Origin of the sequence: Pseudomonas sp. Seg1, from assembly GCF_018326005.1 — a bacterium.
Lineage (GTDB): Bacteria > Pseudomonadota > Gammaproteobacteria > Pseudomonadales > Pseudomonadaceae > Aquipseudomonas.
The window spans coordinates 2,877,708-2,933,127 of record NZ_AP021903.1 but is presented as its reverse complement, the minus strand read 5'-3'; the positions used below and the strand labels follow the sequence as shown (position 1 = coordinate 2,933,127).

Annotated in this window: 59 protein-coding genes and 1 pseudogene (2 of these 60 only partly in view); 25 read left to right on the top strand and 35 right to left on the bottom strand. The window is 58.3% G+C overall.

Annotation, left to right across the window (positions count from 1 at the left end):
* Positions 1–542, bottom strand: the 5' end (the start) of a protein-coding gene (locus tag KI231_RS12990; protein ID WP_213028495.1) for a saccharopine dehydrogenase family protein. 586 nt of this gene lie to the left of the window's left edge; only the first 542 of its 1,128 coding nucleotides appear in the window; the start codon lies at positions 540–542; its stop codon lies beyond the left edge, outside the window.
* A 114-nt stretch (positions 543–656) separates the two neighbouring features.
* Between KI231_RS12990 and KI231_RS12985 the strand changes: the two are divergent.
* Both KI231_RS12985 and KI231_RS12980 read left to right on the top strand, forming a co-directional pair.
* Positions 657–800, top strand: a pseudogene (locus KI231_RS12985) (ABC transporter substrate-binding protein); the annotation flags it as partial.
* A gap of 52 nt (positions 801–852) precedes the next feature.
* The gene (locus tag KI231_RS12980) at positions 853–1,068 is read left to right on the top strand and encodes a PLD nuclease N-terminal domain-containing protein (protein ID WP_213028494.1); all 216 of its coding nucleotides are present in this window, start codon (positions 853–855) and stop codon (positions 1,066–1,068) included.
* Here the strand turns inward: KI231_RS12980 and KI231_RS12975 are convergent.
* Complete coding sequence (locus KI231_RS12975) at positions 1,065–1,499, bottom strand: HhH-GDP family DNA glycosylase (RefSeq protein WP_213028493.1); 435 nt, start codon at positions 1,497–1,499, stop codon at positions 1,065–1,067. The two genes, KI231_RS12980 and KI231_RS12975, sit on opposite strands and share 4 nt — an antisense overlap.
* Before the next feature lie 81 nt (positions 1,500–1,580).
* Between KI231_RS12975 and KI231_RS12970 the strand changes: the two genes are divergently transcribed.
* Positions 1,581–1,946, top strand: a complete 366-nt coding sequence (locus KI231_RS12970) for a low affinity iron permease family protein (protein WP_213028492.1) — start codon at positions 1,581–1,583, stop codon at positions 1,944–1,946.
* 64 nt (positions 1,947–2,010) lie between these two features.
* On the opposite strand, the gene KI231_RS12965 is transcribed toward KI231_RS12970, so the two are convergent.
* The 3 genes from KI231_RS12965 to KI231_RS12955 form a co-directional block, all read right to left on the bottom strand.
* Positions 2,011–3,237 carry a zinc-dependent alcohol dehydrogenase gene (locus tag KI231_RS12965; protein WP_213028491.1) on the bottom strand — a complete coding sequence of 409 codons (1,227 nt, stop codon included), beginning with the start codon at positions 3,235–3,237 and terminating at the stop codon, positions 2,011–2,013.
* 104 nt (positions 3,238–3,341) lie between these two features.
* Entirely contained in the window at positions 3,342–4,340 is a 999-nt protein-coding gene (gene cydB / locus KI231_RS12960; protein WP_213028490.1) for a cytochrome d ubiquinol oxidase subunit II, read from the bottom strand.
* A complete protein-coding gene (locus KI231_RS12955; protein WP_213028489.1) occupies positions 4,337–5,716 on the bottom strand; it encodes a cytochrome ubiquinol oxidase subunit I in 1,380 nt (459 codons plus the stop codon). Before KI231_RS12955 ends, cydB begins: the two co-directional genes overlap by 4 nt.
* Positions 5,717–6,011: 295 nt before the next feature.
* On the opposite strand from KI231_RS12955, the gene KI231_RS12950 reads away from it, so the two are divergent.
* The 5 genes from KI231_RS12950 (at position 6,012) to KI231_RS12930 (ending at position 10,498) form a co-directional block, all read left to right on the top strand.
* Positions 6,012–6,488 carry a PA2171 family ribosome-binding persister protein gene (locus tag KI231_RS12950; protein WP_213028779.1) on the top strand — a complete coding sequence of 159 codons (477 nt, stop codon included), beginning with the start codon at positions 6,012–6,014 and terminating at the stop codon, positions 6,486–6,488.
* A gap of 204 nt (positions 6,489–6,692) precedes the next feature.
* Positions 6,693–7,745 carry an NAD(P)/FAD-dependent oxidoreductase gene (locus KI231_RS12945; protein ID WP_213028488.1) on the top strand — a complete coding sequence of 351 codons (1,053 nt, stop codon included), beginning with the start codon at positions 6,693–6,695 and terminating at the stop codon, positions 7,743–7,745.
* 54 nt (positions 7,746–7,799) lie between these two features.
* On the top strand, positions 7,800–8,345 hold the full coding sequence (locus KI231_RS12940; RefSeq protein ID WP_213028487.1) for a P-loop NTPase family protein: 546 nt from the start codon (positions 7,800–7,802) through the stop codon (positions 8,343–8,345).
* Between the two features lie 36 nt (positions 8,346–8,381).
* The gene (locus KI231_RS12935) at positions 8,382–9,101 is read left to right on the top strand and encodes a hypothetical protein (protein WP_213028486.1); all 720 of its coding nucleotides are present in this window, start codon (positions 8,382–8,384) and stop codon (positions 9,099–9,101) included.
* Positions 9,102–9,103: 2 nt separating this feature from the next.
* On the top strand, positions 9,104–10,498 hold the full coding sequence (locus tag KI231_RS12930) for an aminotransferase-like domain-containing protein (RefSeq protein WP_213028485.1): 1,395 nt from the start codon (positions 9,104–9,106) through the stop codon (positions 10,496–10,498).
* Positions 10,499–10,504: 6 nt separating this feature from the next.
* Here the strand turns inward: KI231_RS12930 and panB are convergent, their stop codons facing one another.
* Positions 10,505–11,320, bottom strand: coding sequence for a 3-methyl-2-oxobutanoate hydroxymethyltransferase (gene panB / locus KI231_RS12925; protein ID WP_213028484.1), 816 nt, complete (start codon positions 11,318–11,320; stop codon positions 10,505–10,507).
* Positions 11,321–11,626: 306 nt separating this feature from the next.
* On the opposite strand from panB, the gene KI231_RS12920 reads away from it, so the two are divergent.
* The 7 genes from KI231_RS12920 to KI231_RS12890 all read left to right on the top strand — a co-directional run bounded on the left by KI231_RS12920 (position 11,627) and on the right by KI231_RS12890 (position 14,870).
* The gene (locus tag KI231_RS12920) at positions 11,627–12,058 is read left to right on the top strand and encodes a bleomycin resistance protein (protein ID WP_103307130.1); all 432 of its coding nucleotides are present in this window, start codon (positions 11,627–11,629) and stop codon (positions 12,056–12,058) included.
* Between the two features lie 61 nt (positions 12,059–12,119).
* Positions 12,120–12,605, top strand: a complete 486-nt coding sequence (locus tag KI231_RS12915; RefSeq protein WP_213028483.1) for a GNAT family N-acetyltransferase — start codon at positions 12,120–12,122, stop codon at positions 12,603–12,605.
* Positions 12,602–13,030, top strand: a complete 429-nt coding sequence (locus KI231_RS12910) for a hypothetical protein (RefSeq protein ID WP_213028482.1) — start codon at positions 12,602–12,604, stop codon at positions 13,028–13,030. The genes KI231_RS12915 and KI231_RS12910 overlap by 4 nt, the downstream gene beginning before the upstream one ends.
* 67 nt (positions 13,031–13,097) lie before the next feature.
* Entirely contained in the window at positions 13,098–14,006 is a 909-nt protein-coding gene (locus KI231_RS12905) for an alpha/beta fold hydrolase (protein ID WP_213028481.1), read from the top strand.
* A gap of 135 nt (positions 14,007–14,141) precedes the next feature.
* Positions 14,142–14,336 carry a hypothetical protein gene (locus KI231_RS12900; RefSeq protein ID WP_103307124.1) on the top strand — a complete coding sequence of 65 codons (195 nt, stop codon included), beginning with the start codon at positions 14,142–14,144 and terminating at the stop codon, positions 14,334–14,336.
* Positions 14,333–14,659, top strand: coding sequence for a low molecular weight protein tyrosine phosphatase family protein (locus KI231_RS12895; RefSeq protein WP_213028480.1), 327 nt, complete (start codon positions 14,333–14,335; stop codon positions 14,657–14,659). The genes KI231_RS12900 and KI231_RS12895 overlap by 4 nt, the downstream gene beginning before the upstream one ends.
* A gap of 52 nt (positions 14,660–14,711) precedes the next feature.
* Positions 14,712–14,870, top strand: a complete 159-nt coding sequence (locus KI231_RS12890) for a DUF2986 domain-containing protein (RefSeq protein ID WP_103307122.1) — start codon at positions 14,712–14,714, stop codon at positions 14,868–14,870.
* A 14-nt stretch (positions 14,871–14,884) separates the two neighbouring features.
* Here the strand turns inward: KI231_RS12890 and KI231_RS12885 are convergent, their stop codons facing one another.
* The 5 genes from KI231_RS12885 to KI231_RS12865 form a co-directional block, all read right to left on the bottom strand.
* Positions 14,885–15,577 carry a M24 family metallopeptidase gene (locus tag KI231_RS12885; RefSeq protein ID WP_213028479.1) on the bottom strand — a complete coding sequence of 231 codons (693 nt, stop codon included), beginning with the start codon at positions 15,575–15,577 and terminating at the stop codon, positions 14,885–14,887.
* 125 nt (positions 15,578–15,702) lie between these two features.
* Positions 15,703–16,023 (bottom strand): hypothetical protein, encoded by a 321-nt coding sequence (locus KI231_RS12880; RefSeq protein ID WP_213028478.1) that lies wholly within the window; start codon positions 16,021–16,023, stop codon positions 15,703–15,705.
* A 58-nt stretch (positions 16,024–16,081) separates the two neighbouring features.
* Positions 16,082–16,642 carry a hypothetical protein gene (locus KI231_RS12875; RefSeq protein WP_213028477.1) on the bottom strand — a complete coding sequence of 187 codons (561 nt, stop codon included), beginning with the start codon at positions 16,640–16,642 and terminating at the stop codon, positions 16,082–16,084.
* 190 nt (positions 16,643–16,832) lie between these two features.
* Positions 16,833–17,549 (bottom strand): class I SAM-dependent methyltransferase, encoded by a 717-nt coding sequence (locus KI231_RS12870; RefSeq protein WP_213028476.1) that lies wholly within the window; start codon positions 17,547–17,549, stop codon positions 16,833–16,835.
* 139 nt (positions 17,550–17,688) lie between these two features.
* On the bottom strand, positions 17,689–18,138 hold the full coding sequence (locus tag KI231_RS12865; protein ID WP_103307116.1) for a hypothetical protein: 450 nt from the start codon (positions 18,136–18,138) through the stop codon (positions 17,689–17,691).
* 452 nt (positions 18,139–18,590) lie between these two features.
* Here KI231_RS12865 and KI231_RS12860 point away from each other — a divergent pair, with 452 nt between their 5' ends.
* Entirely contained in the window at positions 18,591–18,953 is a 363-nt protein-coding gene (locus KI231_RS12860; RefSeq protein WP_213028475.1) for a DUF6124 family protein, read from the top strand.
* A 135-nt stretch (positions 18,954–19,088) separates the two neighbouring features.
* Here the strand turns inward: KI231_RS12860 and KI231_RS12855 are convergent, their stop codons facing one another.
* Entirely contained in the window at positions 19,089–19,274 is a 186-nt protein-coding gene (locus tag KI231_RS12855; RefSeq protein ID WP_103301939.1) for a hypothetical protein, read from the bottom strand.
* A 441-nt stretch (positions 19,275–19,715) separates the two neighbouring features.
* Between KI231_RS12855 and KI231_RS12850 the strand changes: the two genes are divergently transcribed.
* Positions 19,716–20,699, top strand: coding sequence for an LLM class oxidoreductase (locus tag KI231_RS12850; protein ID WP_123531852.1), 984 nt, complete (start codon positions 19,716–19,718; stop codon positions 20,697–20,699).
* A 415-nt stretch (positions 20,700–21,114) separates the two neighbouring features.
* Here the strand turns inward: KI231_RS12850 and KI231_RS12845 are convergent, their stop codons facing one another.
* The 5 genes from KI231_RS12845 to KI231_RS12825 form a co-directional block, all read right to left on the bottom strand.
* On the bottom strand, positions 21,115–21,417 hold the full coding sequence (locus tag KI231_RS12845) for a putative quinol monooxygenase (protein WP_023047152.1): 303 nt from the start codon (positions 21,415–21,417) through the stop codon (positions 21,115–21,117).
* Between the two features lie 228 nt (positions 21,418–21,645).
* Positions 21,646–22,746 (bottom strand): low temperature requirement protein A, encoded by a 1,101-nt coding sequence (locus KI231_RS12840; protein WP_123531854.1) that lies wholly within the window; start codon positions 22,744–22,746, stop codon positions 21,646–21,648.
* A 98-nt stretch (positions 22,747–22,844) separates the two neighbouring features.
* Entirely contained in the window at positions 22,845–23,384 is a 540-nt protein-coding gene (locus KI231_RS12835) for a DsbA family protein (RefSeq protein ID WP_078047886.1), read from the bottom strand.
* Positions 23,385–23,395: 11 nt separating this feature from the next.
* Positions 23,396–23,938, bottom strand: coding sequence for a redoxin domain-containing protein (locus KI231_RS12830; RefSeq protein WP_078047885.1), 543 nt, complete (start codon positions 23,936–23,938; stop codon positions 23,396–23,398).
* 514 nt (positions 23,939–24,452) lie between these two features.
* The gene (locus KI231_RS12825) at positions 24,453–26,693 is read right to left on the bottom strand and encodes a putative bifunctional diguanylate cyclase/phosphodiesterase (RefSeq protein WP_213028474.1); all 2,241 of its coding nucleotides are present in this window, start codon (positions 26,691–26,693) and stop codon (positions 24,453–24,455) included.
* Between the two features lie 1,051 nt (positions 26,694–27,744).
* Here KI231_RS12825 and KI231_RS12820 point away from each other — a divergent pair.
* Positions 27,745–28,203 (top strand): metallophosphoesterase family protein, encoded by a 459-nt coding sequence (locus KI231_RS12820; protein WP_213028473.1) that lies wholly within the window; start codon positions 27,745–27,747, stop codon positions 28,201–28,203.
* Positions 28,204–28,275: 72 nt separating this feature from the next.
* Positions 28,276–30,657: a DUF3772 domain-containing protein gene (locus KI231_RS12815; protein ID WP_213028472.1), complete on the top strand. Its 2,382-nt coding sequence runs from the start codon at positions 28,276–28,278 to the stop codon at positions 30,655–30,657.
* Positions 30,658–30,707: 50 nt separating this feature from the next.
* Here the strand turns inward: KI231_RS12815 and KI231_RS12810 are convergent, their stop codons facing one another.
* Positions 30,708–31,985 (bottom strand): S1 family peptidase, encoded by a 1,278-nt coding sequence (locus tag KI231_RS12810; RefSeq protein ID WP_213028471.1) that lies wholly within the window; start codon positions 31,983–31,985, stop codon positions 30,708–30,710.
* On the bottom strand, positions 31,982–33,235 hold the full coding sequence (locus KI231_RS12805; RefSeq protein ID WP_213028470.1) for a hypothetical protein: 1,254 nt from the start codon (positions 33,233–33,235) through the stop codon (positions 31,982–31,984). The genes KI231_RS12810 and KI231_RS12805 overlap by 4 nt, the downstream gene beginning before the upstream one ends.
* A 245-nt stretch (positions 33,236–33,480) precedes the next feature.
* Here KI231_RS12805 and KI231_RS12800 point away from each other — a divergent pair, with 245 nt between their 5' ends.
* Together KI231_RS12800 and KI231_RS12795 are read left to right on the top strand one after the other, a co-directional pair.
* On the top strand, positions 33,481–34,662 hold the full coding sequence (locus KI231_RS12800; RefSeq protein ID WP_213028469.1) for an MFS transporter: 1,182 nt from the start codon (positions 33,481–33,483) through the stop codon (positions 34,660–34,662).
* 90 nt (positions 34,663–34,752) lie between these two features.
* Positions 34,753–35,631 carry a LysR family transcriptional regulator gene (locus tag KI231_RS12795; protein WP_213028468.1) on the top strand — a complete coding sequence of 293 codons (879 nt, stop codon included), beginning with the start codon at positions 34,753–34,755 and terminating at the stop codon, positions 35,629–35,631.
* A 2-nt stretch (positions 35,632–35,633) separates the two neighbouring features.
* Here the strand turns inward: KI231_RS12795 and KI231_RS12790 are convergent, their stop codons facing one another.
* The 5 genes from KI231_RS12790 to KI231_RS12770 form a co-directional block, all read right to left on the bottom strand.
* Positions 35,634–36,398, bottom strand: coding sequence for an ABC transporter permease (locus KI231_RS12790; RefSeq protein WP_213028467.1), 765 nt, complete (start codon positions 36,396–36,398; stop codon positions 35,634–35,636).
* A complete protein-coding gene (locus KI231_RS12785; protein ID WP_213028466.1) occupies positions 36,398–37,606 on the bottom strand; it encodes an ABC transporter substrate-binding protein in 1,209 nt (402 codons plus the stop codon). Before KI231_RS12785 ends, KI231_RS12790 begins: the two co-directional genes overlap by 1 nt.
* Positions 37,572–38,414 carry an ABC transporter ATP-binding protein gene (locus KI231_RS12780; protein WP_213028465.1) on the bottom strand — a complete coding sequence of 281 codons (843 nt, stop codon included), beginning with the start codon at positions 38,412–38,414 and terminating at the stop codon, positions 37,572–37,574. Before KI231_RS12780 ends, KI231_RS12785 begins: the two co-directional genes overlap by 35 nt.
* Positions 38,411–39,481, bottom strand: coding sequence for an acyl-CoA dehydrogenase family protein (locus KI231_RS12775; RefSeq protein ID WP_213028464.1), 1,071 nt, complete (start codon positions 39,479–39,481; stop codon positions 38,411–38,413). The genes KI231_RS12780 and KI231_RS12775 overlap by 4 nt, the downstream gene beginning before the upstream one ends.
* A 63-nt stretch (positions 39,482–39,544) precedes the next feature.
* Positions 39,545–40,090 (bottom strand): carboxymuconolactone decarboxylase family protein, encoded by a 546-nt coding sequence (locus KI231_RS12770; RefSeq protein ID WP_213028463.1) that lies wholly within the window; start codon positions 40,088–40,090, stop codon positions 39,545–39,547.
* Positions 40,091–40,193: 103 nt separating this feature from the next.
* Between KI231_RS12770 and KI231_RS12765 the strand changes: the two genes are divergently transcribed.
* The 3 genes from KI231_RS12765 to KI231_RS12755 all read left to right on the top strand — a co-directional run bounded on the left by KI231_RS12765 (position 40,194) and on the right by KI231_RS12755 (position 42,029).
* Positions 40,194–41,105: an AraC family transcriptional regulator gene (locus KI231_RS12765; protein WP_213028462.1), complete on the top strand. Its 912-nt coding sequence runs from the start codon at positions 40,194–40,196 to the stop codon at positions 41,103–41,105.
* A gap of 118 nt (positions 41,106–41,223) precedes the next feature.
* Positions 41,224–41,385, top strand: a complete 162-nt coding sequence (locus KI231_RS12760; RefSeq protein ID WP_177431465.1) for a hypothetical protein — start codon at positions 41,224–41,226, stop codon at positions 41,383–41,385.
* Positions 41,386–41,438: 53 nt separating this feature from the next.
* Positions 41,439–42,029 (top strand): helix-turn-helix domain-containing protein, encoded by a 591-nt coding sequence (locus tag KI231_RS12755; protein WP_213028778.1) that lies wholly within the window; start codon positions 41,439–41,441, stop codon positions 42,027–42,029.
* A gap of 199 nt (positions 42,030–42,228) precedes the next feature.
* Here the strand turns inward: KI231_RS12755 and KI231_RS12750 are convergent, their stop codons facing one another.
* Positions 42,229–42,738 (bottom strand): hypothetical protein, encoded by a 510-nt coding sequence (locus KI231_RS12750; protein ID WP_213028461.1) that lies wholly within the window; start codon positions 42,736–42,738, stop codon positions 42,229–42,231.
* 391 nt (positions 42,739–43,129) lie between these two features.
* On the opposite strand from KI231_RS12750, the gene KI231_RS12745 reads away from it, so the two are divergent.
* Complete coding sequence (locus tag KI231_RS12745) at positions 43,130–43,591, top strand: DUF3574 domain-containing protein (RefSeq protein WP_213028460.1); 462 nt, start codon at positions 43,130–43,132, stop codon at positions 43,589–43,591.
* Between the two features lie 123 nt (positions 43,592–43,714).
* Here KI231_RS12745 and KI231_RS12740 read toward each other — a convergent pair whose 3' ends face one another.
* From KI231_RS12740 to KI231_RS12695, 10 genes are all read right to left on the bottom strand, one after another.
* Complete coding sequence (locus KI231_RS12740) at positions 43,715–45,121, bottom strand: APC family permease (RefSeq protein WP_213028459.1); 1,407 nt, start codon at positions 45,119–45,121, stop codon at positions 43,715–43,717.
* Entirely contained in the window at positions 45,111–47,498 is a 2,388-nt protein-coding gene (locus KI231_RS12735) for a TonB-dependent receptor plug domain-containing protein (RefSeq protein WP_213028458.1), read from the bottom strand. The genes KI231_RS12740 and KI231_RS12735 overlap by 11 nt, the downstream gene beginning before the upstream one ends.
* Before the next feature lie 430 nt (positions 47,499–47,928).
* A complete protein-coding gene (locus KI231_RS12730; RefSeq protein ID WP_213028457.1) occupies positions 47,929–48,594 on the bottom strand; it encodes a sulfite oxidase-like oxidoreductase in 666 nt (221 codons plus the stop codon).
* A 148-nt stretch (positions 48,595–48,742) separates the two neighbouring features.
* Entirely contained in the window at positions 48,743–49,798 is a 1,056-nt protein-coding gene (locus tag KI231_RS12725; RefSeq protein ID WP_213028456.1) for a substrate-binding domain-containing protein, read from the bottom strand.
* Between the two features lie 24 nt (positions 49,799–49,822).
* Positions 49,823–50,848 carry an ABC transporter permease gene (locus KI231_RS12720; protein WP_213028455.1) on the bottom strand — a complete coding sequence of 342 codons (1,026 nt, stop codon included), beginning with the start codon at positions 50,846–50,848 and terminating at the stop codon, positions 49,823–49,825.
* Positions 50,841–52,397, bottom strand: coding sequence for a sugar ABC transporter ATP-binding protein (locus tag KI231_RS12715; protein ID WP_213028454.1), 1,557 nt, complete (start codon positions 52,395–52,397; stop codon positions 50,841–50,843). The genes KI231_RS12720 and KI231_RS12715 overlap by 8 nt, the downstream gene beginning before the upstream one ends.
* Positions 52,398–52,405: 8 nt before the next feature.
* On the bottom strand, positions 52,406–53,077 hold the full coding sequence (locus KI231_RS12710) for a methionine ABC transporter permease (RefSeq protein ID WP_103306963.1): 672 nt from the start codon (positions 53,075–53,077) through the stop codon (positions 52,406–52,408).
* Entirely contained in the window at positions 53,074–53,874 is an 801-nt protein-coding gene (locus KI231_RS12705; protein ID WP_213028453.1) for a methionine ABC transporter ATP-binding protein, read from the bottom strand. The genes KI231_RS12710 and KI231_RS12705 overlap by 4 nt, the downstream gene beginning before the upstream one ends.
* Complete coding sequence (locus KI231_RS12700; RefSeq protein ID WP_213028452.1) at positions 53,871–54,680, bottom strand: MetQ/NlpA family ABC transporter substrate-binding protein; 810 nt, start codon at positions 54,678–54,680, stop codon at positions 53,871–53,873. The genes KI231_RS12705 and KI231_RS12700 overlap by 4 nt, the downstream gene beginning before the upstream one ends.
* 27 nt (positions 54,681–54,707) lie before the next feature.
* Positions 54,708–55,420, bottom strand: partial view of an isopenicillin N synthase family dioxygenase gene (locus tag KI231_RS12695; protein ID WP_213028451.1) — the 3' portion only. The gene runs 331 nt beyond the window's last position; 713 of the gene's 1,044 nt are visible here — the last part of the coding sequence; its start codon lies off the right edge, out of view — the gene reads right to left on this strand; it ends in the stop codon at positions 54,708–54,710.

Here is a 55,420-nt window from a genome sequence, read left to right as displayed (position 1 = left end):
TAGGCCAGCACGCCTTCGATGGTCGACAGCCCCGGCATCTTCGCCGAGGAGGAAATGCCGTGCTCGATGACGCCGATACGGGAGAAGCGATGACGTTGCTGATCAATGATCGCCGAAGACAGCGTTGGCACCGAACTGCAGCCACTGAGGATCGCCACACCTGCGGCTTTCGCCCGCTCATCGAGCAGGCCCACGCCATTGACGAAGGTTCGGCAGTCAGCCAGGTCGCAGTAATTCACCGAGGCGGCGATGCAACTCTCGGCAACCGCATAGGATTGCCCTTGAAACGGGCCACCGGTATGGACCACCAGGTGGATATTGAGCAAACGCAGCGCGGCGCTGAACTCGAGGCCCATGGCATCGCCGCACCAACCTTCGGCGACAGCCCCCGACTGGCTGTTCAGCTCATCGAGCTTGCCTTGCAACTTGTCCGGATTGCGCCCGGAGAGCACCAGCTCCACACCCGGCATGACCGCCAGATGCCGGCAAACAATGCTGCCGAAATTACCGTAGCCACCGACGACCATCACCCTGAACGACATTTCCACTTCCCTACTGACCGGCTGCTGTTTTTCCCGATTGCGCACATCCGCACACGGAGCGTGAAGGATATCGGGCCCGGCGCCGGCAAGCCAATGCCATGACATCAAACGCTCAACGACCCGGTGTTATCGCGCCTGCGTGCCGTGCGCAAGAACCGCATGATCGACATTCCCTTCACCCATTTACAGCCGACGGTCAACAGCGGTGCGGTCGCCCTGCATCTGGCCCGGCAACTCAAGGCACTCAACGAAAATTAAATGAACCCGCCGCACCACACGCCACCTAACAAACACCATCAGGAGGTAGCCAATGCAAATCGAAACCATGTGGATCGTACTGGCGGCAGTTCTTCTGCTTATTGAACTGTGGGCCATCAATCGGGTGCGTAAAAGCGAGGGCAAATCGAGTAACAAGGGGGTATGGATTGTGCTGATCGTGTTTGTGCCGCTGTTCGGACTGATCGCCTGGGCAATCGCCGGGCCTAAACACATCAGCCAGAATACGGCGTCGCATCCGGGTCGTTAAGGGAACAGCAGCGCGCCGGCTTCACGCATGAAAATCTCGACGGTCTTCGGGCCGATCCCGTCAAATTCCGCCAGGCGTTGCTCGAACGCCTGGCGATCGGCACTTGCGGCAACGATATTGCCGACCTTCCCCGCGTATTCATCATTGAGCTTGTGAGCCAACGCCAAAAGCCGCTTTGCTGTGGTTTCGTCGTAACGCACGTAATGTGCCTCGCCGAGCATCGCCACCAGTTCCCGATAGCTGCAATTGGCCAACTTGCGCGGCGTATCACGCTGCCGTTTTTCCACGATCACTCGATAGGCCTGTGCCGCAATGTCGGCCTGGATGCGTTTGCCCATCAGAAAACTGGCGATCAACCATTTGAACAGCGGCGTCTCATCGCCGTGGCCGAAGTGGATATGCAGGTCCTGCGCGGTGATCGTTTTACTCATTGAGCACTCCGCAATTGTAAAAAAGAATTTCAAAGGTTTGCCGGGGTCTATGCCCTACCTTCCTCAAGAGCTCGTCCATTCATGAAATTTGCGTCTTTCTGTCAAGCCCTGTCCAATTGGGCCGGCAGCTCGAAAACCTTTGTCGCCGCGATCGTCCTGATCATCATCTGGGCACTGACTGGCCCGTACTTTCACTACAACGACACCTGGCAACTGATCATCAACACGTCGACCACGATCATCACGTTCCTGATGGTGTTCCTGATCCAGAACACACAAAACCGCGACAACGATATCTTGCACCTGAAGATCGATGAGCTGATCCGGGCCACCACCGACGCACAGAATGCAACGCTGTGCCTGGACAAAATGGGTACCCGGGAACTGCGCAAACTGCGTGCGCATTACAGCTCCCTCGGGGAAAACGACGAGATCAATGTCGACTAGACCGCAGACTGAACGACTGAAAGTGGAGTGCATGGGGCACTCCACTTTCTGCTCTATCAACCGATCAAGTTGCTGGCACTAAAGCAGGTGTCTCAATCGTCTCCGCCAACGGCACATCACTGCCGCCCGGCGTGAGGATCACCTTGCGGCAGTTTTGCTCTTTCTTGTCGAAGATCTTGTAGCCCTCGGCGGCCTGTTCCAGAGACATCCGGTGGGTGATGATCGCCTCTGGCTGCAAGCGCCCGGTCTCGATATGGCCGAGCAGTTCGGGCAGGAAGCGCTGCACGTGGGTCTGGCCCATCTTGAACGTCAGGCCTTTATCGAATGCATCGCCAAACAGGAAACCGTGGATCGGTCCGGAATACACGCCGGGCACACTCACCACCCCGCCCCGGCGCACCGCCGCAATGCATTGGCGCAACGCCTTGCCGCTGCCGCCCTCGATTTTCAGCGTGGCCATGATGGTTTCCGTGGTACTGCCCTTGGCTTCGAAGCCCACTGCGTCGATCACCGCATCGACACCACGACTGCCGGGCGTCTGGCGAATGATGGTGTCGGCCGGATCATCGTCGTCATCGAAGTTGATCGGGATCACGCCGTAGGTGCGCTGCGCATACTCCAGCCGATAGGCGTGGTGATCGACCATGAAGATGCGTTCGGCACCGAGCATTCGCGCGCAGGCAGCGCTAAGCAAGCCGACTGGCCCCGCGCCGTAGATCGCGATGCTTGAACCCTGGCCGATACCGGTGTTGGTCACGGCTTGCCACGCGGTCGGCAGGATGTCGGAGAGGAACAACACTTTCTCGTCCGACAACGTCCCCGGCACTTTGAACGGCCCGGTATTGGCCTTTGGCACCCTCACCAGCTCTGCCTGGCCACCGGGAATGCCGCCATACAAACGGCTATAACCGAACAGTGCAGCCGGCGGCGGGATGACCTTTTTGTTCAGCGCCCCGCCCGGGCCCGAGTTGGTCGTTTCGCAAGCAGCGTACTGTTGCAGTTGGCAGAAGAAGCAATCACCACAGGCGATCACGAACGGAATCACCACCCGATCGCCACGCTGTACCGCCGTCACCGCCGACCCCGTTTCCTCGACGATGCCCATGAACTCATGGCCGAAGATATCGCCATGCTCGACCGTGGGAATCTTGCCGCGGTACAGATGCAGGTCCGAGCCGCAAATGGCCGTGGCCGTGACCCGCAGAATGATATCGTCCGGGGCTTCGATGATCGGGTCCGGCACGGTTTCGACTCTGACATCATGGGCGCCGTGGTAAGTCATTGCTCGCATGGGGGTGTCCTCGTACGTTCGAATGAAAGGATGGCTGCTTCAATTTCGGAAGGACAAAGGCCGATGCGAGTTCATAACGTTTGGGCCTATTCGGATCAGTGGCGTCATTCGCCAATCCGCACCTTGCCGCTGAAGACTTTGAAGCCATAGGTGTTGTAGACCAGCGTCAGCGGAATCAGCACGGCGAAACCGATCAGCATGAACACCTGACTTTTCGGGCTGGACGTGGCGGCTTGCAAGGTCAGATCCGGCGGCACGATCAAGGGAAACAACGCCGTCAGCATCAAGGCAAATGCGAGGATGAACACAGCCAACGCCGCGAACAACGGCAAGGCGTTGAAGCGGCTGCGAAACCCCAGCAAGAAGAATGCGAGCAATGCGATCAGCAGCGCTGTCGACGGCAGCCACACACGAGCGTCGGTCAGTCGTTGCCAATACTGCCCCTGCAGCAGCGCCGTCCAGAGCACCAGCACCAGCAACAATCCCACGGTGACCAGCGCCAGCACTTTCGCCTGGCGTGCGCAGCGTTTTTGCAGGTCATCCACGGTGCGCCAGTACAGCCAACTCGCCCCCAGCCACGCGTAGCCCGACACCAGCACCAGACCACAAAACAACGGAAACGGCGTCAGCCATTCAGCGCCATTGCCGCTGTACTGACCATTCGCGTGCGGCACACCCTGCACCAACGTCCCCAGTACTACCCCCTGAATGGCACCGGTGGCCAGCGAACCGACCAGCAACACGCCATCGACCATGCGCTTGGTCTTTTCGCTCGGCGCGTAGTCGCGAAACTCAAGGGCCACCGCGCGCAGAATCAACGCCAGGAACATCAGAATAAAAGGCAAATACAACGCCGGCAGCAGCACCGCATACGCCAACGGAAACAGCGCCAGCAGCCCGCCGCCACCCAGCACCAGCCACGTTTCGTTGGCGTCCCAGATCGGCAGAATCGTCACAGCCATGGCGCGACGATCATGGCCGGATCGGGTCAGCCCCATCAGCATGCCCACACCGAGGTCGGTGCCATCTAGCAGCACATAATTCATCACCGAAAAGGCCAGGGCGGCGGCACACAGCAGCGTGATCCAGTCGGTGTCGATCATCGGGAGTGCCCCGTTTCATCGGCCAGGGTCGGCTGCGGTCCGGGTTCATCTTTGTGAGGTGGTTCGCGCAAAACGCGCAACAGCACCCACAGCCCAATGCCGAAGATCAGCAGATAAAACAGCAAGATCAGCCAGGTCGATGTCAGCACCTGCGCGCGGGAAACCGGCGACAGACTGTCCGACGTGCGTAACAGACCGAAGACGGTGAACGGCTGTCGGCCAACCTCGGTGACGACCCAGCCGCTGAGCATCGCCACAAAACCTGCCGGCGCCAGCAGCACGCTACTCCACAACCACCAGCGTGCGACGTAGAGTCGTTGCCGCCGACGCATCAGCAGACTGACCACGCCCTGCCCCAGCATCAACAGGCCCAGCCCGACCATCAGGCGAAAGGCGAAAAACACCGGCGCCACCGGCGGAATGTCCTGCGGCGGGAACTCGTCCAGCGCGGCGATGCTGCCGCTCAAGTCGTGCGTCAGATATAGAGAGCCGATGCGCGGGATCGCCACCTCCCAGTGATTGCGGCGCTCGCTCATGTCCGGCCAGGCAAACACACGCAAGGGCTCGCCCGCCCCCTCGCCCGGGCGAGTCCAGGAACCTTCGATGGCCGCAACTTTTTGCGGCTGGACCTGCAAAGTGTTTTGCCCGTGCAGATCGCCGACCACAATCTGCACCGGCATCAGCACGACAATCGTCCACAGCGCCATGGAAAATTGCAGGCGCGCCCGCGGATTGCCCGACGCCTTCAACAGTTGCCACGCACTGGCGCCAGCCACCAGGGTGGCGGTGCCGAGCAGCGCGGCCAGGGTCATGTGCAGCAGACGATAGGGAAACGACGGATTGAAGATGATCGCCCACCAGTCTTCGGCGACGAAGCGGCCGTCGGCGGCAAGCGCATAGCCCACGGGCGTTTGCATCCACGAATTGGCTGAAAGGATCCAGAACGCGCTGATCAACGAGCCCGCTGCCACCGAACACGTGGCAAAAAAATGCAAACGCGGGCCGACCTTTTTCATGCCGAACAGCATGATCCCGAGGAAACCGGCCTCAAGAAAAAACGCTGCGAGCACTTCGTAAAACATCAAGGGCCCGAGCACATCCCCCGCCTGCACCGCCAGCCGCGACCAGTTCAGCCCGAACTGATATTCCAGAATCAGCCCTGAAGCGACGCCCACCGCCACATTGAGGGCAAATACCTTGAGCCAGTAGCGATAGATATCCAGATAGATCTTGCGCCCGCTCTTCAGCCAAAGCGCTTCGAGGACCATCAGGAAATTCGCCAGGCCGATGCTCAACGCCGCCAGCACGATATGAAAACTGATGGTGATCGCGAACTGGCTGCGCGCCGCCATCAGCGCGGATTCAACGGTATCCATGGCGGCGTCCGGTTTGCGGGTTGTTGCGCATCACGTCGTCCTCGTATCGCCTGTTGCGCGTTGGACATCAGCGCGGCCGCGCAAATTCATCCCAAGCGGTGATCTGCAATGCCGGCCGGGGGCTGTTCATGCAGGCTGCACGAAGGCCTTTTGCCCCGGCCTCGCGCAAACCCTTGCGCCAGCGCGGTTGGCGGTTTCGGCGCGAGTTGGCACAGCAAATGCGACAGCTTCAGGGACTCCACAGCACCGTGGCACAACGGCCTGTGTTCAATCCGTGAAAGCAGAGGCAACCCCCATGAACGCCATCGACCTTCTCAAAGCCGACCATGAAAAAGTGAAAGGCATCTTGTCGCAACTCAGCGAATCCACCGACCGGGCGCTGAAAAAACGCACGGAACTGTTGGCCAAGCTGGAAATGGAAATCTCGATCCACACCCGCCTCGAAGAAGAAATCCTCTACCCGGCATTCAAGGAGGCCGGCAGTAAAGAGCAGGACATCATGTACTACGAAGCCAAGGAAGAGCACCGCACCGTGGACTCGCTGGTCCTGCCGGATCTGAAAATGACCGACCCCGGCACGCCCGAGTTCGCAGGTAGAGTGAAAGTGGTCAAGGAGCTGTTGGAGCACCATATCGAAGAGGAAGAAACAGAAATGTTTCCTCAGGCGAAAAAACTCCTCGGCAAAGCCAGACTCGATGAACTCGGCGCCGAAATGGAAGCGATGAAAGCCAGTTACAAAAAGGACATAGCAGCCGGCAACATGGCCGCGTAAGCACCCGCAGCCACCCCGAGCCCGGCAGAAATGCCGGGCTTTTTCGCGTCTGATTTAACGACCACTGAAGATCTCCCATGGGAGGGGGCTTGCTCCCGAAGGCGGCAGGTCAGCCGCAATCAATTCTGAATGCCAAGCTACATTCGCGAACCAGCCCGCGCCGAGCTGTAGTACCGTCACCCGGTAAACAACAGGGAGGTGGATATGGAACAGGGAGCAGGCAAGCGCATCGTGGTCATTGGTGCAGGCATCGTCGGCGCGTCACTGGCGTATCACCTGGCGGGCAAAGGTGCCGACGTCACGCTGATCGAGGCCGAAGACATCGCGTGCGGCGCCACGGGACGCTCATTCGGCTGGATCAACGCCACTTACGCCGGGCCCGATCCTATCGCGCAACTGCGCGGTGCGGCGATCAACGAATACCGCCGACTCGAAACCGAACTGCCCGCGCTGAAAATACGCTGGACCGGCGCGCTGTCCTACGGCGCGAGCATTGATGACATCGCGCAAGCGTCTGCAACCCTGCTGCCACGCGCCGAGATTCTCGCCCGTGAGCCGAACCTCAAGCATCCCCCGCAGCAAGCCCGTTTCGCCGCCGAAGAAGGCGCACTCGAACCGGCGCCCGCGACCCATGCCTTGATCGCCGGCGCCCAGTCCTTTGGCGCCCGGGTACTCACACAGACCCGAGTGCTCGGGTTCACCCTCAGCGGCACTCAGGTAACCGGCGTTGAAACCACCACAGGCATTATCGCCAGCGACATCGTCGTCATCGCAGCAGGCACCGGTATTCCCCATCTGACCGCCCTGCTCAACGCCGCGCTGCCCATTGCGGCCGCCCCGGTCATCCTCATTCGCTACAAGACCCAGGCCGATGTCGTGCGCGGCATCATTTCCAACCCACAAATGGAAGTTCGGCAAGGTGCGGATGACACCTTGCTGGCTGCGGAGGATTACCTCGACGACACGCCGCAAAATTCTCCGCAAGCGATCGCACTGCGAACCGCCAACGCCATTCAGAACGAACTTCACGGGATCACGTCCATCGAGCCAGAGTCCGCCTGCATCGGCCTCAAACCCGTCACTGCCGATAGCCTGCCCATCGTCGGCTTCCTGCCTAATGTCACTGGCGCCTACGTGTGCTCGATCCACCCCGGCGTCACACTGGCCGCAATCGTCGGCCGACTCGCCAGCGAGGAAATAATCGACGGCCAATCATCGGCCGCCCTCGCCCCGTGTCGTCCCGCGCGATTCCTGTAAATTCAGGCCGCACTTGATTTAGACTTGGCGGCTTTTTTCGCAAAGGATTTGCACATGCAGCGCATCGTTATTCTGGGCAACTCGGGCAGTGGAAAATCGACCCTCGCCCGGAACATTGGCCGACGTCTGGGTCTGCCCGTGGTGCATCTCGATCCGCTGTTCTGGGAGCCCGGCTGGATCGAGCCGGATAACCAGATGTTCCGCGAGCGGGTACGACACGCCATCGCCGGTGACGCTTGGGTCTGCGAGGGCAATTATTCGCGACGTACTTTCGATCTGCGGCTGCCCCGTGCGGATCTGATTATCTGGCTCGATACGCCGCGCCTGACCTGTTTGGGCCGGGTCATTCTGCGCAGCGTGTTGAACCGGCCACGCGCAGACCTGCCGGCCGGTTGCACTGAGCGGCTGGATAAAGCATTTCTGGGTTTTCTGAAGTTCGTCTGGCACTTTGATCGGGTCAATCGCCCGAGCATTGACGCTAATCGCTTGGCCATCGGCGCGCAAATTCCGGTCGTTCACCTGCGAGGCTCGCAGCAGATTTCGGCATTTCTGGCCGGTCTGTCGACTCAAGCTCAAACCGCTGAAGCCTCACACATCTGAAGTGAAACCAGAACTGCCTGTTCGGAGTGTTTACCGATGAAAATCTACTGGCCGATGTTCTGGTCTCAAAACCGAGGCATCGACTACGGCGCCGCCACGCTTCGCCTCGATGAAATATTGCCAAGCGTTGGCGCAAGAACCTTCGCGTTCTTTGATAACAACGACCTTCCAGCCGACGGCGAAACCATCCATCTAGTCTGGTGCCCGCCTGTTTCCGACTTGAACGACTGGAGTGAACAGCCTTCGGAAATTACCCAAAGCTACCTCTTGAAGGCCAACGTGGTCGGCGCAGTTCAAGCCCCCGCCTCAACAACAGAAGCCTCGCGCCGCGCCCACTCTGGCAAACGCGAATATGAGCTTGATGTGCTTTCCTGCGAACGTTTTCTGTCGGTGCTGCAAGCACTCCCGGCGCACTCAAACCCATGGGATCTACTCGGCAATGCATGGGCGTGGGAGCGAATCTCGTGGTCCGGCAGCGCGGTCGTTGAAGGAATGACCTATCTGACCGCGACAGCGAACGAGGCTTTTATGGAATTGATTTTCGAGGAGATCGACGAGCAGATCATCGGGCTCTTCTCGTTGCACATCGATCCGGGTGGTGTGTTTCAGGATTTCGGCAGAAAAACACTGACGGGCGAAGAACGGCGGTTAATCAAACAGGCACTCGACACCGCGCAGACACTGCATGACTCACAGCCGGCTTACCTTGTGGACCGCGCACTGACCTCAGCGCACGATAAAAATGGCAGCGAGTGAGTATGGATAGCCGTAAAGACGTCACTTTCGCCTATCAAGCGGTTTACCGTTACCTGGTCGGTTTGATCGAGACCACGAGCGTCAAGGGGGAACAGAAGCTCCCTTCCCTGCGCCAACTCGCCCAGCGCCTGAGCGTGTCGGTGTCGACCACCAAATACGCCTACGCGCTGCTTGAAGACGAAGGGCGAATCTACGCCCGACCCAAGCTCGGTTATTTCACCCGATCGACGCCCGCCCCGCTACCGAATGACCGCTCGACCAACCTGCTGGACAGCGCGTTCTTCAACGCACGGCAACCGGGCATGCTCGCACTGTGCAGCGACGCGCCGGCGATGCTGGCGTCACTGCAGAATCCATTGTTGATGATGGAGCGCGAACTGACCCGGCAATACCCGGGCGATCCGGCGCCGCACTATCAGCCGTTGGGTGAATCGGAGCTGCGCGCCACGTTGGCCGAGCGCTATACCCGTTCCACGGAGAATTACTGGCAGGCCGAACATGTCTACATCGGCGCCGATCTGCAGAGTGTGATGGCGCTGTCGCTGCAGGCGCTGAACCTGCAAGGCACGCTGGCGGTGGTGGAATCGCCGTGCTCTTGGGCGATTCTGCGCCAGTTGCAAGCGGCGCAGATTCGCGTGATCGAAATGCCCCTGAACGAGGAAGGACGCTTTGACCTGCCAGCGCTCAATGCGCTGCTCAACGATGAGCCCATCCGCCTGGCGGTGCTGTCGTCGACGGTGAACGTGCCCCAAGGCAACCTGATGCCGGCGCAGGACAAACAGCAAATCTGCCGCTGGTTGGCAGAGCGGGATATCTGGCTGTTCGAAAACGATACCTACGGTGAACTCTGCTTCGAACCGGAACCTGCTCGCTACCGCGATTTTGCCGACCCGGAGAAACTGTTGGTGTTTTCGACCTTCGACAAGATCATTGGCGCGGAAGCCCCTTACGGTTACGTGCTCTGTCGCCAGCAGCCGCTGCAATTTCATCGGCTGTTTATCGAGCGAGGCTTTCGCCTTTCGCCGACCCGGCAGAAAGCAATCGCCCGCCTGTTCCACTCCAGACGCATCGACCAGCACTTGATCACGCTTCGCGCGCTGTTGCAGGAGCGCATGCAGCGCATGAAAGCGTTGCTGGAGGAGCATGGCAAAGGTCGATGGCAGGTAGTGGTCCCGCAGGGCGGCGCCAGTTTCTGGCTCAAAGCCACACACCCGGTGGACATGCGACGAGTCTTTGAGCGCTTGCTGACGCAACGCATCGTCATCGTCCCCGGGGAAGTGTTCAGTCAGCAAGGCGCCTGGAAACATCACCTGCGTCTGAGCTACACCCTGGAATGGCACAAGGATATAGCTCAGGCCTTGAAGCAACTGGCTCAGGCGTTCGACGAAGCCCGTTAGCCCCGTTCAGAGTCCATAGCAATGCCGCGCTTCAGGGAATTGCCCCTGACGCACCTCATCGGCAAAGCGCTCGCAGGCCTCACGAATCACCGCGCCCACATCGGCGTACTGTTTGACGAAGCGCGGTACGTGCGCACCGCCCAGCCCCAACACGTCTTCGGTGACCAGCACCTGACCGTCGCACGCCGGCGAAGCGCCAATGCCGATGGTGGGCATTTTCGAATCTGCAGTGATCTGCCGCGCCACGCCTTCGGCCACGCCCTCAAGCACCAGGCTGAACGCGCCCGCCTGAAGACTCGCCCGGGCATCCTCGGCAATCACCGCGCCGGTTTCAGCAGTCAGCCCCTGGGCCTTGAAGCCGCCCATGACATTGACGAACTGCGGCATCAGCCCGACGTGCGCCATGACCGGTATACCGCGCGCCACAAGAAACTCGACGGTAGGCGCCAGCGCCGTGTTCACCTCCAGCTTGACCGCGTCACACCCGGTACGCGCCAGCACCTGGGCGCAATTGCGAAAGGCCTGTTCATGGGATTCCTGATAGCTGCCAAACGGCATATCGGCGACGACGCAGGCCAGTTGCGTGCTATCGACCACCGCCCGGGTGTGGCCGATGATTTCTTCCAACTGCATGCTCAGTGTCGAGGGCCGGCCATAGCCGACCATTGCCGTCGAGTCGCCAATCAGAATGAAATCGACAATCGGGTCGATCAGCCTGGCGATGGCACTGGAATACGCCGTCAGCGAGACGATTTTCTGCTGGCCTTTCATCGCCACCAGTTGTGGAACGGTCAGTCGTTTGGTGCGGGTATGGCTGCTCATGTGCGTCGTCCTGAAAGGTTTGTCCGTGGCTGAGAGACCTTCTCGAAGGCACTGCCGAATGCTTCCACATGGCACTCGACTCCCAGCGGAGTGAGTGCCCGATTATTGGCTGCACAGGGGAGAATTCAATGTACAGATTCCGCCAGAAAAGCAACCCAGCCCCCAGCCGCGAGCGGAATCTGCGCCCTGCCTGATACTCATCTCGAGTAAAGTGTGGCGAATGGGCCTCCTGAACTGTCACCCTCTGTGATGTTCGATTTAAAGAGGCTGCCAATGGACTGCACGACTCGAAAAGGACGTCATCTCATGTTTCATCGCAACAGGCTGGTGCCAGAGCTCATGGTGACTCACCTGGAGGAAAGCCTGGCTTTCTGGGTCGCTTGTCTGGGTTTCAGCATCGCTTACCAACGCCCCGAAGACGGCTTCGCCTATCTGGACCTGAACGGCGCTCAAGTCATGCTTGAGCAAGTTGATCCGCACGCCGGTCAATGGCTGACCGCAGCGCTGAGCAAACCCTTTGGCCGGGGCATCAATCTGCAAATTGACGTTGAAGCGGTCGCCCCTGTCATCCACAGACTGGAGCAGGCAGGCTTTGCACTTTTCCGGGCATGCAAAGATACGTGGTACCGGGCGGACAACGTCGAGGTCGGCCAGCGCGAGTTTATTGTTCAGGACCCCGATGGTTACCTCATCAGGCTGGTGGAGCGTCTGGGTGAGCGGCAGGTCAGCTCAATCTGAAGGCACGCCATTGCCCAGTTCTCACTGCGGCCACTCAACACTCTCAAGGAAAATATCCATCATGGATGACACCATCACTTACCGGCTCGCCACCGCCGAAGACGCACTGACCTTTTGCGAGTTGGGTCAGTTGCTAAACGCTGTGCACCACGCCGCCCGTCCCGATATCTACGCCGCGCCCACCGAAGACTTTTCCCGCGACCTGCCGCACTGGTCGGGGGTGTTCGAGAAGCCGAATCAGGTCGCTTTCATTGCCCACGTCGGTGATCAGCCGGCGGCCTTCATTACCGCCAATCTTTCGGCAAGCGCCGGGCCGCTGATGCAACCGCAGAATGTCGTGCGCATCGGCTCGGTGTGCGTGGCGGAGCGTTTTTCCGGCAAAGGCATTGGTCGGGCGCTGATGCAAAGGGTCAAGGATTGGGGCATCGAGCATGACGCTCAGGACTTGCGCCTGACGGTGTGGCCGTTCAATGAACGCGCGGCGCGTATGTATGCGGAGTTCGGCTTCGAGCATCGCGCAGTCGAAATGGGTATGCGTCTGGCATGAGCAGGCAAAAACGACTCGCCCTGATCGTCTTCGGTTTATTGCTGTTCTACGCCGGGCTATGGACGGCCTCAGACTGGTGGGAAAGAGCGCTCGCCAAGCCGGACGGGGCCGCGGATATCAGCCCCGACGGCTGCGTGCGTGTCCAGCAGTTCAGACCCCATTGGCTGTTGTTCAATTCCTTTCATCCTCAGTTCCACCCGGACGATCTGCAGGATCGGACGTGGTTCGTCAGTTGGGAGAGCCCGGCGTTTTTTCGTTTGTACGACAATCGCAATGGCCAGTTGCTCGGCGAGAGCGAAATCTATGATCTGGTGGCTTATGGCGGACCACTAATCTGGGGTTATGGCCCTTCAAGCACCGTGTACGTCGGCATGATCCAGATCGGCACCACACCGTCAGACTGCCCGGGCAATCATCAAGGCTAGCTCTCCAATTCGACTACGCTGATCGAGCGCGCTTACTTCCTGCGCTCGTCTGATTGGAGACACCGACATGACTCGCTCTCTGTTGACCGCCCTGAGCCTGCTCGCCCTGAGCTTTGCGGCCCATGCTGACATCACTCCATTTCCTGCGGTGTTCCGGGTTCAAGAGATCCCCGTCGACGGCGCGACAATGCACGTGCGCGTCGGTGGCAAAGGCCCGGCCGTGGTGCTGTTGCATGGCTTCGGCGATACCGGCGACATGTGGGCACCGCTGGCAGCGGATCTGGCGCGTGATCATACGGTGGTGGTGCCCGACCTGCGTGGCATGGGTTTGTCGTCGATCCCTGAAACTGGCTACAACAAGAAGACTCAGGCCGGTGACATTCGCGCGGTCTTGAGCGCCCTGAAAATCGAGCACTCGGTGGTCATCGGCCACGACATCGGCACCATGGTCGCCTTCGCCTATGCCGCCCGCTATCCAGAGCGGACCGAGCGTCTGGTGGTCATGGACGCGCCGGTCCCGGGGATCACGCCGTGGAACGACATCGTGCGCTCGCCGATGCTCTGGCACTTCGACTTCGGCGGCGCTGACATGGAGCGTCTGGTGGCCGGACGCGAGCGCATCTACCTCGACCGTTTCTGGAATGAATTCGCCGGCACCCCGGCGAAAATCGACGAAGACACCCGCCAGCATTACGCCAAACTTTATGCGCGCCCCGGCGCCATGCACGCGGCGTTCGCGCAGTTCCGCAGCATTCGCCAGGACGCGACCGACAACGAACCCGTACTGCAAAAGCGCCTGACCATGCCAGTGCTGGCCGTGGGCGGTGAGAAATCCTTCGGCAACAACGAAGCGATCGTCATGCGCAACGCCGCGGACAAGGTCACTGAAGTGGTGATTCCGGGTGCGGGGCATTGGTTGATGGAGGAAGCGCCGGCGCCGACAATCAAGGCTGTTCGGGACTTTATTTCGATGTGAGGGAATGGCGGTGTTTTTGCTGCGCATGCCAAACGCGAAGAACTCAGCAACTAGTCACGGCCCCGATTCACGCTTAACATACCCGCAACTCGTATTACCGCGGCTGCTGAACCCGGTACTCACGAGGAAACAATCATGCAAAGAACCCGCGCTTGGCGACGTAAACAGGCCCGTAAATGCGGCAATGGCAAAGCGGCCGATCCGCTGAAGTTCAAGCCGGAAAAGAACTGGAAGTTGATATACACCCGTTCTGACAAGCTGGTCAGGGCACGCCAGCTCGGCATGCCCTATCCCATCCGCACCACGCGCCAATTGTTGGATCAAGAGTGACCAATCTCCTGTTCATCTGCAGCCGCAACCAGTGGCGCAGCCCCACGGCGGAAGCCATCTGGCGCCGCTGCCCCGGCTTCGACGCCCGCTCGGCCGCCACCAGCCCCAATGCACGCAAACCGGTCGGCCCGGCGGATATCCGCTGGGCCGATGTCATCTTCGTCATGGAACGCAAACACTTGAATCGCTTGCAGGCCGAATACGCCCGGTTACTTGAGTACAAGCCGATCCACACGCTGGATATTCCGGATGACTATCGCTACATGGATCCTGAGTTGATGAGCATCCTCGAAGACACCGTGACGCCCTACCTCAACACCTAGACTATTGGCTTGAACCACTGCCCTCCGCCACTAATACATCGAGTGAAAAAACATGAATCGTCAGAAAAAACTGCAGCAGTTGTTCAAGGAAAAAGCCAAAAAGGCCAACGCAAAACTGGCCCCGAAAAAGCCTAAATACATCAGCAAGGCCGAGCGCGCGAAACTGGAAGCCGAGGCTAGTTCGGAGTCGGTGGTTTCGTCCGAGAGCTGATTCAGGTATCTGCCCTACAGTTCACAGGGCGCACCGTCCTCGTCGAAGTAGTAGATGTTTTCATGCTTGTAACCCCACTGACCGCCGTGCAAACGGACATGCGGTTCGAACGTGAAACAGGACACCTCACCCAGTTGCCGGTGATTACCCGATTCAATGTAGAGCCTTTGCTCCCGTCGCTCGCAGATGCTGTGACCGACGTTGCCAAGGAAGTCCAGATTCTCGCAACCGATATCGAGAACAGCCTCATTAGCCCACTCATACAAGTCGTTAAACGTGGTTTCAGGACGAACAAATTGCAGCATGTGCGCATGCAAGCGCTGTTGCACCGCGTATCCACCAGTGAACTCCTCACCCACCGGCACCGTTCGACACACTCCATCTTCAACGTAAAACGAACGAGCACAATCACCCCAGATATCGCCTGATCGCGGGCTGAGATCGACGGTTATCAGGTTATATAAGCCGACCTTTTCTTCACTGGGCTGATAATCGCGGCCGGACACTGAAAGCAGGCTACGCGACCCCAAAAGTACGAAGGCCGGGCAATCGTAGTACCAGGTATGCGGGTACCCCGCGTGCGCCAGTCGGTCGGCGGCGAACTTCGCGATAGAGGCTTCTGTAGAGCCTGGGGTGATGTGATCAACGAGTTGGGCGAGAACGGATTTCGCCGCTGCCTGGACGGGTCGATTGCGTGGCGCGGGCATGAACGGAAGCTCCTTTTATGATCGGTTCGATTAAAGCTGATTGAGTATCCGTAACCACTTTCCTCCTTGCCGTCGACCAGCGTTTATTAGCTGACACAGCGTACTCGCTCACTCAAGTACTGCTTTCAGGCTCTGATCTCTGCCAAGTAATTTTTGAGCTTTTCGTACTCGTCAAAAGTCACCTCATAAGTGACGAGGATCTTCTGCCCCGGCAGTGGTTTAAGCGCCAGTAGTCTGTGCAAAAACTGCCACGCCCACACTAATAAAATCAGAAACACCACGTAGACAAGAAGATAAATACTGAAGACAAATATAAGCTGCGAACCATCACCGAAATCCAGAAGCGACGAAAGATAGATCAAAGTGTTGGTAGCGACTATAAACAACAGCATAAAAATCCATAGCAAAAAGTTCCGCACACCAACTGACAGTTTCATATTTTTCATTTTCGGGACCTGAGTAGCTAAACATATAAAAATTCGAAAAATGTGCTCATCGAGCGCATCAAATGCCTGTCGTCACGTAATACCAACCCCCGCCCATCTCAGTGACAATGGCTTTTTCTGCCTCGTCAGGCTGGTATTTCGCGAGCGGTGAATAGACATAAGATGCGTAACAAAGAAAGCAAGAAAGATGGATTTGTGCGAACGACACACGGCCTTGCGCGGACTCAACGCTGAGCCTTATAGGGGCTATTTTTGCTTTTCTCGCCGCCTCCCTGGCTTTGGCAAAAAGCGCCGTGCCTGATTCATCAAACGGCGTTTTCTCGTCGCCGACTCCACAAGTCGAGGCGGTCGAGTTGGCATACTCCGCCGACTCGACACGTACACTCTCGCACCAGTCCTGGTCCTGATAATAAGAAATTCCATATCCGTTAAATGCAGTGACCAGAGTATCCAGCCGAGGCACCATTTCGGGATCCGTTGAATCAGCCGTTGCGTAGAGAACAACTACAATCAAAGCCAGTATTGCGGCGATACCCAACACCAACTTAATCAAAACCCAGGCCAGGTATTGAATCGTGCAGAGCAGAATATGGGCTGTCGATTTCAGGAAACGCATCATGACGACTTAAATACTCCGACCAGCGAAAACAGCACGCAATTCGGTGGTCTCACCGGCGTGAATTCTTTCATCTCGTGGAGGTTCGGGTATGGCGGGAATAAGCACACTTCCATATTCACTCATCAATCATCCTTGTTAGTCCCGGGAGAATCCTGTCCCGGGAGTGCGGCGCAGAGGATACACCATCCGCTCAGTCCCTTTTACACGTCAGCCACGCTCCCCAAAAAAGACTGCTGAAAAACCGGGTCGCCTCGCCAAACCCCGCCTCACGCAACAGCGTTTGAACCGCCGCTTCGGAATGCGGCGGATCCGCACCTTGCAGAATCTTGCCAAGCTTGGCACTCATCTCCTCCGCACTGGCACCCTGCTGCCGCCAGCGCTGCCCCCACGCCGCCAGCAACAACGGTTGGCTGGCGTAGGCGTAATGATTGCCCGCAACGATCAAAGGAGCGCCGGGTTTGAGACGAGCCTGAATGGACCGCAAAATGGCTCGTTTGGGCTCATCGCCATTCAGATGATGCAGCACACCGATCAACGTAGCCGCGTCGAACACCTCATCCGCCGGCAAGTCGTCGACCAGCCCAAGCCGCACCGTCGTTCTATGTTGCAAACCATGGGCCTGCAAATGCTGCGTCGCGGCGTCCAGCATCGGCTCGGAAGGATCCACCGCCGTGAAGTGCCAGTCCGCCTCCAGCGACGCCATCGCAATGATTTCCTGCGCCGTACCGCCAGCGCCGACCACCAACACGTTTGCCGAGGGCGAGTGGCCGAGTTGGGCGGCCAACATGCACGCCGCGAGATCGTGGCAGGCGTCGTATCCGGCCAGGGCGATGCGGCTTTGTCTGGCGTATTCGTTGGCGCGGGAGGCGTCGAATTTATCGGCAGGTGTCGGGGTGGATGCGTTCAATGGGCGATTCTCCTTGGCTTTGCAGCAAGGTACGCCGAGGGGCGGGATAAGAAAAATGCATTGATTTTATGTGGTGCATTCCCATGAGGAATGCGCAGTTCAAGCACGCCACCATCCGTGCGCCTCTTTCTGCTGAGGCTTACTCGGTCACTGGACGCTTGATGCCGCGAATGGCATTGCGGCAATCCTCCAGCAACTCCTCCCGAAACGGCTCGATGTCCTGCCACTCCATCAGTTGCTTCAACTCTTCAGCCGCGACTCTGAGCGGCTGCCATTGCGCATGATCAAACATGAACCAGTCATCACAGTGAAAAGCCGCTTCCGTCAGACCATTACATTGCTCCCACAGACTTTGCAGTCGCGTTCTGATGTCCATCGGCAACGCACCGGCGCACGCTGTCAGCGTTCTTTCCAGCGGCAGCATCACTTCCGACCATGTCTCACAGGCCGGGCAGTACGGAATCGCCCCCCGCTGCTCTTCCGGCGTCATGGCAAGAAAATGCAGAGCCAGAAGCCCCTCGCACACGGCAAAGACTCGGCCGTACTCATCCTGGCCAAACCACTCCCACATCGTTGCAGAAAAACCCATCACCCGACTCCGGAAAACCGTTCACCCCATGCACCGACCTTGGCGGCGGGAATGCACTTTAACAGCGTGCTTTTGGCAGCGATATTCAGTGCTTGTTTAAGGGATTCCGGGGAACGTTTAAATGACACGCCGCGTTACGCCCAGAAGGCTACAACACCTTGCGTCGTTGCCTACGACTACGCCAGAATCCGCCGGCTTGTGCGCCTGGAGGGCCATCGGTAACTTGATCTCCGTCACTGATTCCCAGTGATCGGGTTTAGTAGCCCGAGGTAAATGAAAGTGCACAAGCGTCGCTGAGACAGGTATCCCTTACCTGCATTTGATGGCGGCTGTGCGTAGGGCGCCCCCGGGCGCGCCGGCTTTCTTCTTTTCCCCGGTCTACTAACCTGCGTACAGCTGCCACCCCCTGTTTAGTAGCTCGGAGCGGCAGCCACAAACAGGAAAAAGAAGAAATGTGCAAAGAAACGCCTGACCCTCCGGAAACCGACCCGGCCTCCCCTTACGAATCACCCGATTCCAAGAAATTCCACGACGCGGCAGAACGCGCCCTCGACCATTACCTCAAGCCAGCGGCGGCGATCATGGCTGCGCCGTATAAACCCAGCACAATGTTTCTGGTTGATCCGGAGGCCGATGCTGAGTCGTTGCTGGCAAATGCCTGCGAATCGTTGGCCTCGGCGAGTGTCATGCTCGGTGATGTTGCCGGGCTTGTGGATGGGCCGATACGCAAGACTTTGCTGGGCATTGCGCAGGTGGTGATGCTTGAGGAGCTGGCGGTGAATCGTGCTTTGGATAAGGTTGATGTAGCTGGATAGTTGCGGTCATTCTGTGGCGACTGGTTTATCCGTCGCCACAGAACAACGCCACGTCTGTGAACTTCGCAAGTGACTGCTTTCGGCCAAAAGCTACCGTTCGAGAAATGCAGCTTCTGACCCATTACAGACATGAAATCAGGGGGCACTGGTATAGACGAGCACAGCTATGACTGCTGCAAACGGAGATAGCAGAATCAGTCCACCGACGACAACTGCCCAGCCCCAGGCAAAACCACTCTCACCCTTGAAACGGCCGCCACTCAGCAAACCCAGCACAAACACGCCGATGCGATGAGCTATCAAATCGATAATGAAGTCCATTGGCCCTTTCTCCTTGCCGGATTTACCTGAAACGCCAAAATGTCCACTATCGGCCAATAGCGGCCGTTCTGGAATGGCAGGAAACGACCGATAACTGCCTTCGATACGCGACTTTCGCCCGCCAGCGGCTCGATTGTAAGAATATGGCGGAGAGCTGCAAAACCGCCTACGCTTATAGAATGATTCCTCGAACGCCTTGCCCATCTGGTGGTATAGAGCCGAGAGATCTGACTTCCTTTGACCGTCCGCTTAATACCCACCCGGACCAACCCGCGCCTATCGCCAGCAACTGCCCCCTGAGTCCGGTCCACACGACCAGCAGTACGGCGCAACGGGTAAAAGCCAGACCCAGTCCCCCCACCTGCCGTTCAAAAGCGACCGATGCCGCAGCACCTCTGGAAACGGGGGCGCTGTTCACGTTCTGCCATGAGGTCAATCCGTATGTATCGGCCGAGCACGATTCCTTACCAGCAGCATCGAGGGTTCAGCCGAACCTTCACTCAGGGGCATTTGAGCCTTGGATTATTCTTTCCCATGGAGGCGTTCGACGGGGACACTCCGAGCATGCTCAACCAGGTCACACTGGCTAAACAAGCCGAGGCGCTGGGCTTCTGCGCGCTCTGGTTTCGCGACGTGCCGCTTCGCGACCCTGGCTTCGGCGATGTCGGCCAAGTCTTCGACCCCTGGGTTTACCTGGGTTATATGGCCGCCCATACCTCGGAGATTGCACTTGGCACCGCCTCCATCGCCATCCCGCTGCACCATCCCCTGCACACGGCCAAGGCGTCAGCCAGCGTCGATCAGTTGAGCACTGGTCGCTTGATTCTGGGGGTTGCTTCGGGAGATCGGCCAGTGGAGTTTTCGGCGTTTGGCGTCGATCCCGAAAAGCGTGGAGAGATCTTTCGAGAACACTACGAGGTGATTCGCTGCGCCCACAGCACCAGTTTTGAGCCCATCCACTGGAGCACTGGTGAAATGCAAGGCGCAGACCTGATTCCGAAACCTACCACCCAATTCATTCCAATGCTCGTGACCGGCAACAGTCGCCAGTCACTGGATTGGATCGCGCGTGAGAGCAACGGATGGATCAACTATCCACGCATTCCGAACATGCAGCGGCTGGTCGTGGAAGATTGGCGACTGGAGGTCACCAGGCAATGTGGCTCTGTGTACAAGCCCTTTACTCAGTCGCTGTACATCGATCTCGATGAGAATCCGTCCACGCCACCCACACGTATCCATTTGGGTTTCAGACTGGGACGTTACCATCTACGGTTTTTGCTGGAGTCGCTTGAGGAAATCGGCGTGGACCACGTCATTCTCAATCTCAAATATGGCAAGCGCCCTGCGGCGGAGGTTATCGAGGAATTGGGTACGCACATCGTTGCGCAGTTCGGAGTGCAGCCGCGTCCGGCAGCGCATTGAACATCGGTCACTGCTACGCCGACGAATGCTCACTTGACGAAACCATAAAGTGTTACGGCGCGGATGACCTCCGGATCTACATCAATGATGGAGATCTTCGCGCCATGAGCGACCGGTGCCCGGCAAGCAATCTACCCTACCCAGCCTAAACCCGTGATGAGCACATTGCCTTGCAGATTCTGTGCGGCTTCCACGCCGTCCATGGACACGATTTGCGCGCATATCCTTTCACTTATACCGAGCGCGCGAGCATGGCATGAATCCTGGACACGGCACTTTAGCCATGACATTTATCTTCAATACAGGTGTTTTGATTGATCACCGCCCGGGACAGCGGCAGGCCCAGGCGATCCTGATTTTCATACAAGACATCGTGAGCCTCCCCGAACTGAATGAAACTTCCTGTTGGATTTGCTTAACCGGGCAGCTTGGCTGCAAGGACGTCAACCTTCTCGATTGATGGCGGTTCGGCAAACAGCTCGGCAGCGTTTGCCATAAGCGCCGCCGCGACCTTGCCCGAAAGATGAGCCTGCCGGCCCGCTTCATCCGGGAATGCGTCAAAGATGCCAAAGGTGGACGGCCCCAAGCGGATTCCAAACCAGGCTGTAGTGGCTGGCTCCTCCTCCACTAACGGAAGGCCGCCCAAAAGAAAGCTTTCTACATCCTTTTCTTTCCCGGGTTTTGCTTCCAGGCGAACGAACAACGCTACTTTGACCATGATGTGGCTCCTGTTGTTACGATGCCGCTGGCGCTATCAGATCGCGATAGCTAAGAGGGGTATCCGAGACTCTTAACTATGGTCGACGATACCAGGATTACAAACCCAAATAGACCAAGGGTAGCGTCGCATGTCGCTCGGACACTGAGAATGACGTAGTAGGCAGCGCGCAAACCGCAGACCAGCCGCGTGATCACTTTTCCCGAGCTGTGGCCTGATAATCAAGACTCAACGATATCTGAAATTCAGGAGAACATAACAGATCATGGTGACTGTCAAGCCGACCAATATGTACTCGACACGCGGTAGAAATATAACTAACCCACCTAAAGAAAACACGATCAAGGTGTTTTGCAGTATGTATTTCCTTATTCGACTCACAGCTATGAAATAGCCATATTGCTTCCCCAGGAAAAACAAGACCATGCCGGTGATCGACATAACCTGGAAATCGCGCATCGCAATGTCATTCAGGATCGCATGCCTAATCAAATTTGCCAGAAGTGCCAGCCCCATAAAAAGAAAAAGGTGCGAGTAGATTAAGGCGTGCCCACTCATACTGCTTTGATGTTTGTTCAATAAGTAAAAACTATCAAAATAGATCCACCAGATACTGCAAATCATGATAAATCCGGTGATGGCCGCCATCACATTATAATAACCCCATTGAATGTTAGACAAGCCTCCGGAAAGGCTAATAATTGACTCCCCCAATAAGATTAGGGTGAGTAGGCCTATGCGCTCAACCAAATGTTCCGTGTGTGCTGGCAACGGTTTTAGTTTAGTCCAGAAAAATACAGGAAACAGAATATCAAGAACAATCCCAATATAAGCAACAAGGTAACGCAAGGGCGGGTCAAAAATAACGGATGAAAGACTAATAACTGCGCTAACTAATAGGGCGAAACCAAGCCTTGAGGAAAGTTCGCCGCGAGAATCGAGTTTACTAATGGATGAAATGTACATAACACTGATGATCGCTCGTATACCAAAATAGCAGGCAATAATAAGCGGGTAGTTCACTTCCAGGTCTTCCCCAATCCGTGCCGATAGCACAATGAGCAGGAGCATTATGAACAATGTTGCCAAACGGTGAAGATTACTGTCTGTATCGAACCTGTTGGAGTAAATCGTGTGACTGGACCAGATCCACCACAACGGTACAAAAAGCAGTAAGAATGTCCATAATTGCTTATGTTCAAAGTGGCCGTCATGAACATGTCCGAGAGTGTGCGTAACCTGGCCTATCGTAACAACGAAAGTCAGGTCAAAAAACAACTCCAACCATGTGGCGTGTCGATTTTCTTCATAATACTTCAAAGATTTCATTAGTTGCCGGCTCCGTATCCACCTCTTTAATGTAAAAGGAAGCTAACGTTGGTTTTTCCTCGGCTCCGATGTGGGTGATGCCAAGCCGATTTGGCTCTCTAGCGATTTCGTCCACGCACTAACAAAAGCTCAATCATCTGACTCATCCCGATGAACTCTGGAACTCCGTCATAGCGAAGCCCGTCAATGTAAAACGCTGGGGTGCCATTCACGCCGCTGCGTACACCGCCATTGAAATCGGCTTGTATTTTGGGAATGTAAGTATCCTCTTGCATTGCAAGATCGAATTCCTCCTTGGGAAGGCCGTGTTTGAGAACGATGGCGCGATACAGCGGCAGGCCCAATCGATCCTGATTTTCGTACAATTCGTCGTGGGCCTCCCAGAAGAATCCTCGACTCCCGGCATACTCAGCGGTGACCGCTGCACCCAATGCATGGGGGTGAGCGGTGGTCAGAGGGAAGTTACGGAACACAAACAGCAAGTCATCGCGAAAATGCTGTTGCAGATTCTTGACCATCCAATAAGCTTCACCGCAATAGGGACATTCATAGTCGCCAAATTCCACCAAGGTGACCTTGGCATGCGCACTTCCCTGGCGATGGTCGTTGGCACTTACCGGGACTTTGAGAGTGGCCATGTAATCACCTGTTAATTTTTGGTTGGCGTGCTTTGTGGCGAATTCACCAGAGCATCCAGCGCATCCAGAATGCCGTCCGCCCCAGGGTTGATTGCCATTGGTGAGACGTAGCTCCAGGCGACCACCCCCTCCTTGTCAATCACGAACAGTGCCCTCTTACAAACTCCGAGCTGGGACTCGTACGCTCCATACTGTCGTGCCACCGCCCCTTTGGGCTCGAAATCGGCCAGCAGGCTGAAGTGGAAATTTCGATCTTTGGCAAAGGCCTGATGACACCAGGCGCTGTCAACCGAGATACCCAATAGCACCGCACCATATTCTCTGAAGGTGGGTAACAACTGGTTGTACAAGGTCAGTTGGTCACCACACACCGAAGTCCAGTCAGCGGGATAAAACGCCAGTATCACGGGATTTCCCTTTAGCTCACGCAGCGACAACTGTTGATCAGGGGTTGCGTGAAGAGTGAAGTCGGGCGCGACAGTGCCGGCCGGCAGCGGACCCTGAACCAGGTCGCCATTGGTTTTTTGTGCATCATCTAACTCTGAAGTATTCATTGCTTGAACCTTGATAGATGGGTGGTTGGGACGTGCTCAGTGGGATACGACGTGCCCGGCGGGATAACTCCATCCACCATCAAGGGGTTCAAAAAAAGACAACGCTGCCTCGATCTCAGCCTGAGCCTGAGTGATTTCGGCAGCGAAACGTTTACGTTCCGCATCAAGGAACACAAGAAGATCCGCCGTGTAATCGCGGAATTGGATTAGGCCAGGTTGGCAGGGGAATGGTCAGATTCGCTCTGGCTCACCAATGACTATAGTCGTTGATGACGCTTGCCGTAGTCGCTGAACGAATTTTCGATACCCTCCAGTGCCAACAACAGTCACGCGCTTAATGCGTCCACGGCCAGGCGTGTTGAGCAGAGCTTGGGTCTAAAGCGCTCAGTTTCCCAAACGCTTCTAGACCCGGCAAAAGATCTGAAGCGCTCAACAGGAACGCTCCAGGACCGAAGTGGCAACTGAAGTGTGGTTCAGGGCAACCGGACTCGTTCGAATCTGAAGATTCGCCTTTTCAAACTTCGGAACAGACAAGATCGGGCGTCAGGGACCGGGACGCGCGAAGGCTTAGGAAAGCTTCGAGGTCAGCATAGGGCATCGGTTTAGCAAAGTAATACCCCTGAAAAACATCGCAGCGACCGCCCTTGAGAAAATCCACTTGAGACTTGGTTTCCACACCTTCGGCGACCACCGTCAGGCTGAGGTGATGGGCCATGGAAATAATGCCTTGGGTGATCGCGGCATCGTGATGGTCGGTAGCGATATCCCGGATGAAAGAACGGTCAATCTTGATTTTGTCGATGGGTAAGCGCTTGAGGTAGCTGAGGCTGGAATAACCGGTGCCGAAATCATCGAGCGCAATGCGTACACCTAGAGCCTTGAGCTGGTGCAACGTGTCGATCGCCTGCTCAACGTTATGCAACAGAAGCGACTCGGTAATCTCCAGTTCCAACTGCCCGGCGCTAAGTTCGTACCTGTTCAGCACTGCCTGTATACACTCGACGAACTGCCCACGCTGGAAATGCATCGGCGAAATATTCACGGCCATCGAGATGCCTGTGATGCCCTGCTCGCCCAGTTGACGCAACTGCGCGCAGGCCGTATCGAGTACCCAAAGGCTCAGCGGGATGATCTGACCACTGTCTTCAGCCACTGTTACAAACACCGCTGGTGAGATAAATCCTTTTACCGGATGCTCCCAGCGCAGCAAGGCTTCGATCCCGACCACCTGCCCCGTGCGTGCGTCTATCTGCGGTTGATAATGCAGCTGGAAGGATTGAGTTTCGATAGCCTTTTGCAAGTCATTGCGCAGGCTCGCGTGCTCGCAAACACGTTGATTGAGCTCGCTGGTGTACCACTGAAAGTTGTTGCGCCCTTGCTGCTTGGCTTTGTACATGGCCATGTCAGCCTGCTGGATCAGTTGCATCGGCTGCTCAATGTGACCATCGCTCAGGGTGATGCCGACACTTGCACTCACATGCAGGTCAATGCCCTGGATGCAGTAGGGTCTGGCAATGCTGGCCATCAAGCGCTCGGCGACTGGCACTGCGTCCTCGTCACGCAGCAGGTCCGGCAGCAGCACAATGAATTCGTCACCGCCCATGCGCACGATGGTATCGCCGGGGCGAACCTGCTCGGTCATGCGTTGCGCCACTTCGATCAGCACCTGATCGCCGAAGTAATGCCCGATCGAATCGTTGATGGATTTGAATCCATCCAGATCAATGCACATTACCGCCAGACGCCGATTACGCCGACGACTGATGTGGCAATCCCGAACAAGTCGCTCTTCAAGCGAAACACGGTTAAGCAAACCGGTCAGCCGGTCATGGCTGGCATTGAAGCTCAATTCGCGTTCGAAATTTTTCTGTGCGCTGATGTCCCGGGCAATGCCGAATACTCCCACAATCTCTCCGTTGACCATGATGGGCAGGTTGGAGATATCCATGGTCAACAGTTGCTCGCTTTCGTCGCGAAGCTGTGCCTCGAAGCGCTGAGGCGATCCGGCACGGGCTGCGCAAAAATGCTGACTGACCCGTTGCAGATCCTCATCGAGTACCAGATGGGAAAAGTGCTGACCAATGAAATTGACGGCCGTCTGCGGTTTCAGCTTCAGGCCCGCAGGATTGACGCTCTGGACGTTGCCGGCCAGATCGAGGGCGAACACCGGGTTGGGGTTATAGGTGAACAATGAACGAAAACGTTGTTCGCTCTCCTCCAATCGCCGACCGTCACGCTCATGACGGATCGCAATGACTGCCAGTTGCGCGGCAAACACCAGCTGTTGAATCTGCACCTCGTCCGGCGCATGGATACTCTTTTGGTACAGGGCAAATGTCCCCAGCACCGTTCCTTCATGGGAGAGCAAAGGGACTGACCAGCAGGAACGCAGGTCATGCCCCAGCGCCAGGCTGCGGAAACGTTCCCAGTTCGGGTCCCGTGCGATGTCTTCGGTGACTACAAGCTCGCGCCGGAACGCTGCTGTGCCGCAGGTCCCTTCCTGCGGACCAATGGCCATTCCATCTATCGCCTCGCTGTACTCGGCCGGCAGGCCTGGTGCCGCGCCGTTGAGTAAGTGCTTGCCCTCTGCATCCGCCAGCAGGATAGAGCAGTAGGTTTCGGGAGTCTGTGTGTCGAGCATCTGGCAGATGGCGCAGAGTACATCGCCCAGATGCTGATCGGTCGCGATCATGCCGAGAATGTCACGTTGCGATTGGGGGAAGGTCTTGCTCTGAAAGCTTGGACGAGTATTCATGGTGATTCCTGAAGACTCTCGATTCGTCCGGTCTTCAGAGAGCCAGAAACAGTAGCGGGCCGATCACTGTCCACTTGTGCGTCGGATATACACTCTATAGAGCGTCGCCCCGTTAAAAACAGACTCAGATCTAACAAAAAAAGCAGGATCACATTGTTGCCGTCTGGCTGACTTCGCTGTCTCGACTTTTGGAAATCCGCCCTTTTACGGACGTTCACGACACCGCAGGTGGCCAGATCGAACGCTGCGATTTTCAAGCCTGATTGTTCACCCGTGGCTACGGCGTGGGCGATGCCAAGACGACGCCGCACCCTAGCGATTTCGTCCGTGCCCTACAGACCGCTCTACTGGAGTCCCGTCATACTGCCTATGGCCGAAAGCAGTCATTTGTGGACGGCAGCTATCGGCCAAAAGCGGACATCCATGTGTCTAAAGTTGTCGCAAGGATAAGCGCCGAGTTGCAGCGGCTTGCTAAGCTTTGCCCGATCGTCTACCAAAGTGAAACTCTCGGTCATGATGGTATAAGAGCACCCACGCCTCTGATTCTGGAAATACAACTAGATCATCCGAGGACGGATAGCAGAACTCCGGCCAGAAAGATATGAACACCTCCCATGTTGTGCGCAAGGCTGTCTCTGCATCCCAAGAAAGTGATACCGGCTGCTCTAGATGTGGCTGGAGTTGTTTCAGCCAATTGGAGCAAACCTCCGACGCGGCCTCTTCTGCGTTGGATATTTCAGGACGTAACTCGATGCTCAAGCTGTGATTGCCCAAAAACTTTAGCGCTCGATTGTGCAGCTCCCTCGCCTCCTCAGGCAGCACTACCTGCATCTGCACGAGGATTTCCTCTGGCAACACCGCATACGCTGGGTCGATCCAGCGCCACGCTAGTTTATGATCCTGGATACGCATTAACTGAGCACCTAACTATAGGGTGGTAACACAAGTGAAATTTATCAGCAGTGTGTTCTTGGTTATTAGTTAAGCACTTTCGTTCATAGGCGTCTGCTTCTGGCCGAAAGCAGCCCCATTCCCTGCTAATCTCCCCCTCATGAAAACCGCCATCATCTCCGACACCCACGGCCTCCTCCGCCCCGAAGCCCTTACCTTCCTCCAAGGCGTCGACCTCATCATCCACGCCGGCGACATCGGCAGCGCAGAAATCCTCGACCAACTAGCCGAAATCGCCCCACTCCACGCCGTACGCGGCAACAACGACATCAACCTCCCCTGGGCCGCCGCCCTCCCCGACCACCTCACCTTCAACCTCAACGGCTGGCAAACCCTCCTCACCCACGACATCGCCGACGTCCCCACCGACCTCGACCCCACCATCAAACTCATCATCACCGGCCATTCCCACAAGCCCTTGATCGAATGGCGCGGCAATCGCCTGTACCTCAACCCCGGCAGCGCCGGTCGCCGTCGTTTCAAACTGCCGGTCACGCTGGCCCTGCTCGACGTCACTCCAGACGCCTTGCAACCCGAGCTGATCCACCTGCTCCCCTGAAACTTTTCCTCGAACCGTGCCCTGATCACCTACCCTCATAGACTGTGTGATCAATTCGGGTCCGTCCTTTCCATGCGCAACACATTGAACTCGCTGTTTTTTATCGCACTCACCCTGCTCATCCCTGGCGGTTCTTCACCGTGGGCGGCGGATCTGCCCGCGCCTTCCGAGACCGCAGCCGCGCCGTTGCCGGTGATCAATCAAAGTGACTTGCAGGCCCTGCAACAGCGGCTCGATGGGCTGAAGCAGCAGATTTCGTCGGCGAACAATTACAACCAGCTCGAAGGGCCGCAGGATCGGGTGCAGGCGTTCATTCTGGATGTCGATCGGTTGTCGGCGTCGTTGTTGCCGCAGCAGGCGCAACTGGCGGTGCAGTTGGGGGTGTTGGGGGCGGCGCCGGATACGGGGGTGGCGTCGGAGCAAGCGGATATCATCGCGCAGCGGGCGTCGCTGGCGGAGCAGAAGAACAAGGTCGATGCGACGCTGAAGAACCTGGCGGCGTTGAAGCAGAGTGCGGCGGATCTGATCACGCAGATTGCCGGGATCCGACGCACGTTGCTGGAGAGTGAGCTGACGCTGGGCACTGGCACGGTGTTGAGTCCGGATTTCTGGGCGCCGCTGGTGAATCCTCGGGATGACGATCGGCAGCGTTTGCGTTTTTTTGTTGGCCAGGTGGGCGATACATGGGCCACGGTGTGGGCGCCGGGGCAGCGGTTTTACACAACGGTGCTGGTGTTGCTGGCACTGCTGATCTGGACAGTCGGGCGCAGGCTGGCTGATCGGGGGCTGACGTGGTTGTGTATTCATCGCATGCCGGAGGGGCGTGTGCGACGCAGTGCGTTGGCGTTTGCTTCGGCGCTGGCGACCATCGTCACCACGGGGATTGCCCTGCAAATTCTGTTTTACGCTTGCACCCGGCACGCGCCTTTGCCGCCGGTGCTGGAGACGTTTTCCGAGGAGTTTGCCAAGGTTGTCTATGCCTGCGTGCTGATCACCGGGCTGAGCCGCGCGCTGTTGTCGACCAGGCACCCGTCATGGCGGCTGCCGGCGATTGCCGATCCTGTGGCGCTGGCGTTGAAGCCCTACCCGCGCATTCTTTCCGGCACCTTGCTGGTGCTGGTGACGTTGGTCCAGGTCAGCAACGCCACCGGCATGAGCAGCCAGATCGTGATTGCCGGACGGGGCGTGATTGCGATGGTGGTGATGGTCATCGTCGTGACGATGCTGCTGCGCGTGAGCAAAGTGCGCAAAGGCTTGCTTGCCGCCAATGATCCGCAGGCGACGGGCAACACCTTTGCCGGGGTGATCTACACCGCTGTCAGTCTGGCGATGTTTGTCTCGGCCGTTGCCCTGCTCACCGGTTACGTGTCGCTGGCGCGGTTCATCACCTATGAAGTGGTGTGGGCTTATATCGTGCTGTCGGGTTTTTACTTGCTGATTCAGGTCATCAAGGACGGCTGCGAGTACGTGTTCTCGCCCAAGCATTCAAGCGGCAAGGCGCTCAAGCAGTTGCTGGGCATTGGCGATCGACGGCTGGATCAGATTTCGATTCTGCTCTCCGGGGTCAGCCGCGCCGGGCTGTTACTGCTAGCAGTCATCGCGCTGTTTGTTGGCGGCATCGGCACGACGCTGGGGCAGTTGTTCCACAACATCATGGCGATCCTCGGTGGTGCTGGATTGCGCAAGTTGAACATCGTGCCCGGGCATTTGCTCAACGCGGTTTTGGCACTGTTGATCGGCATCTACTTGATCCGTGCCTTGAGCCGTTGGCTGGACAACGAATTCCTGCCCAAGACTGATATGGACCCGGGCATGTGCGCGTCGTTGAGCACGCTGTTTTCCAATATCGGTTATGCGCTGGTGATCCTGCTGACGCTGTCGTCGCTGGGGGTGCAGTGGACCAATCTGGCGTGGATCGTCAGTGCGCTGTCGGTGGGCATCGGCTTCGGTTTGCAGGAGATCGTGAAGAACTTCGTTTCAGGCCTGATCCTGCTGACCGAGCGCCCGGTGAAGGTGGGGGATCTGATCAGCATCAGTGGGGTTGAGGGCGATATTCGCCGGATCAACGTGCGAGCCACGGAGATTCAATTGAGCGACCGTTCGATTGTGATCGTGCCCAATTCGCAACTGATCTCGCAGAACCTGCGCAACGTTACCCTGGGTGGCAGTGCTCAGGGTGTGGCGTCGCTGGAGCTGATGTTTCCGCTGGATATCGATCCCGAGCAAGTCAAGGAACTGCTGCTAAGCACTTACCGGGAGAACGAAAGCATCCTCGACAAACCGGCGGCGTTCGTGCGTTTCAGCAAGTTGTCGCCGGAGGGCATTACGCTGACGATCACGGGGTATGTGGGCAGCCCGAGGATTGTCGGGGTGACCAAGAGTGATTTGTTGTTCGAGATTCTCAAGCGATTGGGGGCGGCGGGGATTGAGTTGGCGAAGCAGCCCCAAGGCTGATGTTGCACTAACAAACATTCTTTGCTTGGGCCGTTAGGGAGTGCGAATTCCTAACGGCTACTGCAAAACTGGTCCTGACTGCCGAGATAACCGCACAGCCTTGATCGTGGCCCCGGCTGAGAAAGATTGACCGACTTCGCAACGGCCTCGTTGAAGCATTGAACATCTTTACCGTTATACCCGCTGATCACACCAATAATCTCAAGTTTATCGCCAGTCTTGCGAGGACTTCCTTGAAAGACTGGACCGCCACTATCTCCAAAACAACTGGTACTCCCGGGTTGCCTATTGGAAAGGCTAAAATTCCAGCGTATTGGCTCATCTGGATTGAAGTTCGGAAGTGTCTGCCGCCCAATGAAAAACTCTCCCTTGGACATTTCGACTGGAAACGATGTGCGCCCATAACCTGCGATAGTAACGACAAGATCGTCTTGTCTCTGCGCAAGCTTGAGAACGGGTACAGGTTCCAATCCTTGACTATTGGGGACAGAGACTCTCAAAAGTGCGAAATCATAGTCCGAATCTCCACAGACCGGCATGCAGTCACCTAGCGCCTCCGACGGAACAAAAGGAGTGGCGACTAACGGTGTAATTTTATTCTTCGCGGTCGCTACAGTAATTTGCTCAGTTGGTACAATAGCGGTTCGATTCTCATTTAGTACACAGTGAGCAGCCGTCAATACAACACCCTCGCCAATTAACGTTCCCGTACACACGACAACCTTATTTACAGACACCGGAATGACCGTTCTAAAGAGATCGGCAGACCACGGATCATTTTCGATGCAGGGAACAAAGACGCCTTTTATCTTGGAAAGCTTCCCTGATGGGCAAATTGGACGGTAAAGCAATTTTCTTTCTGATAGCACGGCGGCAATTTTTTCGGAGATACCCTCTGGAATCTTGAACGCACTGAATTCTCGACTGGCAAGGGCTGGCGCTGCTTCCTTCACTTTTGTCGCGGTTGTTTTATCAACGTATACCATTCCGTAGGAAAGTCCCTGGATCTTGGCTCGTGCAAGGATGTCAGATCTGTAATTTTCAAGTTCCGCCTGAGTGGCACGAGATAAAAATTCAGAGTAACTTTCGTCGCCTATCGCTTTGCTGGCTGCGCCCTCTATAAACTTTGGGGATAACTGAGCGGAATTTTCGATAATTTTCTTGTCGACCTCAGTCACGACGCCAGCCTTAAAGGCATTATCCAAAAGAAGCTGCCCGACTGAGTTTTTTTGCGGCAAATCTTCAAATGAACGCGACTCAGCACTATAGGCAGCGTGTGAATAGACCAATGCGAGAGCTGCCAGTAGAGCGGTACTTGACCTGATCATGGCACCATCAACTCATTCAGCTTTTGCTGGGCTTCTACGTTCTCGGCTCTTGCTTTCAAGATCTCCGTATCAGCTTTTATGCTATTCAGCGGTGCTGCTGCTTCGGCCGCTGACTCCGCATCTTTCACTGCGGCTTTCTGGCCTTTTAACTTTTGTATCGAATCTGCCGATTCCGACAGAAACGCAGTAGCTTTATCTACCCTGCTCTCTTCACCATAGGTGACCGAACTGGGAACGCCTCCCTCGGAAAACGTGAGAGACAAGTTATTCTTCGCAAACGGCCCGTTTTTCAACGGTATAACGGCATACCTGCCAAGCTGAGACAATTGGACATCTGTTTCAAAAAGTACTTTTCTGTCTGCCGATGAACAGTCGCCCGCACAAATAGCTAATTTCACCGGCAAAGCAGTGCGATAAGTAACACCTTTCGTGGCCTCCGCAGGCTTATTAGGGTTTTCGACGTTTGCGGTATAACCTACTATCTCGGCCCCGGTAGTGACTGTTCGTGTATAGAGTTTCCCACCACCCGCGCCAATTTGTGCAGGATCCACAAACCAGTTCATAAAAGAGTCTTTATCGAATGGGAAGATAACTCTGAGATTTTTTTCTGATGGGTCGAAATTAAAACTGCTGACAATTTTAAGATTCTCTCTCGCAGACGTTATTATTGCTGCCTGCAGCGCCCGCCCTTTATCGTCCAGCTTTGAGTCCTGCAAGGACAATCTCGCTTTTCGAATAGCTCTTAACGATGCATAAATGTCATCTCGACATAACGACTTCGGGGCTGCTTGCGCTGTAAAGATCCCACTGTTGATTTTAGCGATGGTCACCGCTGTACCTACCAGATTCTTCAATACTTGCGCCGTTTTATCTTCAGCAGTGACCCCTACATTCTGCAGTGTCTGATTGGGATAGAGGCCCACGGTGACCGTTGTGGTTTTCAATCCAGATGTCAGCGTATCGAGCGGTATGGAGAAATGCTGTTCTCGATCTGCATAAGTGTTTTCTGTAACTGTTACGCTTTGAGAAATGATTAGCTGCGCATTCTTTTCATCAGAGGTTTTTCCCGCCAGATTCGGGCAGCTTTGTAATTCGTAGGTGGCCGAAATTTTATAGGCTTGTCGCGGAAGATAATAAGAAAAGCCAGGTTTCGAGGGTTCCATCCCCTGAGGAACACGCTCGGAATCAAGATAAGTAGTACATCCGGCAATGATCGACGAACCTGTAAATAACGCAACCAATCGAAGCATCTTCGTTCTCCCTTTTACAACGAGTTGATGTCCTATCCAACAACACATAGCACAATGATGGCACTGTTTTTTATTTTGTCCAATTAATGACCGTATGCCCGGCGTATCACCTTGAAGTAAAAGTCAGCCTTTAATTGGCACAGAAGTCATAATTATTTTTATACCGCCACTGATAATCGATGATTTCATCAATAGCAGCTGTCCTCCTACCTTCTCGCCATCTTCCACTCCTGCGAGAAGCCCACATGCCCTTTGTCATTTACATCTTCACCCTTAGCGCTTTCGCCCTGGGTCTGGCCGAATTCGTGCCGATTGGTCTGACCGACGTCATGGCCCGCAGTCTCGGCGTCGACGTCGAAGCCACCGGGGCGACCGTCACGGCATATGCCTTGGGCGCCACGCTGTCCGCGCCGCTGTTCAGTGCATTGACCGCCCGTTGGTCACGCAAGAACGTGATGCTCGCCACGGCGCTGGTGTTCAGCGTCGGCAGCCTGGCGGCGGCGTTTTCGACGACGTTGACGCTGATGCTGGTCGCGCGGTTTGTCGCTGGCATGGGGCATGGTCTGTTTCTGGCAGTGGCTTCGAGTACGGCGGCGCGGTTGGCCGGTCCCGGTCGGGCCGGCAGTGCGGTTGCGGTGGTGTTCGGTGGTTTTACCTTGGCCATGGCGATTGGTGTGCCGATCAGCACCTATCTCGGCGGTGTGATGTCGTGGCGTCTGGTGTTGGCGGCGATTGCGGTGTTCGGTGCGATTGGCTTCTTCGGTTTGCTCTTCGGCATGCGTGATCCGCTGCCAACAGCTGCCGACAGCGGCTCGGCGTTGCACAGTCTCAAGGCGTTGCTCAACGGCAAGTTGTTGGCCGGCGCACTGGTGACGGTGCTGGGTTATGCCGGTTCCTTCGTCGCCTACACCTACATCGCACCGGTGCTTACCGAGGTCACTGGCACCACCGCCGCCACGGTCGGCGTGTTCATGTTGTTGTACGGCGTGATGGCGGCTATCGGCAATGTGTTGGGCGGTAAATTGACGGATGCCTGGGGTGTCGACCGCGCCAGTGCTGCGTTGATCGCCGGCATCGTGCTGGTGACGGCGGGCATGTGGGCGTTCTCAGGTTCAGCGTTGATGATGGGTGTGCTGGTCGCCCTGCTGGGTATGTTCAGCTTCGCTGCGGTGCCGGCGTTGCAGGCGCGCTTGATCGGCGTTGCCGAGCGTCATGCGCCGCATGCTCATGGGGTCGCGGCGGGGTTGAACATTGCCGGATTCAATTCCGGGATCGCGCTGGGGTCAGTACTGGGCGCCGTCACGATCAGTCAGTTTGGTCTGAGCTTCGTCGGGCTCACCGGTGCAGCTGTTTCGGCGCTGGGCTTGTTGCTGGTGCTGAGTCAGATGTCGGCCACATCAAACTATCGGGCGGCTGAGAACCTGTAAGGCCTCGATAGGCGGAACGCCGTAATGGCGTTCCGTTCCGGCAGGCACAGTGGTAAAAGCAACCTTCACTCCTTCGGGCGCCGGAGCACCATGAGCCACCTCACCCACTTGCGAACCTTCCTCGAAGCCTACCGCGCCAAGTCGTTTTCCAGGGCAGCGGAACACCTGGGCATCACCCAACCGGCAGCATCAATGCACATCCAAGCGGTGGAAGCGCTGGTCGGCAAACCGCTGTTCCAGCGCTTGCCACGTGGTGTCGAGCCGACTGAAGCCGGCGATGAACTGGCACGCTCGGTGGCGCCGTTTCTCGACGGACTGGAAAGCAAGATTGCCTCGCTACGCCCGGGCCTGATCAAGGGCGGCACGGTGCATCTGGTCGGCCCTTCGGACTTCATCCACGCGCAAGTCGCTGCTCGCCTCGCGCCGTTGATGAACGAAGGCTTCACCCTGCGCTTTCACACGGGCACTAAAAAGCGCATCTATGAAATGCTCGAATCGAAGCAGATCGACTTTGCGATCACCGCGTCCATGCCCGACGAACACTCCCATGGCTACGCGCATCTGCTCACCGAACGCATGTTGCTGGTGTACGCGCCGAGTCTGCTGGAACGCCTCGGGCAACAGCCGACCGCAGAGCAACTCAAGCAAGTGCCGCTGATTGCTTTTGACGAGGATCTGGCGCTGGTACGGCCGTTGTGGACGACGAAGTTTCAGGTCGCGCCGCAACTGCAAGCCGCGTTGACCATCCCCGATCTGCGGATCATCAAGGACCTGCTGCTCGGCGGTCACGGCTGGAGTGTCCTGCCGGATTACCAGTGCGCCGACGCCATCGCTGACGGTCGGCTGATATCGCCGACGTTGCCCAACGAAGCGCCGGTCAACGCGCTGTATCTGGTGTGGCGCAAAAGCGTGATCAAGAGCCCGAGCCTGTTGTACGTGCGCGATTTCCTGCTCAACGCCTTCCACTGACCTCAGGCCGGCGCCCAGCGCCGATGCAGCCAGCGCGCCAACGCATCAAGGGCAAAACCCAGCACACCGATCAGCAGCACCATCGCCATCAACTCCGAGTACGCCAGGCGATCACGCGTATCGAGAATGAAGTAGCCCAGCCCCGCGCTGACCCCGAGCATTTCGCACGGCACCAGGACGATCCACAAGATGCCGATGGACAGCCGCACGCCGGTCAGCACGTGGCCGAGCACTCCGGGCAGAATCACTTTGCGCAGCGTTTCCCAGCGCGTGGCGCTGAGGCTGCGGCTCAATTGCAGCCAGCGCGGATCGAGTTGGCGCACGCCGGCGACGGTGTTGAGCAGGATCGGCCACACCGCGGCGAAGGTCAGCAGAAAGTAGATCGGCTGATCACCGACGCCCATCAGCATCACCACCACCGGCATCCACGACAGCGGCGAAATCATCCGCAGAAACTGAAACGCTGGCGTGGTCGCTGCTTCCAGAGGGCGGTAACTGCCGATCATCAGGCCCAACGGCACGCCGATCAGCAACGCCAGTAGCAGGCCGACCAGAATCCGTTTCAGGCTGACCAGCACGTGCTCGTACAGCTCCGGACGCAGCAGCAGTTCGCCGAGGCTTGCGAGCGTTGCTTCGGGCGAAAAGCGCTGCGCCAGACTGTCGCTGCCGCCGAACACGTGCACGCCCAGCCACCACAGCAGCAACAGGCACAACAGCCCGGCCACGCCCAGCACACCGTGGAGTGTCGATGAAGTTTGCGTGCGCATCAGAGGCTGAACTCCTCGCTGCGTTCGAAGCTGTCCGGCAGGCCGAAGGTCTGCATGCCGCCGACAGCGGCAATGGCATTGCGCACGAAGCGGTCGTCGACCAGATCGCGCGCGGTGTGCTGCGGATCGAGGTTGGCGAGGAAGCCCTTGTCGCCTTCGATCAGGGTGTCCTTGAGGCGTTTGACCAGTTCTTCGGTGTAGCTGGGGAACGGGTACGGCTGGAAGTCGATGCGCTGCTCGTCCCAATGGCTGTGCTGGATCGCGCCGCTGGCCAGGTATTGTTCGCGGTCGCTGACGGCGGGCGACAGCACCCGGTCGAGCACCGGTTGCGCGTGCGGCGTGTAGCGGTTGCTGCCGTCCTTGGACAGCAACTTGGCGGCCTCGGCGCGGTTGTCGCGGTTGTCGCGGGTCCATACCTGCGCCTTGACGATGGCGTTGACGACTTTTTGCGACCACTCGGGGCGGTTGTTCAGATCCTGCTCGTGCATGAACACCACGCAGCAGGCGTGATTGCGCCAGACGTCGCCGGTAAAGCGTTGCACGCGGCCGACCTTGAGGTCTTCGGCCAAGGCGTTGAAAGGCTCGGCGACGATGTAACCGGCAATGCGTTTGCTCGCCAGCGCGGGCGGCATGTCCGACGGTGGCAACACCAGCAGATTGACTTCGTTTGGCGCCAGCGCAGCACTGTTGGACTTGCTCACCGGCACCAGTCCGTTGTCGCGAAACAGCTGCTGCACCACCACGTTATGAATCGAATACCAGAACGGAATCGCCACCGATTGCCCGCCCAATTGCTTGACCTCGGTGATGCCCGGCGCCACGGTCAGGCCGGAGCCGCCGACGTGGTTCCAGGCAACGACCTTGGCCGGGACTTTACTGCCGTAACGCGCCCACACGGTCATCGGCGACAGCAAGTGAATCACGTTGACCTGCCCGGAAATGAACGCCTCGACCATCTGCGCCCAACTGCGCAGGAGCACCGGGCGCTCGGCCTGAATACCCTCGGCCTCGAACAAGCCGTTATTGTGCGCGACCAGTAACGGCGTGGCGTCGGTGATCGGCAAATAACCGATGCGCACCGGGGCATTTGGCTCGGACGCGGCGCGGGCGTTCAAGCTGTTGAGCAGCGGCAACGCGCCGCCAGCGGTCAGCAGCGCGCTGAGTTTGAGGAAGTCACGACGTGTGTGAGTGAAGTCGTCCAGGCACATGGTCAATCTCCGACGTTGCGGGCAAAGGATGGGTGTGAGGATTGCGGCTCGCCCGCCGAAGGGTTTTGAGGATGTCGATGCGCAGCGCGCCCAGTTCTTCAACCAACTCGGCGCGTGGCTGAGGCAGGTCGATACGCCACTCGCCGAGGATGTGCGCCGGGCTGTCACCCAGTAGCAGAATCCGCTCGGAGAGCAGCAGGGCTTCGTCGATGTCGTGGGTGATCAACACGGCAGCGGTTTGATGGTCAGCGATCAATTGCAGCAGCAGTTGTTGCATGTCGGCACGGGTGATTTCGTCGAGCGCACCGAAGGGTTCGTCGAGCAACAGCACTTGCGGCTGACGCGCCAGACAACGGGCCAGCGCGGTGCGCTGGGCCATGCCGCCGGAGAGTTGCGCGGGATGTTGCTGACGAGCGTGTTCGAGGCCGACGGCGGCAATCGCATGATCGATGCGCGCCTTGCGTTGCTCCGCGCTCAAGTGCGGTTGGCGGGCGAAGTCGAGGCCGAACGCGACGTTCTTTTCCAGCGTCAGCCACGGCAACAGGCTCGGGTCCTGAAACGCCACCGCGACTCGCGGATGTGCGCCGGTCAACAGTTCGCCGAGCAGGCTCACGCGGCCCTGCTGCGGTTGTTGCAAACCAGCCAGTACGCGCAACAGGCTCGATTTGCCGACGCCGCTCGGGCCGAGAATGGTCACCACTTCACCGGGCTGCAATTGCAGGTCGAATTGTTCCAGCACGGTGTGCCAGCCCTGCTCCCGTGGGTAGCCGAGGCTGATGCCTTGCGCGTGCAGCAGCGGCGCACTCATGCCGCCGCTTCCCGTTTTTGTCGCTGCAGTTCGGCGCGCAATTGCACCAGGCTCGGCGTGACAATCGGCACGAATGCCGACTCGCGCCAGCGCCGGGCAAAACCACTGCCGTGTTCGGTGAGATAGGCCTTGCCACCGCTGGCCTGCAATTCCAGTTGCACGGCGTTCGCGGCGGCTTCGGCCAAGGCGATACGGATCTGGAACAAGGCTGCCGGTTGCGTCAGGAAACGCCCGTCGTGCAGGCCTTTTTTCAGCTCATCGACGCTGTGCGCCAACTGCTCGCGTTGCTCCTGCAACGGTTCCAGCAAGATCGAGCGGCCGTCCTGCAAATGCCCTTCGACTTCCGCCAGCGCACGTCGCGCCAGACCGATGGCCATGCCGCATTGCAAACCGAGAAAGGCTGGCCGCACCGCTGGCAGAAACTTGCGCGCATCGTCATGCAGCAGCCATTCACGACCGACCGCCACCCGGGAAAATTCGATCGCGGCGGTGTTGCTCGACTGCAGGCCCATCAGTTGCAGATCGGCAGAACGTTGCACGCCGGCCACACCATCGGGGATCGCCAGCACGAACGGCGAACCGCCCTCCCCGTGCTCGATGGCGGCGGCCACGACAAAACCGCTTTTGCGCAGATTGGTCACCCAGTGCAGGCGCCCGTGCAAAGTCCAGCCGTCAGTCTCGGTGGCGGCACGCACTTGCAGCGCTTCGATGCCGGAGAGGAATTTCATTGCGTTGGACAAACCCGTGGCGCCGGCCAGTTCGCCGCTGAGCAGCGACGGCAGGAGTTTTTCTCTTAACGCGACATTAGGGCTTTGCAGCAGATATTCGATAAAGGCGCGCTGGCCCCAAAACACAAACGCAGCCGCCAGCGAATGACTGGCAACGGCGGCCAGCACTTCCACGGCGTCGGCCACATGGCCACCGCTGCCCCCGAGTTCGGGGCTGATGCCGACGCGCAATACCTCGGCCTGCGCCAGTTGCGTGAGCACGTGTTGCGGGTCACCGTCGCCTGCATCCAGTGCCTGGGCGTTGTTGTCCAGCCATTGCATCAATGCCGGATTGAGCATGTCGTTTCTCCTTTTACGCAGCAGCCTCAACCATAGACGACGCTGCCTGAATCAATGAGCCGATTACGCCCGATACGCTGCCAGCTCCGGGTTGAGCGGCGTATCGGCGAACACGTTGGCGAAGTTGCACAGGGTCGCCAGACTCACGCCAAGAATCACTTCCAGCGCGTTGCCCTCGGTGTAACCCGCAGCCTTGAAAGTGTTATAGGTCTGGTCGCTGACCTTGCCGCGAGTGGCAATGACTTCGCGGGCAAACGCCGCCAGGGTTTCGAGTTTTTCCACGGGCACGGTGGCTTTCTCGCGCAGTGCACTGACCACTTCCGCCGGCAGTTTTGCCTTATTCAGCGCGACGGCGGTATGACCTGCGACACAGAAATCGCAACCGTGATTGGTTGCAGCAATCAGTTGCACCACTTCGCGCTCGGCGAGACTGAGTTCGGCTTTGCCATTGAGCGCCGATACCGTAACGTACGTCTCCAGCGCGGCCGGGGCGTTGGCCAGCACCGCCAGCAGATTGGGGATGAATCCAGAGTTCTTTTGCGCGTTTTCGAGGAATGGCCGGGCTGCTTCGGGTGCGCTTTGCAGGGTGTGTAGAGTGACGCGTGACATGGTGAGGACTCCTGCTGATGAGTGTCCGGCCAGTCTGTTGGTTATAAAAATTCCGATCCATATTCATAAGTAGCGATTACTTGCTCCTGAGTGTTTCCATTAGATGATTTCGTCCAGCCCACTGGTTGATTGGTTATTAGAAAGCCTCGAACTCGATGCGAGTCTGTTTCACGTCGGCCGCTATTGCGGTGGCTGGCATGCCAGCACTCATGGCCTGGCGCGGGCCAGCTTTCATCTGGTCGTGCAGGGGCATTGCTGGTTGCATATCGACGGGCATGAACCGGCGCTGCGGCTGAATGCCGGGGATGCAGTGTTCCTGTTGCGCGATCTCGATTATCGCCTGTCCAGCGCTGAAGACTCGCGGCTGGCGCAGACGCTGCCGCGCATGGCGATGACCGCGCTGGATCGTGCGGCCGAGGATGGTGTGGGCCTGGTCTGTGGCTTCTTTCATTTCAAGTCCGGGTTGTCGTCGCTGATCATCGAAGGTTTGCCGGACTGGATCATTCTGCGCGCCGGAGATCCTTCCTCTAGCGCGGCCCGAGCCTTGTTCGAATTGATTCTGGAGGAATGCGAACGCTTGCCGGCGCCCTCCTCGACGCTGCTTGAACGCCTGAGCCATCTGCTGTTTCTTTATGTCCTGCGCCAGCAGATGGCTGACAACCAGCACCTCGGCGGATTGGTCGCACTGGCGCGTAACCCGCAATTCGCGCCGCTGCTCGATCAACTGATCGAACAGCCACAGTTGCCGTGGTCGCTGGAAAGCATGGCGGCGTGCATCGGCGTTTCGCGCTCGGCGTTCTTCAAACGCTTCAATGAACTGGCCGGGCAGTCGCCGGGGCAAGTGTTGCTGGCCCTGCGCATGCGCCACGCTTGCCAGTTATTGCGGGCCAATCACACGGTCGAGCAGGTGTGTGCGGCGGTCGGCTATCAATCGATTGCGGCGTTTACCCGGGCATTTGCCAAGTCGGTGGGCGTGCAGCCGGGGGCTTATCGCAAGCAACATGAGGGGGCCTGACGGGCTGCCTTCACAAAGAACCAAAACGAATTAACAAATACAAAATCAGTATTTATCGTTATAAAAATATTGGCGTACGCTCACTTTCATCCCGTCATTGATCACAGTGAAGTGCGCCATGAATCCAACTGCCAACCTGATCGACTTCGCCGCTTACCGTAAACGCCGCCAGGCCCAGAAGCTTGCGCGGGCGATGTGGGAAATGTATGCGCGCAATGCCGGTTATCAGGCGTTTCAGTGGGTGCAGGCTGCGCATTCCAACGAGCCGCGCCAAGCGTGAACGCCCGTGACCCCTCGCGTTTTCTGGCGAGCGCGGATGAGCCTGTGCTGGATCTGAACAACCTCGAATCACTGGAAGAAGACCCGATCTGCGAACGGGTCGCACAGAATCTGCAGCGTCTGCGCAGCAAGCGTCATTTGTCGCTGGATGGGCTGGCGCGCCAGTGCGGTGTGAGCCGGGCGATGTTGGCGCAGATCGAGTCCGGGCGCAGCGTGCCGTCGATCAAGGTGCTGTGCAAAATCGCCAAGGGTTTGAAGGTGTCGGTGGCGGCGTTTCTCGAGCACCGGGCGTTTGAAGGTGTGGCAGTGTTGTCGGCGAGCCAGAGCAAACGGCTGGTCAGTGCCAGCGGTGCATTTGTCAGTCGGGCCTTGTTTCCGTTCGACGTGGCGCGTCAGTCCGAGTTTTACGAATTGCGCCTGAGCCCGCTGGGTGAAGACCAATCCGAGGGCCACGGCCCGGGCGTGCAGGAAAACCTGGTGGTGGCTCAAGGCGTGCTGGAGATCAGCGTCAACGACGAGCGCTACCTGCTCTCGACTGGCGACTCGATCCTGTTCTACGCCGACCAGCCCCACCGCTACCGCAACCCGGCCGACAGCGAAGCCGTCGCCTACCTGGTCGTCACCTACCCCGAACGCCTCGACTGATCCTTACCTCTCTTTGCTTTAACACAATCCCCTGTGGGAGCTGGCTTGCCAGCGATGACGTCGGCACATCCAGCATTTAAATCGACTGATCCACCGCTATCGCTGGCAAGCCAGCTCCCACAGAGGTTTGCAGTGGTCTATGGAATGCAAAAGCCCCCGGGCCTTGAGGCCTCGGGGGCTTTTTTTATGCTGCCCGGGATCAGCAGGTGCAGCACATCATCGGCATGCCGTTGCAGCTCATCATCATTGGCATGCTGCAGTCGTTCATCATTTTCATCATCAGGGCGCAGCAGTTCTTCATCATGTCCATGTTCATGCCCGCCATCGGCATGATCTTGCACATCATGCAATCGGCCATCATGGTGCATTCCATCACGCACTTCATCGATGGCATCGGCATGCCCATCATCGGCATTGGCATCATCATGTTCATCATCGGCATGGCCATGGCCGCCTGGGACATGCACATCATGGTCATGTTGCCGCAGTGCATCATCATCGGCATGCCGCAGTTCATCATCATCTGCATCATTTCGCCGCTGTTCTTGAACATGGCCATGTCCATGCCAGCGGCCGGCATCATCTTGCACATCATGCCGTCGTCCATCATTTCGCAAGTCATGGTCGCCATCATCATCGGCATGCCCATCATCGGCATCATTGGCATGTTGGCGTTCATCGGCATTTGCATCTGCATGGCGTTCATCATGGTGAAGCTCCCTGAGGATTTAAGAACTGGATGAGAAGTTGATGGGGGCCGATTCTAAGGACTGACGATTCCTGAACAAGATGCCCATCAAACAGCAAAAACGGCTGTTCAAACGCCTCAAGCGCAGCGTTCCATGCGTCTTGAGGCGCAGGAACAGCAGAGTAGGCGCGATAACAGAAATATCAAATGCACGCGCTTCGTTTTACAAGCTATAGATATTCGAAGCAGCACTATTTAAATAACCGAAAGAAATTATTGATCTAACCGCTTCGTATTAATTTCTTCGCGCCGCATATTCCACAAATCGAGCCTCGCGAGACTTTTTAATCTTTTAACGCTATTAACCGTGCGCCTTATAATTGCCAACTACTGTCAACAATAAGGAAGTTCCATGCCTCAACGTCTTTTACTGGCGGCACTGTTTGTGGCGGTCGCAGGGTGTACCAGCCCTCCTCCGGTTTCCGTGCATACCAAAGATCCTGCCAGCTCGACCTTGCAGGGGGACGCGACGCGCCCGGCGCAGGCGCAATGGACGCGGACCGAGTTGTACTTTTCGGTGGGCTCTCTGGATGGCAAGGACGGCGCGGTCAGCCCGGCGCGCTGGCGCGAGTTTCTGGATAAGGAAGTGACGCCGAGGTTTCCCGACGGATTCACGGTGTTCGATGCGTATGGGCAGTGGAAGGATCACGGGGCGAAAGAGCCTGAGCGGCTGAGCACCAAGGTGATTGTGGTGTTGCATGAGAGCAGTGCGAAGAATGAGGGGAGTATTGAGGCGATTCGCCTGGCGTATAAGCGAATTACCGGGGATCTTTCGGTGTTGCGGCTTTCGCAGCCGGCGGCGGTGTCTTTTTAAGCGCCGTTTTTTAAGAGCCCCTCACCCTAGCCCTCTCCCGATGGGAGAGGGGACTGATTGGGGGATATTTGAGAAGTACAGCGACTTGAGCGCTTTTCGCTGAATCCATAATCGACCCGTTTTTCAGGTTGATGTATCCCGCAAGACTCTGCGGTCGGCCCCCTTTTCCTCTGGGAGAGGATCAGGGTAAGGGTATGGCGTCAGGCGGCTCAACACGGCTAAAAACACTGCGCCAATCAGCAACACCCCAATCCCCAAAAAAGCTCCCCAGCCCACCACCGTCACGCTCGAATACAGCATGTACAGACACAAGCCGAAAAACAGCAGCGGCAACAGTGGATACAGCGGCACCTTCACCGGCCGTGGCACCTCGGGAAACCGCCGCCGCAAAATGATCAGCGCCACACTGCTCAAGCTCAAAAACAACCAGTACACCGGCGTCAGGTACTCGACCATGGTGTTGAACCCGCTCTGGGTAAAGCTGCCAAACAGCACCAACAGCAACGCCACAGCACCTTCCGCGAGCAGCGCTTTACGCGGTACGCCGTGGCGATCATCCCAGCTTCCGAAGCTGCGCAACTGCGGCACATCGCGAGCAGCGGCGTAAGTGGTGCGGGCGCCGACCAGCAGGGTCGAATTGATGGTCGCGATTGCGGCGATGCCGACCATCAGCAGAATCAGCATCACCCCGGGCGCACCGAATGCGCGGTTCAACAGTTCAACCGCCGGCGCATTGCTGGCCGCCAGTCCGGCGAATCCCAAGCCCTGGATGAACGCCCAATTGAGCGCCAGATAAATCACCATCAACACGGTCAATGCGCCCAGCATGGCGATGAAAATCCCGCGCCGACCGTCACGCACTTCTGCCGACAATGTCGCGGCATCACTCCAGCCACCGAACGCCAGGAAGACAAAAATCATCGCCGCTGAAAACCCGGCCATACCCGTGTTTTCCGGGACAGCGATGACGTTCGGCGCGGGCGGTTCGATGCCTTGCCAGGCGAGAAAAACACCCGCACTGGCAATGCTCAGAAAACCCAACGCCAACAGTCCCACCAAAAGCGTCTGAGTGATAAAACCAATGTGCTTGCCGGTGAGATTGAGCAGCACCAACGCAACAATCACCGCGCCGGCAAACAGCCCCGAGCCGTACTGCCCGAGCGGCACCACGGCGTTGACGTAATCGGCAAACATGAACGCCGACAACGCAATCCACCCGGTGTGCATCACCGAAAACCGCGACCAGGCAAACAGAAATCCCATGCGCTCGCCGTAAGCCGTGCGCAGAAAGTGATAGTCGCCACCCGGATGCGGAAACGCCGTGGCCATCTCGGCAAAACACAGCGCACCGATCATCGACGCCACGCCGCCGAGCACCCAAACCAGGTAGAAGTGCTCAGGCCCGACGTTGAGTGCCACGGTCGGCGCGGTTTTCAGGATGTCGGTGGTGATCACCATACCCAGCGTGATCAACAGCGCCTGAAACACCGGCAGATGCCGACCCGGCCCCTGCCCCGACTCAGAAGCCATAAGTGGCGCGGGCGTAGTAGTAAGCGCCGTTGGTGCCGATCGGCGAGAGCACGTCGTATGGCAGGTTACCGCCGTAGTTGATCGCCGAACCGGAGCGTTCCGGATAGTTGTCGGTGAGGTTGTTACCACCCACGGCGATGTTGAATTTCGGCGTGAATTTGTAAGTCACTTCGGCATCCAGCTGCCAGACCGCGCCGTAGGTTTGCTCCGGTTGCGAGTCGCCGAAATCGAACACTCGGGTGGTCTCGCCTTGGCGGGTCAAGCGTCCGAGCAGGCCCCAGTGTTCACTCGCCCAGTTCGCGGAAAAGATGAAGCGGTCCTTCGGTGCGGCGTCGGTCAGGGTGTTGGTCTCCTCCACGCCGACCAGTGCGTCGTTGCCGATCCCCAGTGCAGTCAGCTGCGAAGGCGTGCCTTTGGTGCTGGTGACTTTGGTGTGGTTGTAGGTGTACGCGGTGGTCAGGCCCAGTTGCCCCTCGTAGAACGGCTGATGGTAATTGAGCACCAGTTCGGCGCCGTGGGTGCTGGTGTCGGCGGCGTTGGTGAAGAAGTTGACGTCGTGCACGCCAGCCACGCCGTAGTTGTCGTTGATGAAGGTTTCCAGGGCGTCGCTGCCAATGCGTTGCGAAAGAGTGATGCGGTCCTTGACGTCGATGCGAAACACATCCAGCGACGCGTCGAAGCGCTCGTTCAACTGGAAGGTCAGGCCGAGGCTGAAGTTTTTCGAGGTTTCCGGATCGAGCTTTTCGGCGCCGAGGGCGCGAGCGATCGGGTCGTTGACCGAGAGCACGCGGATGTCGGTGAGCGTGCCGCCGTCGCCGAAGTTGCTGGTGGTGTTCTGAAAACCGCTCTGCGCCAGCGACGGTGCGCGGAAGTTGTTCGACACCGCGCCGCGCAATGCCCATTGCTCGGTGAGTTTGTAGCGGCCGCTGAGTTTGCCGGTGAGCTTGCTGCCGGCATCATCGTAATGCTCCCAGCGAGTGGCCGCGTCGACGAAGAAGTTATCCGTGAGATCGCCGGACAATTCGGCGTAGCTGCCGAACACGTTGCGGTCCAGATCCGACTCTTCGCTCGGGCGCAGGCCATTGGCGCCGTCGGCTCCAGAGCCGATGTAAGAGGCTTCGTCACCGGCGTAGGTCAGGTAGTTTTCGTAGCGGTATTCGCCGCCGACGGCGAGGACAAACGAACGGCCGCCGAGGCGCAATTCGCGGCTGAAATCGAGGTTGCTGGTGGTCTGGCGCAACTCGTAATCGCCGGTGTCGAATTTCGTCGGCGAATCATCGCCAAGACTGACGTTGAGGGTGCGCCGGGTTGACGATTCGAAGCGGTTGCGGCCATGGGTGACGCTGCTGTCGAAGTCCCAGTCGTCGCCGATCATGCCTTTGAAACCGGCGGTGGCGGAGACGTCCTTGTTGTCGCCCAATGACTGCGGCAAATAACCGTTGGGGTAGAACTGCGGTTGTTCGTACGGGTAGCGATAGAACTCCGCACCCGTGGTGTGGCGCTGGTTGTAAGTGCCGAAGCTGTAGGCCTTGCCGCCGGCCAGCGGCAGTTCGCTGTTGAACCAGAGATTGACGTCACGGGCGAGGCCGTCACCCATCACGTAGTTGCGCTGGCCCGGTGTATCGGCGAAACCGTCGAAGCCTGCGCGGTTGGTCGGGTTGCGATCCTTGTACTCGGTACCGCCCCGGATGAAGCCGCCCTCCTCGCCGAGACGCGTACCGATCTTGGCGGTGGTCACACTGTTCTGGCCGTCGGTGGTGGTCTTGTCGATGGCGTCCTGATGGGTGTGATAAGCGCCGTAACTGGTGGACACTTCGCCGCCCTCGGGGGCGTCGTCGAGGATGATGTTGATCACCCCGGCAATCGCGTCGGAGCCGTATTGCGCACCGGCGCCGTCACGCAGCACTTCGATGCGTTTGATCGCGCTGATGGGGATCGAGTTGAAATCCACCGGCGCGGTGCCGCGACCGATTTTCGACGAATCGTTGACCACTGCCGACGTATGGCGACGCTTGCCATTGACCAGCACCAGCACCTGATCCGGGCTCATGCCGCGCAGTTGTGCGGCGCGAATATGGTCGGCGCCGCCGGAGTTGGACTGGCGCGGCAGGCTGAAGGACGGCAGCAATGTCTGCAACGCCGCGCCCAATTCACCGTCAGCGGCGCCGGCGGTCTTCAGGTCTTCGGCGGTCAACACATCCACGGGAACCGGCGAGTCGAGCACGGTACGAGAGGTGCCGCGTGTGCCCGTGACCAAAACGGTGCCGAGGCGGGATTCGCTTTCAGCGCTGGTGGACGTGTCTTCGGCCTGTGCAGGCAGTTGCCAGATTGCACTGACAACAGCGGCGGCCAGTAATGAACGGGAACGGTAATGCATATAACAGCTCCTTGAATCGCAGTTAATACCCGGCCGTCACCGACAAAAGAAAGTCGGCAATCAATGCACGGCAATGTCTGCTGTAGTTTTAGAAATCAGGAAGGCAGCGAAGGCTGTTGAAACGTTAAGTATCGGTAAGGCGCAGTATCCCCAGAGTGAATGTTTCCCCCTTGAAGCCCGATGCTAGACGAGGGGAAGACTTTCGCAAAAGAACCAATAACACTTAGGTTAGATCGCTATAAAGGAGTGTTCTTAGTTCAGCACAAGTGTTGCTGAGCCAACACCTTCACCAACTAACAAACAACTAACACACCTGTAATCTCAGCCCCTGTGGGAGCTGGCTTGCCAGCGATGGCGGTGTGTCAGGCAACACAAATAGTGACTGCACGGGCCTCATCGCTGGCAAGCCAGCTCCCACAGGGTAAGTGTCTTAGTCGAAGTCCTTTTCCAGCCAGGCATCTTCGGCAATGTCCAACGCTTCGGCACTGAAGCGCTGTTCGGCAAACGGATCAGCATGTAGGTGAAAGCCGTTGCGCTCCCAGAACCCCGGTTGCTCCTGGTCGATAAATTCCAGCCCGCGCAGCCATTTCGCGCTCTTCCAGAAGTACCGCCCCGCTACCACCAGACGGAGTGGCCAGCCATGTTGCGCGGTTAACGGTTGGCCTGCGTAGTGAGTCGCCAGCAGGGTGTGCGGATGCAGCAAGTCATCAAGCCGCAGGTTGGTCTGGTAATCGTGATCGGCGTGGGCCATAACGAAATTCGTTTGCGGCTGGATATCGAAAGCTTGCAACAGATCCTGCAGGTGCACCCCGCTCCACTGCGTATCGAATTTCGACCAGCGCGTGACGCAGTGGATGTCGCATTGCAGTTGGCGTTGCGGCAGCGCTTGCAGGTCGGTGTAGCGCAGCTCGACAGGATTTTTGAGCGAGCCGTACAGACACAGTGACCAGTTCGCCAGATCATATTCCGGCACCGCGCCTTCGTGCAGGATCGGGAAGCGCTCGGTCAGCACCTGACCCGCAGGCAACCGCCCGCCGAATGCAGGATCTGCTTTCGGAGAGCGGCTTTTGCGTAATCGCGCAGCTTTGTTGTGCATGTTCACCCCAACCTCATGACTTGAAACCTCAACCTGTGGGAGCTGGCTTGCCAGCGATGGCGGTGTGTCAGTCAACCGAATACCAAATTAATGGGCCTCAATCGCTGGCAAGCCAGCTCCCACAGGGTTGATGGTTGTATTTGAGGTTTCAGTTCGGAACGGGTATCCACTCAGCCCGCGCCACATTCGCGGTATCGCCAAACGCCGGGAGCTTCTGCGCCAGGTCGCGTACGTTTTTCACGTCCAGATCGAGCAGTTGCTGGCGGGTGATCAGCGTCGGCGGCACCAGCACCTGGTGCCCCGGATTCTCCCCGGCAATCAACATCGCCAGACTGCGCACACTGATCGCCCCGGCCACTTGCGGATTGACCGCTGCCGTCGCCGCCCAGGCACTGTCCGGCTCTTTCATGATCTGGATATCGGCGGTGGAAATATCGGCGCTGTAGATCTTCACCTTGCTCGCCAGCCCCGCCTCGTCGACGGCGATTTTCGCGCCTTTGGCGAACTCGTCGAACGGCGCAAATATCACGCTGATTCCCGGATTCGCCCGCAGCACCGCACTGGCCTGATCCGCCACCGAGTTGGCGATCGGTGGATTCAACGTGCCGAACCGCGCCTTCTCGACGATCCCCGGATTGGCTTTTTTCACCTGACTCCAGATCTCGTCGCGCCGCTCCATCGGCGTAAAGCCGCTGATGTACACGTATCCGGCATCAAACTTGGTGCCGTTATCCTTCACCGCTTGATCCAATGCCAAACGCGCCAGCGCATGGTGGTCCTGCTCGACCTGAGTCACCTGCGGCGAATTCAGATCGACATCGAACGCGACAACCTTGATGCCCTTGGCGATGGCCCGGTCAATCGGCGCCTTGAGCGTTTCCGCCAGACCGAGCTGCACGATGATCCCGTCGACCCCCAGATCAATCGCCTGATCGATCATCTCGCCCTGACTCGCCGCCTGCTGCCGTGCATCGAATACGCGCAGATTGGCGCCAAGCGCTTCAGTCTGTTGCTCCACACCGCGCAGATACGCCTCGGGGAAATCCCCGGAAAACAGATAACCGACCAACGCGATCTGCACCTGCCCCTTGTCGAACGGTGCCGGTGCGCCGGGCAAGGCCTTGGCCTGCGCGTTGAGCGCCAGTGCCGAGAACACGGCGCCAGCGAGGCAGTGACGGGCGAACTGTTTGATTGAACCGTGCATACAACTTCCTTGACTGAAAGCGGCTCAACGCGCCCGATGCGCGAGGCCAAACGTGAACATCAGGGCCAGTACCAGCACCAGTCCCTTGACGAAATCCTGCGCGTAATACGGCGCGTTGAGCATGGTCAGACCGTTGAGCAACGAAGCCACCAGCAGCGCGCCGACCAGGGTGCCGAAGGCGTTGGGTTTCTTCGCGCCGAGGACGGCAAAACCGATCAGCGCCGCGCCGAGCGCATCGAGCACCAGACCGTTGCCCGAGCTGACATCGCCGCGCCCCAGCCGCGCCGCGAGCAGCAATCCACCCAGCGAGGCCAGCAATGCCGAGAGCACGTAGGCCAGCAGTTTGAAACGCTGCACCGGCGCCCCGGCCAGACGCGCGGCCTGCTCGTTGCCACCAATGGCATAGAACAAACGGCCAATGCGCGTGCGCTCCAGAAACAACCAGACCGCCAGCGCCACCAGCGCTGTGATCAGCACCGGAACCGGCACCACGTCCCACAGCCGCCCACGGCCCAGCGCCAGAAACGCCGCACTGAAGGTGCCTTCGGTTTCAACGCCATTGGGCAAGGTCATGCCCACCGCAATCGAACGTCCGCCAGTTGGAATCAGTTGCACACCGATCACCAGAAACATGCTGCCCAGCGTCGCCAGAATGTCCGGCACCCGCAGCTTGACGATCAGCCAGCCGTTGAGCAGCCCGACCAGCGCGCCGCCCGCCAGACTGACCAGCACCGCCGGCACCGCGCCCCAGCCGAGCACGACCATCACGTAACTGGCGATCATCAGGCTCATCGCCGCCACCGCGCCGATGGACAGATCGAGGCCGCCGACGGCCATGGTCAGTGTCACGCCCAGCGCGAGCAGCGCCACAATCGACACCGATTGCAAAATGCTGAACAGGTTGCCGACGCGCAGAAACGCCGGCTCGGCAAAACTGAAAAACACCACGATCAGCGCCAGCAGCCACAACAGGCCATAGCGAATCAATGCTTGCAGCAGGCGCTCGGCAGGTGCCGGTACGCTCGATATCAGTGAACTCGAATCAGGCACTCGCTCTGCTCCTTGGCGTGGCTTGAAGGGAAGAAAAATCATCATCGGTGCCGGCCAGCGCGGCGACCAGCGTGGCGCGCTCGAGACCGGCACGCGGGTATTCGGCGACCACCGCGTGATCGCGTACCAGCAAAATCCGGTCGGCGATTTCCAGGGCCTCATCGACATCGGCGCAAATCACCAGTGTCGCGCGGCCCTTGGCGCTGTCGCGCAGCAACTGGCCGATCTCCCGACGTGCACGCACGTCAACACCTTGAAACGGCTCATCGAGGATCAGCACCCGCCCGTCCCCGAGCAGCCAGCGGCCGAGCACGACTTTCTGCTGATTGCCGCCAGACAACGCGGTTATCGGCACATCGATACCGACGGTCTTGATCCCCAGCGCCGCCACTTGCGCCTCGACCGCCGCCGCTTCAGCGCGATTGCGGATAAAGCCGCCTCGAGTGAAGCGTTCGAGAAACGGCAAGGTCAGCGTGCGACGCAGGGAAAAATCCGGTACCAGCGATTGACTGGCGCGATCCTCGGCGGCGAAGAAAACCCCACTGCGAATCGCCTCACGGGGTGAGCCCGGCAGCCAGCCAACCCCGTCGAGTTGTGCGCTGCCGGCCAACGCTTTACGCAGCCCGAACAGCACCTCGGCGATCTCGCTTTTGCCGGCGCCGAGCAATCCGGTCAGTACCACCACTTCGTTTTCGTGCAGGCTCAGGTCGAAGGCTTGCGAGCTCGGTAGAACTTTTATCGCGTTCAATTCCAGCACCACGCGCCCCGCCACTCGCGGGGTATAGACATGGGCGGCCAGCGCCTGCCCGAGCATGGCTTGCACTGCTTCGGGCAATTGCTGCGCGGTGAATTCCCCGGCCAGTCGCCCGTCGCGCAGGACGATGGCGCGATCCGCCACCCGCTGCAGATCCGACAACCGATGCGAGATGTACAGAATCGCCACGCCACGGCTGCGCAAGGTGTCGATCAAGCCGAACAAGCGCTGCGCCTCCGCATCGGACAACGCCGCCGTCGGCTCATCGAGAATCAGCAAACGCGGCTGCAAGGCGAACGCCCGGGCCAACACCACCAATTGCCGTTCGGCCTGGCCCAGATGCTCGATCGGTTGCTCCAGCGGCAACGTCAATCCGAGCCCGGCGGCAATGCTCGCCGCACGCTCCAGCAAGCGTTTGCGGTTGAGCCAAAAATCCGCGTCAGGCCGGCACAGCTCATCGAGCAGCAGGTTCTCGGCCACGCTCAAACCCGGCGCAATGCCTTCGTTGATCTGCTGATGCACCGCGACAATCCCGACCCTTCGCGCCGACAGCGGCGAGTTGAAATGCCGCGGCTGCCCCTCCACCAGAATCTCGCCGCCGTCGGCGGTCTGACTACCGGCAAGAATCTTCACCAACGTCGATTTGCCCGCGCCATTGGCCCCGAGCAACGCCACCCCTTCGGCGGGATGAATCTCCAGGCTGACCCGGTCCAGCGCGCGATTTGATCCGAATAGCTTGCTTACTTCACGTACACGAATCAGCGGCGTGGACGCCACAGAAACAGGCGCACTCATAAATGTCCTTAACGTCGATGTGCCAGCGCACGCACCAGTCGATCGCCCAGGCTTTGCACGCCTTGAACGAGAATGACCAGCACCACCACGGTGGCGACCATCACTTCATTGTTGAACCGTTGATAGCCGTAGCGGATCGCCAGATCGCCGAGCCCGCCGCCACCAATCACCCCCGCCATCGAGGAAAAACCGATGAGCATCACCAGCGTCAGGGTGATCCCCGCCAGCAACGCCGGCAGCGCTTCGGGCAACAGCACTTTGCAAATCACATGACGAATATCGCCGCCCATGGCGAGGATCGCTTCGATGCGGCCTTTGTCGACTTCGTCCAGGGCGTTTTCGACGATGCGGGCGAAGAACGGAAAGGCGCCAATGGTGATCGGTACCACAGCGGCGGTGCTGCCCAGCGTCGTGCCGACCACCAGCCGGGTCAGCGGAATCAAAGCAATCAGCATCACCACGAACGGCAGTGAGCGCCCAAGATTGACCAGGCCACTCAACGCCGCATTGAAGCGCGGCATTGGCAGCAGACCGGTGCGCCGACTGATAAACAGCAACACTCCCAATGGCAGACCGATGAGCAGTGTGAACAGCCCGGCGAGCAGGACCATGTACAGGGTTTCGCCAGTGGCGTTGAGCACCAGTTGCAGGATTTCATCCCAATTGATCGAGCGGTTCATGAGTGCGCCGCCCGTACGCCGTATTGCCTGAGAAAGCTCAGCCCGGGCGCGTCATGGCCCAGCGGCAGTCCGCAGGTCGGACGTAGCGAACTGCCCAGATGCGAGTGTGGGTCGGCGAGCAGTCGTGGCACTGGTCCGGACTCGACCAGACGCCCGTTGGCCATGAACGCCGCGTGATCGCAGATCGACTTGACCACGTCCAACTCATGGGTGATCAAGACAATGGTCAGGCCCAGTTGCCGGTTGATGTCGCGCAACAGTTCAAGAATCGATGCGGTGGTTTCCGGATCGAGGGCGCTGGTGGCTTCGTCCGACAGTAGATAAGCCGGCCGCGCCGCCAGCGCGCGGGCGATGCCGACGCGCTGTTTTTGGCCGCCAGACAATTGCGATGGAAACGCCTCGGCCTTGTCGCTCAAACCGACCAGATCGAGCAATTCACGAACTCGTTCATGACGTTGCGGTTTGGCGACCTTGGCGATCTCCAGCGGCACAGCGATGTTGTCGAAGACATTACGCGAGTGCAGCAGGTTGAAGCCTTGGAAAATCATGCCGATGCGCTGGCGTTGCTGGCGCAGGTCGCGGTCGGACAGCGTCGTCAGATCGACACCGTCCAGCAGAATGCGCCCGTTGTCCGGGCGTTCGAGCAGATTGAGGCAGCGCAGCAGCGTCGATTTACCCGCGCCGCTGCGCCCGAGAATGCCGTAGACCGCACCGTCGGGAATGCTCAGCGACACCTGATCCAGCGCAGGTGCCGATGCCGACGGGTAAGTCTTGCTCAACTGCTCGACGACGATCATGGTTTGCCGGCCGCCACCGGGATCACCGAACCGGCGAAGTTATCGGTGATGTACTTGGCCACTTGCGGCGAGGTCAGATCCTTGGCCAGTTGCGCGATGCGTGGATCGTTCTGCAATTTCGGCGTGGTCACCAGAATGTTGGCGTAAGGGTTGTGCTCGGCCTTCTCCAGGCCCAGCGCATCCTTGGCCGGCACCAGACCGGCGTCGAGCGCGTAGTTGCCGTTGATCACCGCCAGATCGACATCATCCAGCGAACGCGGAATCTGTGGCGATTCGATCTCAAGGATCTTCAGCTGTTTGGGGTTTTCGGCGATGTCCTTGGGCGTCGCTTGAGCGGTTGCAGGGTCGTTGAATCCGGGCTTGAGTCTGATCAGGCCGTTGTCCTGCAACAGGTACAGCGCGCGGCTCAGATTGGTGACGTTGTTGGGCACGGCGACGGTGCCTTTTACCGGCACGTCGGCGAAGTTTTTGTGCCGGTGCGAGTAAATGCCCAGTGGCTCGATATGCACGGTGGCGGCTACTGCGAGTTTCTCGCCGAGGGCCTGCTCCTGGGACTTCAGGTACGGCAGATGCTGGAAGTAATTGGCATCGACATCGCCATGCACCAGCAGCTCGTTGGAGTTCACGCCGTTGGGGATTTCGATGACTTTCAGGTTCAGCTGCGGATCGATTTTTTGCACGTAGGCCAGAATCTGCGCGTGGGGCACCGGGTCGGCGGCGACACGCAATGGTTCCAGCGCCTGAGCGCCGAACGAGGTCACCAGCGCGCCGAGGACGGCCAGGGTCAAACCTGCTTTTTTCAACATGTTTTGTGTCCTTGAGCGAATGATGATTCAGGCGGTTTTGCGAACCGGCGTTTGCGGCAGTAGCGCATCGGCATAAAAGCGCTGCGCGACATCGGGATGCGAGCGCAAACGCCCCTTGAGGTAGTTCCAGCCGACATCGCGAAATAGAGGATTGAGCGGGTCACTGGCCGGCCCGCGTGCCTCGCGCAGCAACGCGGTCGGCAAGGGATACAGCGGCACCGTGGCGTCAAGTTGCGCGCCGAGGAAGAAGGCGATGGACAGGCGCTCGCTGCCCGGCGGCGAAACCACCCGGTGCACCGTGGCACGCAGATAGCCGTTGGTGGCCAGTTCCAGCAGTTCGCCGATGTTCACCACCAAGGTATTTTCGCGAGGCAGCGCATCGATCCAGCGCCCTTCTTCGATCTCCACTTGCAGACCCGCCTGTTCGTCCTGCAACAGAAAGCTGAGGAAACCCGAATCCTTGTGTGCGCCGACGCCCTGATTACTCGCATCGACCGGCTGACCGGGATAGCGCATCAGTTTGATGTGTTCGTTGGGTTTGTCGCCGTACAACTGATCAAACGCATCCGAGCGCAGCGACAGGGCCTGGGCGAAGGCTTGCAACAGACGCAGGGACATGCGCGTCATGGCTTGCTGCCAATCGAGCAGCAACGGTTTCAGTTCGGGCAGTGACTCTGGCCATTGATTCGGGCCTTGAAGGCGCGCCCAGAACGGGCTGTCGGGTTGCAACGGCAAGGCTT

Bases quoted from the DNA above. Each gene is read 5' to 3' on its own strand.
- KI231_RS12980 (WP_213028494.1), top strand. From the start codon at position 853: ATGCAAATCGAAACCATGTGGATCGTACTGGCGGCAGTTCTTCTGCTT.
- KI231_RS12975 (WP_213028493.1), bottom strand. From the start codon at position 1,499: ATGAGTAAAACGATCACCGCGCAGGACCTGCATATCCACTTCGGCCAC.
- KI231_RS12970 (WP_213028492.1), top strand. From the start codon at position 1,581: ATGAAATTTGCGTCTTTCTGTCAAGCCCTGTCCAATTGGGCCGGCAGC.
- KI231_RS12965 (WP_213028491.1), bottom strand. From the start codon at position 3,237: ATGCGAGCAATGACTTACCACGGCGCCCATGATGTCAGAGTCGAAACC.
- cydB (WP_213028490.1), bottom strand. From the start codon at position 4,340: ATGATCGACACCGACTGGATCACGCTGCTGTGTGCCGCCGCCCTGGCC.
- KI231_RS12955 (WP_213028489.1), bottom strand. From the start codon at position 5,716: ATGGATACCGTTGAATCCGCGCTGATGGCGGCGCGCAGCCAGTTCGCG.
- KI231_RS12950 (WP_213028779.1), top strand. From the start codon at position 6,012: ATGAACGCCATCGACCTTCTCAAAGCCGACCATGAAAAAGTGAAAGGC.
- KI231_RS12945 (WP_213028488.1), top strand. From the start codon at position 6,693: ATGGAACAGGGAGCAGGCAAGCGCATCGTGGTCATTGGTGCAGGCATC.
- KI231_RS12940 (WP_213028487.1), top strand. From the start codon at position 7,800: ATGCAGCGCATCGTTATTCTGGGCAACTCGGGCAGTGGAAAATCGACC.
- KI231_RS12935 (WP_213028486.1), top strand. From the start codon at position 8,382: ATGAAAATCTACTGGCCGATGTTCTGGTCTCAAAACCGAGGCATCGAC.
- KI231_RS12930 (WP_213028485.1), top strand. From the start codon at position 9,104: ATGGATAGCCGTAAAGACGTCACTTTCGCCTATCAAGCGGTTTACCGT.
- panB (WP_213028484.1), bottom strand. From the start codon at position 11,320: ATGAGCAGCCATACCCGCACCAAACGACTGACCGTTCCACAACTGGTG.
- KI231_RS12920 (WP_103307130.1), top strand. From the start codon at position 11,627: ATGTTTCATCGCAACAGGCTGGTGCCAGAGCTCATGGTGACTCACCTG.
- KI231_RS12915 (WP_213028483.1), top strand. From the start codon at position 12,120: ATGGATGACACCATCACTTACCGGCTCGCCACCGCCGAAGACGCACTG.
- KI231_RS12910 (WP_213028482.1), top strand. From the start codon at position 12,602: ATGAGCAGGCAAAAACGACTCGCCCTGATCGTCTTCGGTTTATTGCTG.
- KI231_RS12905 (WP_213028481.1), top strand. From the start codon at position 13,098: ATGACTCGCTCTCTGTTGACCGCCCTGAGCCTGCTCGCCCTGAGCTTT.
- KI231_RS12900 (WP_103307124.1), top strand. From the start codon at position 14,142: ATGCAAAGAACCCGCGCTTGGCGACGTAAACAGGCCCGTAAATGCGGC.
- KI231_RS12890 (WP_103307122.1), top strand. From the start codon at position 14,712: ATGAATCGTCAGAAAAAACTGCAGCAGTTGTTCAAGGAAAAAGCCAAA.
- KI231_RS12885 (WP_213028479.1), bottom strand. From the start codon at position 15,577: ATGCCCGCGCCACGCAATCGACCCGTCCAGGCAGCGGCGAAATCCGTT.
- KI231_RS12880 (WP_213028478.1), bottom strand. From the start codon at position 16,023: ATGAAAAATATGAAACTGTCAGTTGGTGTGCGGAACTTTTTGCTATGG.
- KI231_RS12875 (WP_213028477.1), bottom strand. From the start codon at position 16,642: ATGATGCGTTTCCTGAAATCGACAGCCCATATTCTGCTCTGCACGATT.
- KI231_RS12865 (WP_103307116.1), bottom strand. From the start codon at position 18,138: ATGGGTTTTTCTGCAACGATGTGGGAGTGGTTTGGCCAGGATGAGTAC.
- KI231_RS12860 (WP_213028475.1), top strand. From the start codon at position 18,591: ATGTGCAAAGAAACGCCTGACCCTCCGGAAACCGACCCGGCCTCCCCT.
- KI231_RS12855 (WP_103301939.1), bottom strand. From the start codon at position 19,274: ATGGACTTCATTATCGATTTGATAGCTCATCGCATCGGCGTGTTTGTG.
- KI231_RS12850 (WP_123531852.1), top strand. From the start codon at position 19,716: ATGTATCGGCCGAGCACGATTCCTTACCAGCAGCATCGAGGGTTCAGC.
- KI231_RS12845 (WP_023047152.1), bottom strand. From the start codon at position 21,417: ATGGTCAAAGTAGCGTTGTTCGTTCGCCTGGAAGCAAAACCCGGGAAA.
- KI231_RS12840 (WP_123531854.1), bottom strand. From the start codon at position 22,746: ATGAAATCTTTGAAGTATTATGAAGAAAATCGACACGCCACATGGTTG.
- KI231_RS12835 (WP_078047886.1), bottom strand. From the start codon at position 23,384: ATGGCCACTCTCAAAGTCCCGGTAAGTGCCAACGACCATCGCCAGGGA.
- KI231_RS12830 (WP_078047885.1), bottom strand. From the start codon at position 23,938: ATGAATACTTCAGAGTTAGATGATGCACAAAAAACCAATGGCGACCTG.
- KI231_RS12825 (WP_213028474.1), bottom strand. From the start codon at position 26,693: ATGAATACTCGTCCAAGCTTTCAGAGCAAGACCTTCCCCCAATCGCAA.
- KI231_RS12820 (WP_213028473.1), top strand. From the start codon at position 27,745: ATGAAAACCGCCATCATCTCCGACACCCACGGCCTCCTCCGCCCCGAA.
- KI231_RS12815 (WP_213028472.1), top strand. From the start codon at position 28,276: ATGCGCAACACATTGAACTCGCTGTTTTTTATCGCACTCACCCTGCTC.
- KI231_RS12810 (WP_213028471.1), bottom strand. From the start codon at position 31,985: ATGATCAGGTCAAGTACCGCTCTACTGGCAGCTCTCGCATTGGTCTAT.
- KI231_RS12805 (WP_213028470.1), bottom strand. From the start codon at position 33,235: ATGCTTCGATTGGTTGCGTTATTTACAGGTTCGTCGATCATTGCCGGA.
- KI231_RS12800 (WP_213028469.1), top strand. From the start codon at position 33,481: ATGCCCTTTGTCATTTACATCTTCACCCTTAGCGCTTTCGCCCTGGGT.
- KI231_RS12795 (WP_213028468.1), top strand. From the start codon at position 34,753: ATGAGCCACCTCACCCACTTGCGAACCTTCCTCGAAGCCTACCGCGCC.
- KI231_RS12790 (WP_213028467.1), bottom strand. From the start codon at position 36,398: ATGCGCACGCAAACTTCATCGACACTCCACGGTGTGCTGGGCGTGGCC.
- KI231_RS12785 (WP_213028466.1), bottom strand. From the start codon at position 37,606: ATGTGCCTGGACGACTTCACTCACACACGTCGTGACTTCCTCAAACTC.
- KI231_RS12780 (WP_213028465.1), bottom strand. From the start codon at position 38,414: ATGAGTGCGCCGCTGCTGCACGCGCAAGGCATCAGCCTCGGCTACCCA.
- KI231_RS12775 (WP_213028464.1), bottom strand. From the start codon at position 39,481: ATGCTCAATCCGGCATTGATGCAATGGCTGGACAACAACGCCCAGGCA.
- KI231_RS12770 (WP_213028463.1), bottom strand. From the start codon at position 40,090: ATGTCACGCGTCACTCTACACACCCTGCAAAGCGCACCCGAAGCAGCC.
- KI231_RS12765 (WP_213028462.1), top strand. From the start codon at position 40,194: ATGATTTCGTCCAGCCCACTGGTTGATTGGTTATTAGAAAGCCTCGAA.
- KI231_RS12760 (WP_177431465.1), top strand. From the start codon at position 41,224: ATGAATCCAACTGCCAACCTGATCGACTTCGCCGCTTACCGTAAACGC.
- KI231_RS12750 (WP_213028461.1), bottom strand. From the start codon at position 42,738: ATGATGAACGCCATGCAGATGCAAATGCCGATGAACGCCAACATGCCA.
- KI231_RS12745 (WP_213028460.1), top strand. From the start codon at position 43,130: ATGCCTCAACGTCTTTTACTGGCGGCACTGTTTGTGGCGGTCGCAGGG.
- KI231_RS12740 (WP_213028459.1), bottom strand. From the start codon at position 45,121: ATGGCTTCTGAGTCGGGGCAGGGGCCGGGTCGGCATCTGCCGGTGTTT.
- KI231_RS12735 (WP_213028458.1), bottom strand. From the start codon at position 47,498: ATGCATTACCGTTCCCGTTCATTACTGGCCGCCGCTGTTGTCAGTGCA.
- KI231_RS12730 (WP_213028457.1), bottom strand. From the start codon at position 48,594: ATGCACAACAAAGCTGCGCGATTACGCAAAAGCCGCTCTCCGAAAGCA.
- KI231_RS12725 (WP_213028456.1), bottom strand. From the start codon at position 49,798: ATGCACGGTTCAATCAAACAGTTCGCCCGTCACTGCCTCGCTGGCGCC.
- KI231_RS12715 (WP_213028454.1), bottom strand. From the start codon at position 52,397: ATGAGTGCGCCTGTTTCTGTGGCGTCCACGCCGCTGATTCGTGTACGT.
- KI231_RS12710 (WP_103306963.1), bottom strand. From the start codon at position 53,077: ATGAACCGCTCGATCAATTGGGATGAAATCCTGCAACTGGTGCTCAAC.
- KI231_RS12705 (WP_213028453.1), bottom strand. From the start codon at position 53,874: ATGATCGTCGTCGAGCAGTTGAGCAAGACTTACCCGTCGGCATCGGCA.
- KI231_RS12700 (WP_213028452.1), bottom strand. From the start codon at position 54,680: ATGTTGAAAAAAGCAGGTTTGACCCTGGCCGTCCTCGGCGCGCTGGTG.